Source organism: Kitasatospora sp. NPDC059408 (genome assembly GCF_042751525.1).
GTDB lineage: Bacteria > Actinomycetota > Actinomycetes > Streptomycetales > Streptomycetaceae > Kitasatospora.
The window spans coordinates 1-56,187 of sequence record NZ_JBHYWI010000043.1 but is presented as its reverse complement, the minus strand read 5'-3'; the positions used below and the strand labels follow the sequence as shown (position 1 = coordinate 56,187).

At 72.9% G+C, this 56,187-nt stretch carries 51 protein-coding genes, 1 tRNA gene and 1 pseudogene (1 of these 53 only partly in view); 24 read left to right on the top strand and 29 right to left on the bottom strand.

Annotated features, from left to right (window positions below; genetic code table 11):
- The 3 genes from ACFXDE_RS26460 to ACFXDE_RS26450 all read left to right on the top strand — a co-directional run.
- A protein-coding gene (locus ACFXDE_RS26460; protein ID WP_380497225.1) for a fumarate hydratase crosses the window boundary here: on the top strand, positions 1-1,361 show its 3' portion. The gene continues 307 nt to the left of window position 1, outside the view; 1,361 of the gene's 1,668 nt are visible here — the last part of the coding sequence; its start codon lies beyond the left edge, outside the window; the stop codon is at positions 1,359-1,361.
- 150 nt (positions 1,362-1,511) lie between these two features.
- The gene (locus ACFXDE_RS26455) at positions 1,512-1,784 is read left to right on the top strand and encodes a type II toxin-antitoxin system Phd/YefM family antitoxin (RefSeq protein WP_380497224.1); all 273 of its coding nucleotides are present in this window, start codon (positions 1,512-1,514) and stop codon (positions 1,782-1,784) included.
- Positions 1,781-2,041, top strand: a complete 261-nt coding sequence (locus ACFXDE_RS26450) for a Txe/YoeB family addiction module toxin (protein WP_380497223.1) — start codon at positions 1,781-1,783, stop codon at positions 2,039-2,041. Before ACFXDE_RS26455 ends, ACFXDE_RS26450 begins: the two co-directional genes overlap by 4 nt.
- 21 nt (positions 2,042-2,062) lie before the next feature.
- Here the strand turns inward: ACFXDE_RS26450 and ACFXDE_RS26445 are convergent, their stop codons facing one another.
- Complete coding sequence (locus ACFXDE_RS26445) at positions 2,063-2,821, bottom strand: GntR family transcriptional regulator (RefSeq protein WP_380441615.1); 759 nt, start codon at positions 2,819-2,821, stop codon at positions 2,063-2,065.
- Between the two features lie 166 nt (positions 2,822-2,987).
- Between ACFXDE_RS26445 and ACFXDE_RS26440 the strand changes: the two genes are divergently transcribed.
- Positions 2,988-3,278 (top strand): hypothetical protein, encoded by a 291-nt coding sequence (locus ACFXDE_RS26440; RefSeq protein ID WP_380497221.1) that lies wholly within the window; start codon positions 2,988-2,990, stop codon positions 3,276-3,278.
- Positions 3,279-3,810: 532 nt separating this feature from the next.
- Here the strand turns inward: ACFXDE_RS26440 and ACFXDE_RS26435 are convergent.
- A complete protein-coding gene (locus ACFXDE_RS26435; protein WP_380497220.1) occupies positions 3,811-4,098 on the bottom strand; it encodes a hypothetical protein in 288 nt (95 codons plus the stop codon).
- 214 nt (positions 4,099-4,312) lie between these two features.
- On the opposite strand from ACFXDE_RS26435, the gene ACFXDE_RS26430 reads away from it, so the two are divergent.
- The 3 genes from ACFXDE_RS26430 (at position 4,313) to ACFXDE_RS26420 (ending at position 10,474) form a co-directional block, all read left to right on the top strand.
- Positions 4,313-7,294 (top strand): BTAD domain-containing putative transcriptional regulator, encoded by a 2,982-nt coding sequence (locus tag ACFXDE_RS26430; protein WP_380497219.1) that lies wholly within the window; start codon positions 4,313-4,315, stop codon positions 7,292-7,294.
- Positions 7,295-7,801: 507 nt separating this feature from the next.
- A complete protein-coding gene (locus tag ACFXDE_RS26425) occupies positions 7,802-8,566 on the top strand; it encodes a class I SAM-dependent methyltransferase (protein ID WP_380497218.1) in 765 nt (254 codons plus the stop codon).
- Between the two features lie 102 nt (positions 8,567-8,668).
- Positions 8,669-10,474 (top strand): SpoIIE family protein phosphatase, encoded by a 1,806-nt coding sequence (locus ACFXDE_RS26420; protein ID WP_380441605.1) that lies wholly within the window; start codon positions 8,669-8,671, stop codon positions 10,472-10,474.
- A gap of 63 nt (positions 10,475-10,537) precedes the next feature.
- Here the strand turns inward: ACFXDE_RS26420 and ACFXDE_RS26415 are convergent, their stop codons facing one another.
- Positions 10,538-12,730 (bottom strand): MMPL family transporter, encoded by a 2,193-nt coding sequence (locus ACFXDE_RS26415; protein ID WP_380497217.1) that lies wholly within the window; start codon positions 12,728-12,730, stop codon positions 10,538-10,540.
- A gap of 156 nt (positions 12,731-12,886) precedes the next feature.
- Between ACFXDE_RS26415 and ACFXDE_RS26410 the strand changes: the two genes are divergently transcribed.
- Positions 12,887-13,516, top strand: coding sequence for a TetR/AcrR family transcriptional regulator (locus ACFXDE_RS26410; RefSeq protein ID WP_380441601.1), 630 nt, complete (start codon positions 12,887-12,889; stop codon positions 13,514-13,516).
- 7 nt (positions 13,517-13,523) lie between these two features.
- On the opposite strand, the gene ACFXDE_RS26405 is transcribed toward ACFXDE_RS26410, so the two are convergent.
- Positions 13,524-14,492 (bottom strand): LysR substrate-binding domain-containing protein, encoded by a 969-nt coding sequence (locus tag ACFXDE_RS26405; RefSeq protein ID WP_380497235.1) that lies wholly within the window; start codon positions 14,490-14,492, stop codon positions 13,524-13,526.
- Positions 14,493-14,614: 122 nt separating this feature from the next.
- On the opposite strand from ACFXDE_RS26405, the gene ACFXDE_RS26400 reads away from it, so the two are divergent.
- Both ACFXDE_RS26400 and ACFXDE_RS26395 read left to right on the top strand, forming a co-directional pair.
- Positions 14,615-15,166, top strand: a complete 552-nt coding sequence (locus tag ACFXDE_RS26400; protein WP_380441599.1) for a peroxiredoxin — start codon at positions 14,615-14,617, stop codon at positions 15,164-15,166.
- Positions 15,167-15,169: 3 nt separating this feature from the next.
- Positions 15,170-15,712 (top strand): alkyl hydroperoxide reductase, encoded by a 543-nt coding sequence (locus tag ACFXDE_RS26395; protein WP_380497216.1) that lies wholly within the window; start codon positions 15,170-15,172, stop codon positions 15,710-15,712.
- 125 nt (positions 15,713-15,837) lie between these two features.
- Here the strand turns inward: ACFXDE_RS26395 and ACFXDE_RS26390 are convergent, their stop codons facing one another.
- From ACFXDE_RS26390 to ACFXDE_RS26375, 4 genes are all read right to left on the bottom strand, one after another.
- A complete protein-coding gene (locus ACFXDE_RS26390) occupies positions 15,838-17,355 on the bottom strand; it encodes an AI-2E family transporter (protein ID WP_380497215.1) in 1,518 nt (505 codons plus the stop codon).
- Positions 17,356-17,840: 485 nt separating this feature from the next.
- Complete coding sequence (locus ACFXDE_RS26385; RefSeq protein ID WP_380441593.1) at positions 17,841-18,581, bottom strand: transglycosylase SLT domain-containing protein; 741 nt, start codon at positions 18,579-18,581, stop codon at positions 17,841-17,843.
- A 450-nt stretch (positions 18,582-19,031) separates the two neighbouring features.
- Positions 19,032-20,366: a PhoH family protein gene (locus tag ACFXDE_RS26380; RefSeq protein ID WP_380441591.1), complete on the bottom strand. Its 1,335-nt coding sequence runs from the start codon at positions 20,364-20,366 to the stop codon at positions 19,032-19,034.
- Between the two features lie 213 nt (positions 20,367-20,579).
- Entirely contained in the window at positions 20,580-21,374 is a 795-nt protein-coding gene (locus tag ACFXDE_RS26375) for an isoprenyl transferase (RefSeq protein ID WP_363656985.1), read from the bottom strand.
- Between the two features lie 390 nt (positions 21,375-21,764).
- Here ACFXDE_RS26375 and ACFXDE_RS26370 point away from each other — a divergent pair, with 390 nt between their 5' ends.
- Entirely contained in the window at positions 21,765-23,396 is a 1,632-nt protein-coding gene (locus ACFXDE_RS26370) for a chitinase (protein ID WP_380497213.1), read from the top strand.
- Between the two features lie 182 nt (positions 23,397-23,578).
- On the opposite strand, the gene ACFXDE_RS26365 is transcribed toward ACFXDE_RS26370, so the two are convergent.
- Positions 23,579-24,250: a prepilin peptidase gene (locus ACFXDE_RS26365; protein ID WP_380497212.1), complete on the bottom strand. Its 672-nt coding sequence runs from the start codon at positions 24,248-24,250 to the stop codon at positions 23,579-23,581.
- 136 nt (positions 24,251-24,386) lie between these two features.
- On the opposite strand from ACFXDE_RS26365, the gene ACFXDE_RS26360 reads away from it, so the two are divergent.
- Together ACFXDE_RS26360 and ACFXDE_RS26355 are read left to right on the top strand one after the other, a co-directional pair.
- The gene (locus ACFXDE_RS26360; protein WP_380497211.1) at positions 24,387-25,121 is read left to right on the top strand and encodes a hypothetical protein; all 735 of its coding nucleotides are present in this window, start codon (positions 24,387-24,389) and stop codon (positions 25,119-25,121) included.
- A gap of 101 nt (positions 25,122-25,222) precedes the next feature.
- Positions 25,223-26,437, top strand: coding sequence for a pyridoxal phosphate-dependent aminotransferase (locus ACFXDE_RS26355; protein ID WP_380441582.1), 1,215 nt, complete (start codon positions 25,223-25,225; stop codon positions 26,435-26,437).
- Positions 26,438-26,601: 164 nt separating this feature from the next.
- On the opposite strand, the gene ACFXDE_RS26350 is transcribed toward ACFXDE_RS26355, so the two are convergent.
- Entirely contained in the window at positions 26,602-28,428 is a 1,827-nt protein-coding gene (locus tag ACFXDE_RS26350; protein WP_380497210.1) for a phosphoenolpyruvate carboxykinase (GTP), read from the bottom strand.
- A 273-nt stretch (positions 28,429-28,701) separates the two neighbouring features.
- Here ACFXDE_RS26350 and ACFXDE_RS26345 point away from each other — a divergent pair, with 273 nt between their 5' ends.
- A complete protein-coding gene (locus tag ACFXDE_RS26345; RefSeq protein WP_380497208.1) occupies positions 28,702-29,388 on the top strand; it encodes a hemolysin III family protein in 687 nt (228 codons plus the stop codon).
- Here the strand turns inward: ACFXDE_RS26345 and ACFXDE_RS26340 are convergent.
- The 3 genes from ACFXDE_RS26340 to ACFXDE_RS26330 all read right to left on the bottom strand — a co-directional run bounded on the left by ACFXDE_RS26340 (position 29,359) and on the right by ACFXDE_RS26330 (position 31,719).
- Positions 29,359-29,823, bottom strand: a complete 465-nt coding sequence (locus tag ACFXDE_RS26340; protein WP_380441576.1) for a hypothetical protein — start codon at positions 29,821-29,823, stop codon at positions 29,359-29,361. The two genes, ACFXDE_RS26345 and ACFXDE_RS26340, sit on opposite strands and share 30 nt — an antisense overlap.
- Positions 29,824-30,174: 351 nt before the next feature.
- Positions 30,175-31,035, bottom strand: coding sequence for a hypothetical protein (locus ACFXDE_RS26335; protein WP_380497207.1), 861 nt, complete (start codon positions 31,033-31,035; stop codon positions 30,175-30,177).
- Positions 31,036-31,044: 9 nt separating this feature from the next.
- The gene (locus ACFXDE_RS26330) at positions 31,045-31,719 is read right to left on the bottom strand and encodes a papain-like cysteine protease family protein (RefSeq protein ID WP_380441572.1); all 675 of its coding nucleotides are present in this window, start codon (positions 31,717-31,719) and stop codon (positions 31,045-31,047) included.
- 265 nt (positions 31,720-31,984) lie between these two features.
- Between ACFXDE_RS26330 and ACFXDE_RS26325 the strand changes: the two genes are divergently transcribed.
- Complete coding sequence (locus tag ACFXDE_RS26325) at positions 31,985-32,917, top strand: hypothetical protein (protein ID WP_380497206.1); 933 nt, start codon at positions 31,985-31,987, stop codon at positions 32,915-32,917.
- 29 nt (positions 32,918-32,946) lie between these two features.
- On the opposite strand, the gene ACFXDE_RS26320 is transcribed toward ACFXDE_RS26325, so the two are convergent.
- The 4 genes from ACFXDE_RS26320 to mca form a co-directional block, all read right to left on the bottom strand.
- Positions 32,947-33,807, bottom strand: coding sequence for a GNAT family N-acetyltransferase (locus ACFXDE_RS26320; protein WP_380497205.1), 861 nt, complete (start codon positions 33,805-33,807; stop codon positions 32,947-32,949).
- A gap of 67 nt (positions 33,808-33,874) precedes the next feature.
- Positions 33,875-35,923 carry a thioredoxin domain-containing protein gene (locus ACFXDE_RS26315; protein WP_380497204.1) on the bottom strand — a complete coding sequence of 683 codons (2,049 nt, stop codon included), beginning with the start codon at positions 35,921-35,923 and terminating at the stop codon, positions 33,875-33,877.
- Between the two features lie 43 nt (positions 35,924-35,966).
- A complete protein-coding gene (locus ACFXDE_RS26310; RefSeq protein WP_380497203.1) occupies positions 35,967-36,158 on the bottom strand; it encodes a hypothetical protein in 192 nt (63 codons plus the stop codon).
- A gap of 49 nt (positions 36,159-36,207) precedes the next feature.
- On the bottom strand, positions 36,208-37,113 hold the full coding sequence (gene mca, locus ACFXDE_RS26305) for a mycothiol conjugate amidase Mca (protein ID WP_380441563.1): 906 nt from the start codon (positions 37,111-37,113) through the stop codon (positions 36,208-36,210).
- Between the two features lie 240 nt (positions 37,114-37,353).
- On the opposite strand from mca, the gene ACFXDE_RS26300 reads away from it, so the two are divergent.
- Positions 37,354-37,767, top strand: a complete 414-nt coding sequence (locus ACFXDE_RS26300; protein WP_380441561.1) for a DUF4307 domain-containing protein — start codon at positions 37,354-37,356, stop codon at positions 37,765-37,767.
- Between the two features lie 304 nt (positions 37,768-38,071).
- Positions 38,072-38,572 (top strand): transcription elongation factor GreA, encoded by a 501-nt coding sequence (gene greA, locus ACFXDE_RS26295; protein ID WP_380441559.1) that lies wholly within the window; start codon positions 38,072-38,074, stop codon positions 38,570-38,572.
- A gap of 88 nt (positions 38,573-38,660) precedes the next feature.
- On the opposite strand, the gene ACFXDE_RS26290 is transcribed toward greA, so the two are convergent.
- The 3 genes from ACFXDE_RS26290 to ilvA all read right to left on the bottom strand — a co-directional run bounded on the left by ACFXDE_RS26290 (position 38,661) and on the right by ilvA (position 41,989).
- Complete coding sequence (locus ACFXDE_RS26290) at positions 38,661-39,518, bottom strand: ABC transporter permease (RefSeq protein ID WP_380497202.1); 858 nt, start codon at positions 39,516-39,518, stop codon at positions 38,661-38,663.
- Position 39,519: 1 nt separating this feature from the next.
- Positions 39,520-40,596, bottom strand: coding sequence for an ATP-binding cassette domain-containing protein (locus ACFXDE_RS26285; RefSeq protein ID WP_380497201.1), 1,077 nt, complete (start codon positions 40,594-40,596; stop codon positions 39,520-39,522).
- 181 nt (positions 40,597-40,777) lie between these two features.
- Positions 40,778-41,989, bottom strand: coding sequence for a threonine ammonia-lyase (gene ilvA / locus ACFXDE_RS26280; protein WP_380497200.1), 1,212 nt, complete (start codon positions 41,987-41,989; stop codon positions 40,778-40,780).
- Between the two features lie 122 nt (positions 41,990-42,111).
- On the opposite strand from ilvA, the gene ACFXDE_RS26275 reads away from it, so the two are divergent.
- Positions 42,112-42,597 carry a MarR family winged helix-turn-helix transcriptional regulator gene (locus tag ACFXDE_RS26275; protein WP_380441551.1) on the top strand — a complete coding sequence of 162 codons (486 nt, stop codon included), beginning with the start codon at positions 42,112-42,114 and terminating at the stop codon, positions 42,595-42,597.
- Between the two features lie 41 nt (positions 42,598-42,638).
- Here ACFXDE_RS26275 and ACFXDE_RS26270 read toward each other — a convergent pair whose 3' ends face one another.
- Positions 42,639-43,793: a cystathionine gamma-synthase gene (locus tag ACFXDE_RS26270; protein WP_380497199.1), complete on the bottom strand. Its 1,155-nt coding sequence runs from the start codon at positions 43,791-43,793 to the stop codon at positions 42,639-42,641.
- A 103-nt stretch (positions 43,794-43,896) separates the two neighbouring features.
- Here ACFXDE_RS26270 and msrA point away from each other — a divergent pair, with 103 nt between their 5' ends.
- On the top strand, positions 43,897-44,574 hold the full coding sequence (msrA, locus tag ACFXDE_RS26265) for a peptide-methionine (S)-S-oxide reductase MsrA (protein WP_380497198.1): 678 nt from the start codon (positions 43,897-43,899) through the stop codon (positions 44,572-44,574).
- Between the two features lie 136 nt (positions 44,575-44,710).
- Positions 44,711-45,073 (top strand): cupin domain-containing protein, encoded by a 363-nt coding sequence (locus tag ACFXDE_RS26260; RefSeq protein WP_380441546.1) that lies wholly within the window; start codon positions 44,711-44,713, stop codon positions 45,071-45,073.
- A gap of 27 nt (positions 45,074-45,100) precedes the next feature.
- Here the strand turns inward: ACFXDE_RS26260 and ACFXDE_RS26255 are convergent, their stop codons facing one another.
- From ACFXDE_RS26255 to ACFXDE_RS26235, 5 genes are all read right to left on the bottom strand, one after another.
- Complete coding sequence (locus ACFXDE_RS26255) at positions 45,101-45,886, bottom strand: hypothetical protein (protein ID WP_380497196.1); 786 nt, start codon at positions 45,884-45,886, stop codon at positions 45,101-45,103.
- Positions 45,883-46,434, bottom strand: coding sequence for a SigE family RNA polymerase sigma factor (locus ACFXDE_RS26250; protein WP_380441542.1), 552 nt, complete (start codon positions 46,432-46,434; stop codon positions 45,883-45,885). Before ACFXDE_RS26250 ends, ACFXDE_RS26255 begins: the two co-directional genes overlap by 4 nt.
- 83 nt (positions 46,435-46,517) lie before the next feature.
- Positions 46,518-47,792 (bottom strand): Ig-like domain-containing protein, encoded by a 1,275-nt coding sequence (locus tag ACFXDE_RS26245; RefSeq protein WP_380441540.1) that lies wholly within the window; start codon positions 47,790-47,792, stop codon positions 46,518-46,520.
- Positions 47,793-47,977: 185 nt separating this feature from the next.
- Positions 47,978-48,316 (bottom strand): hypothetical protein, encoded by a 339-nt coding sequence (locus tag ACFXDE_RS26240; protein ID WP_380441538.1) that lies wholly within the window; start codon positions 48,314-48,316, stop codon positions 47,978-47,980.
- Between the two features lie 486 nt (positions 48,317-48,802).
- Positions 48,803-50,203: a cystathionine beta-synthase gene (locus ACFXDE_RS26235; protein ID WP_380497195.1), complete on the bottom strand. Its 1,401-nt coding sequence runs from the start codon at positions 50,201-50,203 to the stop codon at positions 48,803-48,805.
- A 253-nt stretch (positions 50,204-50,456) separates the two neighbouring features.
- Here ACFXDE_RS26235 and ACFXDE_RS26230 point away from each other — a divergent pair, with 253 nt between their 5' ends.
- From ACFXDE_RS26230 to ACFXDE_RS26220, 3 genes are all read left to right on the top strand, one after another.
- A complete protein-coding gene (locus ACFXDE_RS26230) occupies positions 50,457-51,551 on the top strand; it encodes an SGNH/GDSL hydrolase family protein (protein ID WP_380497194.1) in 1,095 nt (364 codons plus the stop codon).
- 63 nt (positions 51,552-51,614) lie between these two features.
- Positions 51,615-52,835 carry an acetyl-CoA C-acetyltransferase gene (locus ACFXDE_RS26225; RefSeq protein WP_380497192.1) on the top strand — a complete coding sequence of 407 codons (1,221 nt, stop codon included), beginning with the start codon at positions 51,615-51,617 and terminating at the stop codon, positions 52,833-52,835.
- A 311-nt stretch (positions 52,836-53,146) separates the two neighbouring features.
- Complete coding sequence (locus ACFXDE_RS26220) at positions 53,147-54,091, top strand: hypothetical protein (protein WP_380497191.1); 945 nt, start codon at positions 53,147-53,149, stop codon at positions 54,089-54,091.
- Between the two features lie 102 nt (positions 54,092-54,193).
- Here the strand turns inward: ACFXDE_RS26220 and ACFXDE_RS26215 are convergent, their stop codons facing one another.
- The 3 genes from ACFXDE_RS26215 to ACFXDE_RS26205 all read right to left on the bottom strand — a co-directional run bounded on the left by ACFXDE_RS26215 (position 54,194) and on the right by ACFXDE_RS26205 (position 55,786).
- Positions 54,194-54,571: a hypothetical protein gene (locus ACFXDE_RS26215; RefSeq protein WP_380497190.1), complete on the bottom strand. Its 378-nt coding sequence runs from the start codon at positions 54,569-54,571 to the stop codon at positions 54,194-54,196.
- Between the two features lie 119 nt (positions 54,572-54,690).
- Positions 54,691-55,563 (bottom strand): Bax inhibitor-1/YccA family protein, encoded by an 873-nt coding sequence (locus ACFXDE_RS26210; protein ID WP_380497188.1) that lies wholly within the window; start codon positions 55,561-55,563, stop codon positions 54,691-54,693.
- Between the two features lie 141 nt (positions 55,564-55,704).
- Positions 55,705-55,786 (bottom strand) — tRNA-Leu (locus ACFXDE_RS26205).
- Positions 55,787-56,079: 293 nt separating this feature from the next.
- Between ACFXDE_RS26205 and ACFXDE_RS26200 the strand changes: the two are divergent.
- Positions 56,080-56,187: pseudogene (locus tag ACFXDE_RS26200) on the top strand (ABC transporter ATP-binding protein); the annotation flags it as partial.

The following is a 56,187-nucleotide window of genomic DNA, read 5'->3' as shown; positions in this document are numbered from 1 at the left end:
TGCCGATGTGCCAGGACACCGGCACCGCGATCGTCATGGGCAAGCGCGGCCAGAACGTGCTCACCTCCGGCGCCGACGAGTCCGCCATCGCGCGCGGCGTGTACGACGCGTACACCAAGCTCAACCTGCGCTACTCCCAGATGGCCCCGGTGACCATGTGGGACGAGAAGAACACCGGCAACAACCTGCCGGCCCAGATCGAGCTGTACGCCACCGACGGCGACGCGTACAAGTTCCTGTTCATGGCCAAGGGCGGCGGCTCCGCCAACAAGTCGTACCTGTACCAGGAGACGAAGGCCATCCTGAACGAGGCGAGCATGCTCTCGTTCCTGGAGCAGAAGATCCGCTCGCTCGGCACCGCCGCGTGCCCGCCGTACCACCTGGCCATCGTGATCGGCGGCACCAGCGCCGAGTTCGCGCTCAAGACCGCCAAGTACGCCTCGGCGCACTACCTCGACCACCTGCCGACCTCCGGCGACGCGAAGACCGGGCACGGCTTCCGCGACCTGGACCTGGAGCAGAAGGTCACCGAGCTGACCCAGAAGATCGGCATCGGCGCGCAGTTCGGCGGCAAGTACTTCTGCCACGACGTGCGCGTCGTGCGCCTGCCGCGCCACGGCGCCTCGCTGCCGGTCGCCATGGCCGTCTCCTGCTCCGCCGACCGCCAGGCGCTCGGCAAGATCACCGCCGAGGGCGTGTTCCTGGAGCAGCTGGAGACGGACCCGGCCAAGTACCTGCCGGACACCACCGACGAGCACCTGGACGACGACGTGGTGCGCGTCGACCTCGACCAGCCGATGTCCGCGATCCGCAGCGAGCTGTCCAAGTACCCGGTGAAGACCCGGCTCTCGCTCACCGGCACGCTCGTCGTCGCCCGCGACATCGCGCACGCCAAGATCAAGGAGCGCCTGGACGCCGGCGAGGGCATGCCCAAGTACCTCCAGGACCACCCGGTCTACTACGCGGGCCCGGCCAAGACCCCCGAGGGCTACGCCTCCGGCTCCTTCGGCCCCACCACGGCGGGCCGGATGGACTCCTACGTCGACCAGTTCCAGGCGGCCGGCGGCTCGATGGTCATGCTCGCCAAGGGCAACCGCAGCAAGCAGGTCACCGACGCGTGCGCCGCGCACGGCGGCTTCTACCTCGGCTCGATCGGCGGCCCGGCGGCCCGGCTCGCCCAGGACTGCATCAAGAAGGTCGAGGTCCTGGAGTACGCCGAGCTCGGCATGGAGGCCGTCTGGCGCATCGAGGTCGAGGACTTCCCGGCCTTCATCGTCGTCGACGACAAGGGCAACGACTTCTTCCGCGAGACCACCGAGGGCCCGCTGATCACCAACCTCCGGGTGCGCTCGAAGGAGTAGCCCTCCCCCGGTCCCACCCCACCGCCCCGGCCGCCTCCGCGCGCCCGGGGCGGTGGCGTTCGATACGGCGTGGCAGTCGGTACCGGAAACTTGTACCATCTCGGTACGGAGATCCGGTGCGCATCCGGTGCGAATCCAGGAGGCATGTCGATGGCGATCAGCGCGAGCGAGGCCCGCACACAGCTCTTCCCGTTGATCAAGAAGGTCAACGACGACCACGCCCCGATAAGGATCACCTCCAAGAGCGGGGACGCGGTCCTCATGTCGGCCGAGGACTACGACTCCTGGCAGGAGACCATCTACCTGCTGCGCTCCCCCGCCAACGCCCAGCGGCTCATGGAGGCCGTCTCCCGCGACAAGGCCGGCCACTCCGGCGTCACGAGGACCATGGAGGAACTGGACGCCCTGGCGGGTGAGGTGTGAGGAGCGTCCATTTCGACCCGGACGCCTGGGAGGACTTCCTGTTCTGGCTCGGATCGAACCGCAGGATGGCTCAGCGCATCACCCGCCTGATCGGCGAGATCCAGCGCGACCCCTTCGAGGGGATCGGGAAGCCCGAGCCGCTGAAGGGCGACCTGGCCGGCTACTGGTCGCGCCGGATCGACGACGAGCACCGCCTGGTGTACCGCGCCGACGAGAAGGAAGTGAAGATCCTCAAGGCCCGCTACCACTATCGGTAGCCATGGCCGGCAGGGCCCTGCTCACGCGTCGAAGTCGTACTCCAGCACGTAGGACGCGGCGTCGAGGATCATCTCGTTCAGCTCGACGACCTGGCCCTCGTCGGCGAAGGCGGTGCGGCAGATCAGGATCACCGGGGTGCCGGCGGTCAGGTCCAGGCGCACGCCCTCCTCGGCGCTCGGCATGCGCGAGCGCACCTCCTCGCGGAAGTGGACGGGCTTAGCGCCGATCTCGGCCAGGCGGGCGTAGGTGCCGCCCGGGCCGGTGTCCTCGCGGGTGATCGCCGTGCCGGCGACCAGGACCGCCGGGAGGTAGGACGTGGACAGCAGCACCGGCTTGCCGTCCAGGACGAAGCGGCGGTGGCGCACGCACATCGGCTCGCCCGGGTCGACGCCGAGGACGCGGGCCACGTGCTCCGGCGCGCCGCGCTCGGTGACCGACACCTGGTCGACGACGAGGGTGCGCCGGTCGATGTCCGCGGACCATATCGACCGCCCGGAGCCCCACTGGCCCTGCGCGAGCCGCTGGATCCCGTGCCGGCGCAGCGGGCGGAAGTCCCGCACGAACACCCCGGCGCCCCGGCGGGCCTCGGCGATGCCCTCGCTCTGCAGCACCCCGAGGGCCTGGCGGGCGGTCATCCGGGCGACGCCGTACTCGTCCATGAGGTCGTTCTCTCCCGGCAGCCGGTCGCCCGCGCGGTACTCGCCGGCGTCGATGGCCGCCCTGAGCGTGTCGGCGATCCGCTGGTACTTGGGCTGCTTGTCGCCACTGCTGCCGGTCATCGCCGCTCCCTCTCCCTCTCGGAAATCGTAGGCGCGCCCGCGGTCGCAAGTAAGCGGATACGACCGTTGACATCTCTAGAGATATTAGCTTCTCTAGAGATGCTGGGTAGTCGCCGAGCGTCACCACGGACGCGCGGACGGCGACCGCAGAGCAAGGGAGGGTTCGGTGAATCCCCGTCAGCGCAACGCCGCCGCCTACCGGCCGCACGCGGGTGACCGCGTCCTCGACCGCAGGACCGGGCGCACCGGCATCTACATGGACACCATCGGCGGCGAGCACTACCTGCGCCCCGAGTCCGGCGGCCGCGAATGGACCGCCGACCCGACCCACGTCACCCCGGCCCCCGCCCCGACCCCCGCCCCGGCCGACGACGGCCCGGACTCCGATCCGACCGGAAGACCCCGCCGCCCCGCCCGCGGCCGCTGCCGCCACCTCGGCGGGGAGCGCGCCGGCTAGCGGCACGGAACGAGATCGTCATTCGTTAAAATGGCGACAACCGCCATTGCCCTGCAAAATCCAGCAAAACGGCCATTCAAGACATCGCGGCGATTTCCCCCGAATCCGGAATTCCGGAAAGGGTCCGGGCCGCCACGAAACTCCCGGGGGAGAATTCGGGGCCGGCACCGCGAAGGAGGCCGACGGGCGGGATCCGACCACCGCCGCTCCCCCGAAAACGACGAACGCCCCGCACTCGCCAGTTGCGAACGCAGGGCGCGACCTTGACGTCCAGTCAGGGACGGCTGAAGATGACCCCGGCGAAGGCGCCGGTGGCCGTCACCACGGAACCGGCGGCCAGAAGGGCCGTCGACACCGCTACCACCGCAATACGACGAAGCTTGCTCATGACAACCTCGCTATCGAACTGATCGGCTCTGCCTGGGGGCCGGCGACCGGAATCCGGATCGCCGGGCGGTGCGCGCGGGGCCGTCGACAGTGCATGCCCGGCGCCTCACCAGGGGTGCGGCACCGGGCGGACGGCCCGGATCACTTACGGCCGGCTGTTGATGACACCGAGCGGGACGGTCTCGCCGGGCTTGCCCTGAGGGTGCTGCGGCTCCTCCACCTCGCCGCCGCCCATGAGCTCCTGGGGGTCGACGTGCTGCTCGTCCGCGGGCACTATGTACCCGGCCACGTTCGACGCGGCGTCGGCCACCGCCGCGTCGGCGGCGGGAGTCGCGGTGGCCACGGCGCCGGCGGGCTGGCCCGCGGCGGCGGCCCCGTTGGCGTTCGGCGCGGCCTGCGGCGTCACAGTGCTGGTGGGGTCATTCTCGGCCATGGGTTGGCTGCCTTTCAGGTCATTGAGGTCTGCTCGCGCCCGACTGACTCGACCAAGGCGCCGGGACAGTATCGTAGGAGCCGTTAAATGTCCTATAAACATCGCGCCGCCGGAGCCGCTCTCCGGTGTTTACAGCCGCCCGCCTAAGCTGATGCGACCACAGCGGGACCACCCAAGCGCCCCGCGCACCCGCCACAGGTCAATCGGGGGATTCATGGAGCCTCAGGAAACGCCGCACAGCAAGGCGCTGCGCTTCCAGGTGCTCGGCCCCATGCAGGCGTGGCGCGGCGAGCAGCCCCTGTCGCTGGGATCCCCCCAGCAGCAGGCCGTCCTGACCTCGCTGTTGCTCCAGCAGGGCCGCCCGGTCACGACGCAGGACCTGGTGGACGGCATCTGGGGCGAACGGCCCCCGCCGCAGGCCATCGCCGCGCTGCGGACGTACGTCTCGCGGCTGCGCACGGTCATCGAGCCGCACCGAGAGGTGCGCGCGCCGGCCGAGATCCTCGTCTCGGTGAGCGACGGGTACGCGCTGCGGATCTCCTCCGGGACGCTGGACCTCTCGGTCTTCGAAACCACCGTCACCGAGGCCGCCACCGCCCGGACCAAGGGGGACCCGGCCGAAGCACACCGGCTGCTCGTCTCCGCCCTGGCGCTGTGGAGAGGTCGGGCCCTGGCCGGCGTGCCGGGACCGTACGCCGACTCCCAGCGGCTGCGGCTGGCCGAGCGACACGTGTCGGTCTGGGAAGAGTGCTGCGCGGTCGCGCTGGAGATCGGCCTGCACACCGAGGTCGTCGCCGAGCTGAGCTCGCTGACGTCGGAACACCCGCTGCGGGAACGCCTGCGGGAGCTGCTGATGCTCGCGCTGTACCGCTGCGGGCGGCAGGCCGAGGCGCTCGGCGTCTACACCGACACGCGCAAGTTGCTGATCGACGAGCTCGGCGTCGAACCGGGTGCGGGGCTCTCCGCGATGCACGCCCGCATCCTGGCCGGTGACCCCGCCCTGACCCCGCCCACCGGCACCGGCCCCGCCGCCGTCCGGCACGACGCCACGACCAGCGTGCCGGCGCCGGCACAACTGCCCGCCGACGTATCGGACTTCAGCGGACGCGAAGGGCTGGTCAACGAGCTCCGCGCGGTGCTCCAGAGCGCCACCGGCCAGGCCGTCGTGGTGACGTCGCTGGCCGGCATCGGAGGGGTCGGCAAGACGACGCTCGCGGTGCACGTCGCCCACAGCGTGCGGGCCGAGTTCCCCGACGGCCAGCTGTACGTCGACCTGCGCGGCGCGGGCGCCTCACCGGCCGAACCCGCCGTCGTCCTGGGCGACTTCCTGCACGCCCTCGGCGTCACCGAGATCCCGGACTCGGTGGAGCAGCGCTCCGCCCTGTACCGCTCGCTGCTGGCGAACCGGCGGATGCTCATCCTGCTCGACAACGCCCAGGACGCGGACCAGCTGCGGCCGCTGATCCCCGGGGTGTCGGGCTGTGCGGTGCTGGCCACCAGCCGGTCGCGGCTCGCCGGGATCCCGGGTGCTCATCTGGTGGACGTCGAGGAACTGACGCCCGCCGAGGCCCTGGCGCTGTTCTCCGCCATCGTCGGCGAGCAGCGCGTCTCCTCCGAGCCGGACGCGGCCCTGGCGGTGGTCACCGCCTGCGGCTTCCTGCCCCTGGCCGTCCGCATCGCCGCGGCCCGGCTCGCCAGCCGGCCGCGCTGGAGCATCTCGGACCTCGCCCGGCGCTTAGCGGACCAACGGCGGCGGCTCGACGAGCTGCAGCTGGGCAACCTCGCGGTGGAAACGACGATCGGGCTCGGGTACGGCCAACTGCGCGCCGACGAGGCCCGTGCCTTCCGCCTGCTCTCCCTCGTGGACTCCCCCGACCTGCCGCTGGACGCCGTGGCGGCGCTCCTCGGCGAGGCCGAGGAGCGTGCCGAGGACCTGGCCGAGGCACTGGTCGAGGCGAACATGCTGGAGTGCTTCACGCCCGGGCGCTACCGCTACCACGACCTCCTGCGGCTCTACGCCCAGCGGCAGAACGAGAAGTCCGCGGACACGCAGGAGCAGCAGCAGGCGGTGCTCCGGCTGCTGGAGCACCTGCTGCCGACGCTGCGCACCGCCGCGCAGGCCATCGAGCCCGACGATCTGCTCTTCGAGACGCTGGAGGAGCTGAAGGCGCCGGGGCTCGGCCTGGCGACCGCCGCCGACGCCCAGCAGTGGCTGCGCGCCGAGACCGGCATGCTGCTGAGCACGCTCGAGGCGGCGCTGGGAGGCCCGCCGAACCTGCTGCGGCCCGCTCTGGACCTGCTGATCACGCTCAACAGCATCGTCGAGGACCCGACTCACGCCCCCAGGACCCGGCGTCTGCTGGAGATCGCCGACTCCAACGCCCAGTCGCACGGGGACACCCGGGCGCTCGCCCGGGTCCACCTGGCCTGGGGCACGCTGGAGTACTTCGCGAACAACTTCCTGGGCGCCGAGAACTCCCTGCGCGAGAGCCTGTCGCTCCAGCACCCGGACGACGTCACGGTCGTGCGCTCGATGGTCACCAACACCCTCGGGATCATCCTGAGCATCGCCAACCGGAGCGCCGAAGCCCTGCCGTTCTTCGAGCAGGCGCTCTCGATCAGCCACGTCGTCGGCGCACCGATCAGCGAGGCGCGGCTGCTCGGGAACATCGCCCGGGCCCAGCTCGACGTCGGGCGGACCGCGGAGGCCGTCGAGTCCGTCCACGCGGCGGTGGCGAACGCGCGCAGGTCGGCGAACGGGGCCTGCCTCGCGGACACGGTCTACCAGCTCGGCGTCGTACTGTCGTCGACGGGTGCGCCGGTGGAGGCCGTCTCGCACCTCCGGGAGGCGCACAAGCTGTACCAGGAGCAGCAGAACCGGCTCCGCGAGGGGTACACGCTGGCCCGCCTCTCGGAGAGCCTGCTGGCGATCGGACAGGCCGGCGAGGCGGCCGAGGCGGCCGGCGAATCGCTGGCGATCGCCCAGGAGATCGACGGCGCCTACTGCCAGGGCCTCGCCAACGCGGCGCTCGGCGAGGCGCTGCTGGCGCTCGCGCAGCCGGCCCGCGGGCTGGCGTGTCTGCGGGAGGCGCACGCGATGTTCACGCGGCTCGGTGTGCCGGAGGCCTCCCCCGTGGCGGACCTCATCTCCCAGCAGCACACCGAGCCTGCCTCTTCCTCACCCCCGGCGCCGTGAGGCCTCCACCCCGCAGCGGAGATCCTCCCCCGATTCGCGTTGCGTCGGCGCCCCCGCAGCCCCCCGGCTGCGGGAGCGCCCTCAACGCTTCCCCGGCGCTGGTCCCTACTGTGCACCGCGCCGATTGACGTTCGATAAACGTCCGATTGTCAGCCTGCGGAGCGGTGAAAACCGCAGGTCAGCACCCACGCCCCCGGCGCGCTGTGCGGCGTGCGGGGCCGGCGCGCACCACCCCGGCCCGCACCGTCGTGCTTCCGCAACACCGTCCACAACGGCCCAAGAACGACGAGTTGGCCGGAAAGGGGCCCCACGGCGGTGTGATCACGCATATTCTCAGATGCCAGTGCACACACAAGTGCCGGCCGGCGACGTGCCAGAGTTTCGGAATGCCCAGTTCTCAGCGTGCGGAGTGCAGTCCGTCAGTGTGATGCGGGGAGCGTGACGCACCGCCACCGGCAGCGGCCGGCCAGGCTGGCGGAGGCCAGGGTGGAAGGGTGCCTCTCTATCGTGACGACCGGACAGATATCGGACCCGTTCCCCGTCGGCGAGGACGCGGGTGACGACGAGCCCGACACCCGGCGGCGCCGGGCCGTACGGGCCTTGCAGGCGGTCGCCTTCGACACGATCGGCGCCGGGTACGGCGAGGCGTTCCCGGCCAAGGACGGACAGCTCGCGTGCGGCCGGCGGCTGCTGGCGGAGCTGGAGCCGGGCGCCCGGGTCCTGGACGTCGGCTGCGGCACCGGGGAGCCGACGGTCCGCCAGCTGACCGCGGGCGGGCTGCGGGTCACCGCGACGGACCTCTCGGACGTGATGCTCACGCTGGCCGCGCAGGCCCACCACCCGGGGGAGCACCCGCCCGTCTTCCACCGGATCGACCTCTACGACCTGGGCACCGAGCGCGCCGGGCGGGTCTGGAACGTGCCCGGGCTCGGGCCGGACGGCGTGGGCGGGTTCGCCGCCGTCACCGCGTTCTTCTCGCTGATCCTGCTGCCGCAGGACGAGATCCCGACCGTCCTCGGCCGGCTGCACGCGCTGCTGCGGCCGGGCGGGCTGCTGGCCCTCGGGATGGTCGAGGCCGATCTGGATCACGTTCCGCTTCCGTTCCTTGGCAGAGAGCTGCGGATCAGCGGGTATCTGCGGGAGGATCTGGAACGGGTTCTGGTCGCGTCCGGGTTCGCCGTAGAGGAGTGTTCGGGGCACCCGTACGCGCCGGCCAGTACCTCGCTGCCGCCGGAGGAGCAACTGTTCCTCTGCTGCCGACGCGTCGGCTGACCGCCCGGCGGCGGCTCCCGAGCACGCCGACAGCCGCGACAGCGGAAGAGACCAGCAAGCAGCACACCCCCAGAGCCCACCCCGAGCCCAGGACAGGCAGCCGTGCGCGACCAGCTCAACACCGAGGCCGGACAGCCGCCTGCGCTCCCCCAGCCGCGCAGCGAACCCGCGGCGGCCGGGCGCGACGACGTCGCCGGGCGCCTCGGCTGGCTCGACTCGGCGACCCGGCGGATCAACAGCGCCCTCGACCTCGCCGCGACGCTGCGCAACGTCGGCCGGGTGCTGGTCCCGGCCCTCGCCGACGCCGCCGTCGTCCACCTGCGCGACCCGCTGCCCAACGTCGAGCGCGAACCCGGCTTCCCCGACGAACTGCGGATCCACTACAGCACCGGCACCCGGATCGGGCGCCGCGGCCGCCCCAGCGGCGCGGAGGACCGCCGGCGCACCCGCTGGGGCACCCGCTCGAACGCCGACGGCGGGCCCGCCACCCCGGTGACCCGCGGCGGCGCCCTCGCGCACGCCCTGCTCAGCCGCCGCCCCGCCGAGGCCGCCGTGATCGGCACGCCCGCCGCCGAGCGCACCGAGACGCTGCTGCGCGAGCTGTACGGCACCCGCGGGCTGGCCCGGCTCGGCGCGGGCACGTCCGTCCTCGCGCTGCCGCTGCGCGGGCGCAAGGCGGTGCTCGGTCTGCTCGTGCTGATCCGCCGGCCCCCCGAACGCACCGGCCGCCCGGCGTTCGACGCCGCCGACACCGCGACCGCCGCGCACCTCGCGACCCAGGCCGGGCTGGCCGTCGACACCGCCCTGCGGTACGCCCGCGAGTGGGAGATAGCCAACGAACTCCAGCGCAGCATGCTGCCGTTGCGCCTCCCGCAGCCGCACGGCGTGCGCCTCGCCCAGCGCTACCTGCCCGGCGAGCGCGGCGCCCAGGTCGGCGGCGACTGGTACGACGCGGTGCCGCTGCCCGGCAACCGGGTCGCCCTGATCGTCGGCGACGTGATGGGCCACTCGCTCACCTCGGCCGCCATCATGGGCCAGCTCCGCACCAGCGCGCAGACCCTGGCCGCGCTCGACCTGCCGCCCCACGAGGTGCTCTACCACCTGGACGAACAGGCCCAGCGGCTCGGCCGCGAACAGCACCTGGCCACCTGCGTCTACGCGGTGTACGACCCGATCGCCAACCGCGTGGTGATCGCCAACGCCGGGCACGTCCCGCCGGTGCTCGTACGGCCGGACGGAACGGCCGAACTGGTCGAGCTCGACTCCGGGGCGCCGATCGGCGTCGGTGGGGTCGACTTCAACTCCGTCGAACTGCCCGCCCCGCCCGGCTCGGCCCTGCTGCTGTTCACCGACGGCCTGGTCGAGACCCGCAGCCGCCCGCTCAGCGACGGCCTCGAACTGCTCCGCGCCAAGATCGCCGGCTCCACCTGGCACGCCCCCGAGCAGCTGTGCCAGGAGGCGCTGCGGATCCTGCCGCCGGGCGACCGCGGCGACGACATCGCCCTGCTCGGCGCCTGCTTCGACGGCATCCCGGCCGGGGACGTCGCGCACTGGTACCTCCAGCCGCGCAACGAGACGCCGGGCCGGGCCCGCCGGCTGGCCGCGCACACGCTGCGCCGCTGGGGCCTGGGCGAGCTCAGCGAGGCGACCGAACTGATGGTCAGCGAGCTCGTCACCAACGCCGTCCAGCACGCGACCCGTCCGGTCACCCTGAGCCTGGTGCGCACCACCCGGCTGCGCTGCGAGGTCGGCGACGACAGCCCGCTGCTGCCCCGCCCGCGCCGGACCGGCCCCGAGGACGAGCGGGGGCGCGGGCTGCAGATCGTGGCCCGCTGCGCCGACCGCTGGGGCGCGACCCGGCTGGGCACCGGCAAGGTGGTCTGGTTCGAGCAGCGGCTGCCGCAGTGACGACCGTGCCGACGGCCGGGCCCGGCGGGAAGTGATCCCGCCGGGCCCGGCTCGTGGGGCCGGTCAGACCCCGGCCGGTTCCTTCGCCGCCCCGGACACCCGCTCCCGGTCCAGACGGGCGATCAGCTGCTCGCCCTCCATGTCCACCCGCGGCACGACCTTCTCCAGCCGCTTCGGGAACCACCACGCGGCCTCGCCGAACAGCGCCATCGCGGCCGGCACCAGCGCCATCCGCACGACGAAGGCGTCCACCAGCACGCCCACCGCGAGGGCGAAGCCGATCGGCTGGACGATCGGGTCGTGGCCGAAGACGAACGAGCCGAACACCGCCACCATGATCAGCGCGGCTGCCGTCACCACCCGGGCGCCGCCCCGCACCCCGGCCACCACGGCCTCGCGCGGCGCCGCGCCGTGGACGTGCTGCTCCTTCATCCCGGAGACCAGGAACAGCTCGTAGTCCATCGCCAGCCCGAACAGCACCCCGATCAGCAGGATCGGCACGAAGCTCACCACCGGGCCGACCTTCGGCACGTCGATCAGGCCGTCCAGCCAGCCCCACTGGTAGACCGCGACCACCGCGCCGAGCGAGGCGGTGATGCTGAGCAGGAACCCGGCCACCGCCTTGAGCGGGACGAGCACCGAGCGGAACGCCAGCGCCAGCAGCACCATCGCGATGCCGACGATGACCGCGAGGAAGGGCGGCAGCGCCTGGCCGAGCTTGGTGGAGACGTCGATGTTGGCGGCCGTGGTGCCGGTGACGGCGATGCCGGCGCCGGTCGAGGCCTTCAACTCCGCGCGCTGGTCGCGGATCTCGTTGACGAGCGACTTGGTGGCCTCGTCGTCGGGCCCGGTCCGCGGGATGACGGTCAGCAGGGCCGTCCCACTGGCCGGGTCGACGGCCGGCGGCAGCAGCGTCTGCACGCCCTTCAGCGTCTGCAGCTGCGCCGCCACGCCCTGCACGGCCCGCTCGGGCTGCGGCGTGCCCTTCGCGTCCACCACGACGACGAGCGGCGCGTTGAACCCGGGCCCGAAGCCCTCGCTCACCAGGTCGTACGCCTTGCGCGCGTCCGTCCCCGCGGCCTGTGAACCGCCGCCCGGCAGGCCGAGGCCGAGGCTCGCGGCGGGCACCGCGAGGGCGCCGAGCCCGGCCAGGCCGACGAGCAGGACGGGCAGCGGGCGGCGCACGACGAAAGCGGCCCAGCGCTCGCCCATCGTGGTCGTGCCGCCGGTGCGCATGGCCCGCCGCCAGACCGGCAGCCGGTCGATCCGGCGGCCGACGAAGCCGAGCAGCGCGGGCAGCAGCGTGATCGCCACCAGGACGGCCACGACGACGGCGCCGGAGGCGGCGAGGCCCATCACGGTGAGGAACGGGACGCCCGCGACGGCGAGCCCGGCGAGCGCCACGACGACGGTCAGGCCCGCGAACACGACGGCGCTGCCCGCGGTCGCGGTGGCGCGGGCCGCGGCCTCCTCGGGCGTCAGGCCCTCGTCCAGGTGGCGGCGGTGGCGGGAGAGGATGAACAGCGCGTAGTCGATCCCGACCGCGAGCCCGACCATGAGCGCCAGCACCGGCGCGGTGGTGATGATCTCGAACGAGCCGGTGAGTGCGAGCAGTCCGGCCATCGCGGCACCGACGCCGACCAGCGCGGTGAGCAGCGGCAGTCCGGCGGCGACCAGCGAGCCGAGGGTGATCACCAGCACCACCCCGGCCACCGCGAGGCCGATCGCCTCGCCGCCGTCGACCTGGGCCATCCGGTTGTACGCGTCGCCGCCGAAGGCGACGTCCAGCCCGGCCGCGCGGGCCGGTTCGGCGGCCGCCCTGACCGCGTCGCGCTGCTGGTCGGTGATGTCGCCGAGCTTGCGGTCGAAGGAGACCAGCGCGATCGCGACCTTGCCGTCCGGCGAGACCGCGCCGGTGGCGTACGGGTCGGGCGCGGCGGCCACGCCCGGGACGGCGGCGATCCGGTGGACGGCCTCGCTCACCGCGCGGCCCGCGTCCGGCGCCTTGACGCCGTCGGCCGCCGGGGCGGCGAAGACGATCTGCGCGGAGCCGTGGCCCTGCTGCGGGAAGGCGTCCTTGATCCGGTCGAGGGTCGCCTGCGCCTCGGTGCCGGGGACCTTGAACTCGTTGCTCGTCTTGCCCGCGAACGCCCCGGCGGCCCCGCCGACGGCGATCAGCACGGCGATCCAGACGGCCAGGACGGCCCGCCTGCGCCGGAAGCAGGAGCGGCCCAATCGGTACAGGTACGTGGCCATGGCTGACCCTTCGGTCCGGTCGTCGGGCAGGCGGGTGCCTGACCAGGTCTCGGATCCACCGTACGCTCGACTTTGTCGGATGACAAAGTCGAGCGACACGAGCAATCAACGGAATCGTTCGACACAGTTGTCCGACCATGGCGATACCCTGGCTGGATGGCACACGTCCCCGCCGCAGAACGGCGGCCCCAGCTGGTGCAGGCCGCCCTCGACCTGATGAGCCGCGAGGGCATCGCGGCCGGCAGCACCCGGGCGATCGCGGCCGAGCTCGGCGTGGCCCAGGCGACGGTGCACTACACCTTCGGTACCAAGAAGGACCTCTACCGGGCCGTCGTCGAGCAGCTGACCGCCGACTTCATCGGCCAGGTCCGGGCGGCCTCCCCCGGCGACGGCCCGTTCGGCGAGCAGGTCCGCACGCTCGTGCACGCGCTCTGGGACGCCGCCACCGGCGAGGAGGGGCGCTGCGTGCTGCTCAGCGAGTTCGGCGCGCTGGCGATGCGCGACGCCGACCTGCAGGAGATCATGCTCGCGCTCCAGCGCGAGGTCGAGGGCACGGCGACCGAGATGCTCACCGCCCTCGCGGCGGCGCACGGGCTGACCCTGCCGATGCCGGCGCGCGAGATCGCCGTCCACTTCCTCAGCGGCTTCGACGGCCTGACGGCGCGCTACCTCGCGCTGGGCGCCGACCCCGCCGCCGGGCCGGACGCGGACACCGTGCGGGCGCTCGACCTGCTGGTGGCGACGACGGTCGGGCTGTGCCTGGCGGCGCCGGCGGAGGTCCCGTAGGCACGCCCTACTCGACGATCCGGACCGGGAGTTCGGCGAGGACCTCGCGCAGCGAGGCGGCGAAGCGGTCGTACTCGGCACTGCGGGCCGAGCCCGGGCGGGTGGCCAGGCCGATGCGCCGGCCGGGCGCGGGGGCGGCGAAGCGGACGGCGGCGAGCCGGTCGGCGCGGCCGGCCTCGACGTCCAGGGCGGTCGCGGGCAGCAGCGTCACCCCGAGGCCCCCGGCGACGAGTTGGACCAGGGTGGACAGGCCGGCCGCCCGGGTGGTCGACCCGGCCGGGTCGGCGCCGACCTCGCGGCAGATGTCGAGGGCCTGGTCGCGCAGGCAGTGGCCCTCCTCCAGCAGGAGCACGTCCAGGTCGAGCAGCACGTCGCGCGGGACGTCGATCCGCCCGGCGAGCGGGTGCCCGGGCGGGGTCAGCAGCACGAAGTCCTCGTCGAACAGCGGGATGTCCCGGGTCGGCGAGGCGCCGCCGGACGGGAGCGCGAGCAGCAGGACGTCCAGCCGCCCGGCGGCCAGCCCCTCCAGCAGCGAGGGCGTGCGCTCCTCGTGGACGTGCAGTTCCAGCTCCGGGTAGCGGACGCGGACCAGCCGTAGGACGGCGGGCAGCAGGTAGGGCGCGACGGTCGGGATGACGCCGAGGTGCAGCGGCCCGGTGAACGGGCGGCGCGCGGCCTCGACCTCCTCGGTGAGCGCCTGGAGCGACGCGAGCACCCGGCGGGCGTGCGCGTGCACCCGCTCCCCCAGTGGTGTCACGATCACCTTGCGCGTCGTACGCTCGACGAGCTGGGCACCCAGCGACTCCTCCAGTGCCGCGACCGCTCCGGAGAGCGCGGGCTGGCTGGTGCCGGTGGCGGCGGCCGCCTCACGGAAGTGCCGGTGCTCGGCGACCGCGACGAATGCCCTGAGCTGGGCGAGCGTGGGCGTGCGGGGGCTGCGGGCGGGGCCGGAGGCGCCGACGGACTGGGTATTGATAACTTTCTCCGATCAGACACATCGAGTATAGCTATTTCCCTGATCAGTCCACGATGTGGAATCGTGGAGGCCTGTCCGCAATCCGGACAACTCCCCGCAGTCTCACTTCAGGAGAAGCGAACGTGCTCACGATCGGTGACAAGTTCCCCGAGTTCGACCTCAAGGCCTGTGTCGACCTCGACGCCGCGAACGCCTTCGCCGACATCAACCACAAGTCCTACGAGGGCAAGTGGAAGATCGTCTTCTTCTGGCCGATGGACTTCACCTTCGTCTGCCCGACCGAGATCGCCGCGTTCGGCAAGCTGAACGACGAGTTCGCCGACCGCGACGCCCAGATCCTGGGTGTCTCGGGCGACTCCGAGTTCGTGCACCACGCCTGGCGCAAGGACCACAAGGACCTGCGCGACCTGCCCTTCCCGATGCTGGCCGACGTCAAGCACGAGCTGATGCAGGCCTGCGGCGTCGAGGCCGCCGACGGCACCGCCCAGCGCGCGGTGTTCATCGTCGACCCGAACAACGAGATCCAGTTCGTCATGGTGACCGCCGGCTCCGTCGGCCGTAACCCGAAGGAGGTCCTGCGCGTGCTGGACGCCCTGCAGACCGACGAGCTGTGCCCCTGCAACTGGACCAAGGGCGAGGACACCCTCGACGCCCAGGCCCTGCTGGCGGGCTGACCCGTGGCCCTCGACGACCTGAAGTCCGCCCTCCCGGAGTACGCCAAGGACCTCAAGCTCAACCTGGGCTCGGTCATCGGCAACTCCGACCTCCCCGCCCAGCAGCTGTGGGGCACCGTCCTCTCCTGCGCGATGGCCACCCGCAGCCCCGCCGTGCTGCGCGCGCTGGAGCCCGAGGCCAAGGCCAACCTCTCCCCGGAGGCGTACAACGCCGCCAAGGGCGCCGCGGCCGTCATGGGGATGAACAACGTCTACTACCGGACGCTGCACCTGCTCTCCGACAAGGAGTACAGCAGCATGCGGGCCGGTCTGCGGATGAACATCATCGGCACTCCGGGCGTCGAGAAGGTCGACTTCGAGCTCTGGTGCTTCGCCGTCTCGGCCATCAACGGCTGCGGCCAGTGCCTCGACTCGCACGAGGCCGTGCTGCGCAAGGCCGGCGTCGAGCGCGAGGTCGTCCAGGCCTCGATGAAGATCGCCGCCGTGCTCCAGGCCGTGGCCGGCGTCCTCGACTCCGAGGCCGCCCTCGCCGCCGTCGACGCCTGACGGACACGCGCGTACCCGAAGGGCCCCGCCGGACAGCCGTCCGGCGGGGCCCTTCCGTCGTCCCGGTCGACGCGTTCGCCTCGGTCGACTCGTTCGCCTCGGTCGACTCAGTCGACTCAGTCGACTCAGTCGGCGACCGGCGCCGGGGCGGGAGCGGGAGCGGGAGCGGGAGCGGGAGCGGCGGCCGGGGTCGCGGCGGTGCGCCCGGCGGCCTCGCGGGCGTTCTCCAGCGCGGTGAACACGGCCTGCCCGGCCTCGTTGCGCTTGCGCAGGTGGGTCACGACGGTGTTGGTGACGGCGATCAGCGGGACGGCCACGACCGCACCGCCGATGCCGCCGATGATGCCGCCCGCCGCGACGCCGAGCACGACGCCCAGCGGGTGGACCCGCACCGCGCGCCCGAGGATGAGCGGCTGGAGCACGTGGCTCTCGATCTGCATCACCGCGACGAGCACGACCAGCACCATCAGCGCCGTCCACGGGCCCTGCGTGACCAGCGCGATCAGGACCGCGGCGGTGCCGGTGACGAGCGCGCCGACCAGCGGCACGAAGGCGCCCAGGAAGATGATCACGGCCAGCGGCATCGCCATCGGCACGCCCAGCAGGTCGATCCCGATGCCGATGCAGACCGCGTCGATGAACGCCACGCACACGGTGCCGCGCACGTACGCGGTCAGCGTCGTCCACGCCTTCGGCCCGGCCCCGGCCATCGCGAAGCGGGAGTGCCGGGGCAGCCCGCGCAGCGCCCAGTTCCAGATCTTCTGGCCGTCGTAGATGAAGAAGAACGTGGTGAAGAAGGTCATCAGCACCGCGGTCAGCACCTCGACGGCGATCTGCGCGGTGGTGAGCGAGGCCGAGGTGATCTGGTCCGTGTTGGTGGTGATCGCCTTGGTGATCTGGTTGGCGAAGTCGGTGATCTGCTGCTGGGTCAGGTGCAGCGGGCCGTCGATCAGCCAGTCCCGCAGCTGGATGACGCCCTTCTGGACCTGGCTGGTGACGTCCGACAGGTTCGTGCTGACCTGCCAGACCACGAACCAGCCGACCAGCCCTATCCCGGCCAGGCCGCTCAGGAACACCCCGACGGCGGCGAGCGAGCGCGGCACGCCGTGACGGCGCAGCCAGGAGACCGAGGGCTCCAGCAGCGCCGAGATCAGCAGCGAGGCCAGCACCGAGAAGGCGACCAGCCGCAGCATGTCGACGACGTAGAAGACGACGTAGAGCGCGGCGCCGAGGAGCAGCAGCCGCCAGGTGGACTCGGCGGCGACCCGCAGGCCCCACGGCACGGCCTCGACGGGCGTCGCGGGCCGGCCCGGGTGGTACTCCCGGGGGTGCGCGCCCTGGGCGCCCGGCGCGACCGGCGCGGGCGCGGCCGGTTCCACCGGAGCGGGCGGCGCCTCCACGACGGGGGCGGAGTCGGTGCGCGGGACGGGCAGCGACCCGGCCGTGTCGACCGGGGTCGGTGCGGTCACGGCGGCGGGCGGGTCGGTCCGCTCGGCGTCCGGGAGGGCGCCCGGCAGCGCGACGGCGTCGTGCGGATCGGCCGTCATCGCGGCACGCCGGCGCCGTTCGATCACAGCGGCCGCGCTCGCCACCACGGCCATGCCCTTGGCCACGGCCTTGAAGGCCTTCCCGCCCCGCGCCATCCTCGCTACCACCGCTCCCGTGCCGGTCCGCCGTCACCCGGCGGTACGCCGTGCGTCGCGCCACGGCCGTCAGGGATGACGCTACCCGCCCGGGGCGGAACGAGTCCGGCCGCCCGGCGGGTTCGGCCCGGCCGACCCCGGTTCGAACGCACCGGCCCGGCGCGCGAACGCCCGCAAAAGGGGACGGAACGTGAGGTTTCGGATGCACGACGCTGGGGAGGAGTGGGAGCGAGACCCCGAAGCCGGAGCGGCCCCCAGCCATCCGCCGGCGGACCGGCCGGTGCGGGAAGCAAAACCAGGACCCCTTCCCGCGCCCCGCGTCCGCACCCAGGACCGCACCGCCCGTGAGCGCGTTGGTCAGCGCGGCCGGGCGGCGCGGCCCGCCCGCCCCGGCGGGGTCGCCGACGACACGGCCCCCGGGCGCTCAGCGGGTGAGCGGCCGGGGGCCGTGGCCTTGCGTGGAGTCCGCCGGGGCGGGGTGGCTCCTAGTACCAGCTGTGGGCCTGCCAGAACGACCAGGCGCCACAGGGGCTGCCGTAGCGGCTGTTCATGTAGCTGAGGCCCCACTGGATCTGGGTCGCCGGGTTGGTGCGCCAGTCGGCACCGGCCGAGGCCATCTTGGAGCCGGGCAGCGCCTGGACCAGGCCGTAGGCGCCGGAGCTCTTGTTGGTCGCGGTGTAGTCCCAGCCGCTCTCGCGCTTCACGATCTGGCTGAAGCACTGGAACTGGGTGTCGTTGCCGACGATCTGCCGCGCGGTGTCCTGCACCGAGCCCGGGCTGACCGAGACCGGCGGGGCGCTGTTGTCCGTGGCGGCCAGGGCCGAGCGGGCCTTGGAGCGGTTGGCGGCCTCGTCGGCCTGGCGCTTCGCCTGGGCGTCCGCGGCCGCCTTGGCGGCGGCGTCGGCCTTGGCCTGCGCGTCGGCCTTCGCCTGGGCGTCGGCGGCGGCCTTCTGGCGCGCGGCCTCCTCGGCGGCCTTCTGCTCCGCGGCGGCCTTGGCGGCAGCCTCGGCAGAGGCCTGCTGAGAGGACGCCTGCTGGCCGATGTTGTCACTGATGATCTGCGCCTGGGCGCCAGAGGGGACTTCGGCAAGCAAGGTCGCGCCGGCGACGTCGACCGTCTGCGTGGTCTTGCCCTCGCTGCCCGAGGCCACACCCACGACGGCACCGACGGCGGTGACGGCGGTGGCGGAGGCCACAGCAACTCCCCGGACCGAGATCCGAGTCACATGGTTTCCTTCCAGCATCGCCCACGCGTGACCGTGCGGACGCAACATGCCCCTTGGCACGGACCTCCGCAGGTGCTCTGGTCACGGGAGGTGCTGGCCCGGCGTCCGGCCGAGGTGAGGCGACCGGGCGTTGAGATCGGGCGGCGTACGGCTCGTCGGTTTTCAATTGTGCGTCCACCGAACGGAGTTGGCGGACCTTCCGGGCCGGACTCCGGTTGCCCGGAAGCCCTGCCGCGCCGTACGCGGGGCCTGACAGAACCCTCACCATGCCGCACCGGGCACGTTCGACGCAATTCCCGCCCGCGTGGCGCATGTCACATTCACCGCACGGGAGTTCTCCGGACAGACAGGTACTCGACGTGATGAAACGGACGGGGCCCGCTCCATCAGGAGCGGGCCCCACGTGCGAAGTTGACCGAATTGTCCGACTATGTCCCGGTCAGTCGTGGATCACGGGTGGATGTCCTCCAGCATTTCCGTGACCAGAGCCGCGATCGGCGAACGCTCCGAGCGGGTGAGGGTGATGTGCGCGAACAGCGGATGCCCCTTCAGCTTCTCCACCACCGCCACCACGCCGTCGTACCGGCCCACCCGGAGGTTGTCCCGCTGGGCCACGTCGTGGGTGAGCACCACCCGCGAGCCCTGGCCGATCCGGGACAGCACCGTCAGCAGCACGTTCCGCTCCAGCGACTGCGCCTCGTCCACGATCACGAAGGCGTCGTGCAGCGAGCGCCCGCGGATGTGGGTGAGCGGCAGGACCTCCAGCATCCCCCGTGCGATGACCTCCTCGATCACGTCCGGAGTGGTGACGGCGGAGAGGGTGTCGAAGACCGCCTGCGCCCAGGGGCTCATCTTCTCCGTCTCGGACCCCGGCAGGTAGCCGAGTTCCTGCCCGCCGACCGCGTACAGCGGCCGGAAGACCATCACCTTGCGATGCTGCCTCCGCTCCAGCACCGCCTCCAGCCCCGCGCACAGCGCCAGCGCGGACTTGCCCGTACCGGCCCGGCCGCCCATCGAGACGATGCCGACGTCCGGGTCGAGCAGCAGGTCCAGCGCGACCCGCTGTTCGGCGCTGCGCCCGCGCAGGCCGAACGCCTCCCGCTCGCCGCGCACCAGCCGGACCCGGCCGTCGCCGGTCACCCGGCCGAGCGCGCGGCCGCGCTCCGAGGTGAGCACCAGTCCGGTGTGGACGGGCAGCTCGGCGGCCCCCTCGATGTCCACCGAGACGTCGTGGCCGGCCGCGAACAGCGCGTCCACGTCGTCGGCCGCGACGTGCAGCTCGGACATGCCCGTCCAGCCGGAGGTGATCGCGAGCTCGGCCCGGTACTCCTCGGCGAGCAGGCCCACCGAGCTGGCCTTGATCCGCAGCGGCAGGTCCTTGGACACGACGGTGACGTCGTAGCCCTCGGCCTGCAGGTTGCGGGCGACCGCGAGGATCCGGGTGTCCGCCTCGCCGCCCCCGGAGCGGTAGCCGGCCGGCAGTATCGACAGGTCGGAGTGGTTGAGCTCGACCCGGATCGTCCCGCCGAGCTCGCCGACCGGGATCGGCTCGTCGAGCCGGCCGTGGCGGATGCGGTAGTCGTCGAGAAGCCGCAGCGCCTGGCGGGCGAAGTAGCCCAGCTCGGGGTGGTGCCGCTTGGCTTCCAGCTCGGTGACGACGACCACCGGGAGGACGACCTCGTGCTCCTCGAAGCGGGTCATGGCGAGAGGGTCCGCCAGGAGCACGCTGGTGTCGAGAACGTACGTGCGCCGGTCTGGTGTCCGGCGGCTCTTGGAACTGACCACTAGGCCTCCAGAGCGGATGACCCTGCGTCATCCGCGGCAAGCCGGCCCCGCTGCCCCGGTGGCCCCGGGACCGGACTGATTGGAGTATTCCCAGGCGAGGGGCGGTGCATTCGCGTCCCCGGCGAACTGACGGATCATTGCCGGTGAACGTTTGGCCTCGCGCGGCGGCCGGGTAGGCCACCCCTACGGGGGGTCAGTCGGGAGCGGCGGGCGCTACAGGCCCAGGCGCCGGTTGCGCTGCTCGAACGCGCGCAGCGCCCGCAGGAAGTCGACCTTGCGGAAGGCCGGCCAGTACGCCTCGCAGAAGTAGAACTCGCTGTGCGCGCTCTGCCAGAGCAGGAATCCGGACAGCCGCTGCTCGCCCGAGGTGCGGATGATCAGGTCCGGGTCGGGCTGGTTGCGGGTGTAGAGGTGCTCGGCGATGTGCTCCGGGTCCAGGATCCCGGCCAGTTCCTCGATCGACGTGCCGCGCTCGGCGTGCTCCTGGAGCAGCGAGCGGACGGCGTCGGCGATCTCGTGCCGGCCGCCGTAGCCGACGGCGACGTTGACGGTGATGCCCTCGATCCCGGCGGTCTCCTCGGCGGCGCGCTTGAGCACGTCGGCGGTGTGCTGCGGGAGCAGGTCCAGCGCGCCGACCGGGTGCACCTTCCACCGGCGGGCGGCGGCGAGGCCCGTGACGGCGTCCTCGATGATCCCGAGCAGCGGGACGAGTTCGTCGGCGGGCCGGTCGAGGTTGTCGGTGGAGAGCATCCACAGGGTGACGACCTTGACGTGGGTCTCGTCGCACCAGCCGAGGAACTCGCTGATCTTGTCGGCGCCGCGCTGGTGGCCGTACGCGGTGGAGCCGCCGGCGGCCTTGGCCCAGCGGCGGTTGCCGTCGAGGATCACGCCGATGTGGTTGGGAGTGCGGGCGAGGTGGACCTCGACCCGGCGGCCGTAGAGCCCGTACGCACCGTGCAGCAGCGTGCGCAGCCCCGGCGTGCGTTCCACGACATCGCGCAGACCCATGTTTTCGGCCCCTCCGTACTCATTTCGGCGGGTGCGTCACCACCCCGGCGCAGCCTACTCCGGCGCGCAGGCGACCGGGAAAGCCGCAGGTAGCGGTCTGGTCACGGTCCTGTACGAAGTCTGTCGCGACGTGCATGTCGCGGGCCGCGGGCGGGGCCGGCGGCGACGGCTACGGAACGGTCTCCGGTTCCTTAAGGAATCCGTAAGCCGACGTTCCGGTGCTTGACGCCCGGCAATGGTCTAGTCCAGCTTTTGATCCGGGACGGAACGAGATCGACGCGACGGTCCCGGCCCCTCCCCCACCAGCATGACCGCGGACCTCCCCTCCCCCACACGCGGCCGCCGCGACCCCCACCGCGGCGGCCGCTCCTCCCCCAGGAGCGTCACCCCATGGCCCGTACGTCGAACCAGCCCGCGCACAAGCGCCGGCGCAGCCCCCTCCCGGCCGTCGCCGCCGGTGCGACCGCCCTCGCGCTGGCCGGCACCGGCCTCGCGCTCTTCGCCGGCGGCGCGAGCGCGGCCGTCGGAGAGCTCGTCACCAACGGCGGCTTCGAGAACGGGCTCGCCGGCTGGACCTGCACCGGCACCGCCGCCGCGGTCTCCGCCCCGGTCCACTCCGGCAGCGGCGCGCTCCAGGCCACCCCGGGACCGGCGGACACCGCCGAGTGCACCCAGACCGTCAGCGTGCTGCCCAACTCCAGCTACTCGCTGAGCGCGTGGGTCCAGGGCCCGTACGTCTACCTCGGCGCGCGCGGCACCGGCGCCACCGACCCGAGCGTGTGGTCGAACCAGACCGGCTGGAACCAGCTGGCCACCACCTTCACCACCGGCCCGAACGCCACCAGCATCACGCTGTACCTGCACGGCTGGTACGGCCAGGCCGCCTACCTCGCGGACGACGTGAGCCTGGCCGGCCCGGGCGGCACCCCGGCGCCGAGCCCGACCGCGACGGCCACCGCCACCCCGACCGCGACCCCGACCGCGACCCCGACGGCCACCGCGACCCCCACCGCGACGCCGACGCCGACCCGGACCCCCACCCCGACGGCCACGCCGACCCCCACGGCCACGCCGACCGCCACCGCGACCCCGACCGCCCCGCCGACCACGCCGCCGGCCACCGGGCTGCCCGCGCACGCCGTCACCGGCTACTGGCAGAACTTCGACAACGGCTCGACCCCGCAGCGCCTGGCCGACGTCCAGAGCGCCTACGACATCATCGCGGTCTCCTTCGCCGACGCCGTGCCCACCCGGACCGGCGCGATCAGCTTCACCCTCGACCCGGGCCTGTCCAAGGCCCTGGGCGGCTACACCGACGCGCAGTTCCGGGCCGACATCAAGGCCAAGCAGGCGGCCGGCAAGAAGGTCGTGCTGTCCATCGGCGGCCAGAACGGCGCGATCAGCGTCGGCGACGCGACGGCCGGCGCCGCCTTCGCCGACAGCGCCGCCGCGATCCTCAAGGACTACGGCTTCGACGGCGTCGACGTCGACCTGGAGAACGGCGTCCAGCCCGGCCCGCTCGGCGACGCGCTGCACGCCCTGCAGGCCAAGGCCGGCCCGGGCTTCGTCCTGACGATGGCGCCCGAGACGATCGGGATGTACAGCACCGCCGGTGCCTACTTCCAGCTGGCGCTCAACACGAAGGACATCCTGACCGTCGTCAACACCCAGTTCTACAACTCGGGCGGCATGAACGGCTGCGACGGCAAGGTCTACAACCAGGGCACGGTCGACTTCATCACCTCGCAGGTCTGCACCCACATCCAGGGCGGCCTGCGGCCCGACCAGGTCGGCATCGGCGTCCCCGCCTCCTCCAAGGCGGCCGGCGGCGGCTACGTCGACCCGTCGGTGGTGAACAACGCGCTCAACTGCCTGGCCACCGGCACCAACTGCGGCAGCTTCGTCCCGCCGGCCAAGTGGCCGACCATCCGCGGCGCGATGACCTGGTCCACCAACTGGGACGCCAACAACGGCAACGCGTTCTCCAACGCCGTCGGCCCGTTCGTCCACAAGATGCAGTGAGCACCGCCAGGACCTGATTCCCGCGACGCGCCGCTCCTTGAGGGTGGGGTGGGCGCGTCCGCGGCGGGGCCCGCAGTACCGCGACCGGTGCTGCGGGCCCCGTCCGTGCGTGCCGCGGCCGTGGGGGCTCCAGCCGTGCGGGCTCCGGCCGTGCGGGCTCCGGCCGTGCGTGCCGCGGCCGCTCAGCGCACCAGTACCGCGGACAACGTGCCGAGCAGCAGGAACGGGCCCACCGGGACCTCGAGTCCGCGCACCGGACGGCGGCGCGCCAGCGCGGCGACGGCCCTCAGCACCGCCCACAGGCCGGCCAGCAGGACGGTGAAGAACAGCCCGCTGAACGCCACGCCCCACCCGTACCAACCGAGCAGACCGCCCAGCGCGAACGCCAGCGGGGAGTCCCCCGGGCCCATCAGGCCCAGCCAGACCGGCAGTTCGAACAGGGCCCCGGCCGCGAGCGCCACCAGCAGGCAGCGCACCAGCACCCCCGGCCGGCCCTCGGCCACGGCGGACGCGACCAGCAGCACGGCCAGCCCGGCGGCCAGCGGGAGCGTCAGCCGGTACGGCAGCCGGCGCACCCGGCCGTCGACGAAGGCGAGCACCACGCCGAGCCCGGCCGCCCAGGCCAGCGCCGCGGCCGACGACCCGTCCGCCGCGAGCACCACCGCGACCGCGACGGCCGCGGCGGTGGCCTCGACCGTCCACGCGCCGGCGCCCAGCCGCTCCCGGCAGCGCGGGCAGCGCCCGGTCGGCGGCAGCAGCCGCGTCGGAGCCGCGCACGACGGGCAGGCCCGGCACCACGCCTCGCCCTCGGGCACGGCGAACCTGGCCACCAGGCCCCGCAGCAACGGAGCCACCAGAAAACCGGTCGGTACCGCCCCGGCGGCCGCTAGCATCACCGGCGCAACCCCCTCTCGCTCAGCGCCCACATGACAAGCGGGACGCCCGGCGGGCGGGGCCCACCGACCCACATCATCCAACGGGGGAACGACCATGACGAAGACCCGGTTCACAACCCGGGCCGCCCGCGCCGCGGTTCCGGCAGCGGCGCTTGCGCTGCTGCTGACCGCCTGCGGCCCGGACAACGCCGACCCGGCCGCGAGCACCGGCGACCCGGCCGCGCCGCCCGCCACCGCCACCGCCACCGCCACCCCGCCGGCCACGCCGGGCGCCGTCCCCTCCGCGGCCACCGGCGCCCCCGCGCCCGCCGGATCCGGCGCCCCGGCCGCACCCGGGGACGGCCCGCAGCCGTCGGTCACCGCGGGCGGCAACAACGTCACGCAGGTCAGCTACGACCACCCGCTCGCGCTCGGCGGCACCGGCCGCTACCTCGGCAAGAGCTCGACCGTGGACGCCACGGCCGTCTCGATCACCAAGGGCACCGCGAACGAGATCGCCCCGTTCGGCTTCCTGCCGGACCTCGCCACCGGCAAGACCCCTTACTACGTCAGCATGACGTTCACCAACCGCACCGGGACCGCGCTCGCCCAGGACGCCTACATGATGCGGGTGTGGGTGAAGCCGAAGGACCACTCGGCGGGCACGCTGCCGGCGCCGACCCTGGAGAAGGCGATCCCGCAGTGCGACACCAAGTCGCTCGTGACGCTCGCGCCCGGGCAGTCGGTGAAGCTGTGTGCCGTCTATCTCGTTCCGAACGAGAACCCGCCGGCGTTCCTCACGTACGGCAACATCCTGGACACCGCACCCCTGGTTTGGAAGGTCGGCTGACGGCACCCGCCTGCCGATCGAAGGAGCCCTCGCGGGGCCCCGCCGCACGTGTTGCAGGACACGCGCCGCGGGGCCCGGTCGTGGCCCTAAAGTAGGCAGGCATGCAGGTCATCCAGTCCAGCAAGCTCGCCAACGTCTGCTACGACATCCGCGGACCGGTGCTCGACGAGGCGATGCGGTTGGAGGAACAGGGCCACCGCATCCTCAAGCTCAACACCGGGAACCCCGCCGTGTTCGGGTTCGAGGCGCCCCCGGAGATCCTCCAGGACATCCTGCGCAACCTCGCGACCGCGCACGGCTACGGCGACTCCAAGGGCCTCCTGTCCGCCCGCCGCGCCGTCGTCATGCACTACGAGGACCGCGGCCTGCACGGCCTCTCCGTCGACGACGTCTTCCTCGGCAACGGCGTCTCCGAGCTGATCCAGCTCGCCATGACGGCGCTGCTCGACGACGGCGACGAGGTGCTCGTCCCGGCGCCCGACTACCCGCTGTGGACCGCCTCGGTCTCCCTGGCCGGCGGCACCGCCGTGCACTACCGCTGCGACGAGCAGTCCGAGTGGTACCCGGACCTCGCCGACATCGAGGCCAAGGTCACCGACCGGACCCGGGCCATCGTCGTGATCAACCCCAACAACCCGACCGGCGCGGTCTACCCGCGCGAGGTGCTGGAGGGGATCGTCGAGATCGCCCGCCGGCACAAGCTGGTCGTCTACGCGGACGAGATCTACGACAAGATCCTCTACGACGACGCCGAGCACGTCCCGCTGGCCACGCTCGCGCCCGACCTCTTCTGCGTCACCTTCAACGGGCTGTCCAAGTCCTACCGGGTGGCCGGCTTCCGCTCCGGCTGGATGGTCCTGTCCGGCGACCGCACCCGCGCCCGCAGCTACATCGAGGGCCTCACCGTGCTCGCCTCGATGCGCCTGTGCGCCAACATGCCGGCCCAGCACGCGGTGGCCGCGGCGCTCGGCGGGCGGCAGTCCATCCGCGACCTCGTCCTGCCCGGCGGCCGGCTGCTCGCCTCGCGCGACGCCGCGTACGAGCTGCTCAACGACATCCCGGGCGTCAGCTGCGTCAAGCCCAAGGGCGCGCTGTACGCCTTCCCCCGGCTGGACCCGAAGGTCTACAAGATCAAGGACGACGCCCAGATGGTGCTCGACCTGCTGCGCTCCGAGCGCATCCTGCTGGTCCAGGGCACCGGCTTCAACTGGCCCGAGCCGGACCACTTCCGCCTCGTCACCCTGCCCCGCGCCGAGGAGATCACCGACGCCGTCACCAGGATCGGGGACTTCCTGAGCGGCTACGCCCAGCCGTAGGCGCCGGAAGAACGCGCGGGAAGAACACTACGGCCGGAGCCTCGGCCCGGACGGTCTCCTTGGTCGGGGAAAGACCGTCCGGCGGGGGGCTCCGGCCGTCCTGCCGCTCGGCCGGTGCGAAGTTCGTGCAGCGCACCGGCCGTTGTCACGGCTGAGGCTCAGGCTCAGCCGAGACGCGCGACGAGGCTCTTGTACTCGTCCCACAGCTCCTTCGGGGTGTGGTCCCCGAACATCTCCAGGTGGGCCGGCACGAGCGCGGCCTCCTGGCGCCAGATGTCGGCGTCCACGGTGAAGAGCAGCTCGACGTCCTCCTTGGCCAGCTCCAGGCCGTCCAGGTCGAAGCCCTCGGTGGTGGGCAGCACGCCGATCGGGGTCTCGACGCCCTCGCCGGTGCCCTCCAGGCGCTCGACGATCCACTTGAGCACGCGGCTGTTCTCGCCGTAGCCGGGCCAGACGAAGCTGCCCTCGGCGTTCTTGCGGAACCAGTTCACGTAGTAGATCTTCGGCAGCTTGGCCGCGTCCGCCTGGGCGCCGACCTTCAGCCAGTGGGCGAAGTAGTCGCCCATGTTGTAGCCGCAGAACGGCAGCATCGCGAACGGGTCGCGGCGCAGCTCGCCCACGGTGCCCTCGGCGGCGGCGGTCTTCTCGGAGGCGATGTTGGCGCCGAGGAAGACGCCGTGCTGCCAGTCGAAGGACTCCGTCACCAGCGGGACGGCGGTGGCGCGGCGGCCGCCGAACAGGATCGCCGAGATCGGCACGCCCGCCTGGTCCTCCCACTCGGGGGCGATGGTCGGGCACTGCGCGGCCGGGACGGCGAAGCGGGCGTTCGGGTGGGCGGCCGGGGTGCCGGACTCGGGGGTCCAGTCGTTGCCGCGCCAGTCGGTGAGGTGCGCCGGGGGCTCGTCGGTGAGGCCCTCCCACCACACGTCGCCGTCGTCGGTGAGGGCGACGTTGGTGAAGACCGTGTTGCCCCAGAGGGTGTCGATGGCGTTGGCGTTGGTGTCCACGCCGGTGCCGGGGGCGACGCCGAAGAAGCCGGCCTCCGGGTTGATGGCGTAGAGGCGGCCGTCGGCGCCGAAGCGCATCCAGGCGATGTCGTCGCCGATCGTCTCGACCTTCCAGCCCGGGATGGTGGGCTGGAGCATCGCGAGGTTGGTCTTGCCGCAGGCCGACGGGAAGGCCGCGGCCACGTACTTGACCTCGCCGGACGGCGGGGTGAGCTTCAGGATGAGCATGTGCTCGGCAAGCCAGCCCTCGTCGCGGGCCATCGTCGAGGCGATGCGCAGCGCGTAGCACTTCTTGCCGAGCAGGGCGTTGCCGCCGTAGCCCGAGCCGAAGGACCAGATCTCCTTGGTCTCCGGGAAGTGCGAGATGTACTTGGTGCTGTTGCACGGCCACGGGACGTCCGCCTCGCCCTCGGCGAGCGGGGCGCCGACGGTGTGGACGGCCTTGACGAAGTCGCCGTCCTCGCCGAGCTGGTCGAGCACGGCCTTGCCCATGCGGGTCATGACGCGCATCGACACGGCGACGTAGGCGGAGTCGGTGATCTCGACGCCGTAGGCGGCCAGCGGGGAGCCGACCGGGCCCATCGAGAACGGCACGACGTACATCGTGCGGCCCTTCATGGCGCCGCGGAACAGGCCCTGCTCGCCCTGGAAGACCTCGCGCATCTCGGCGGGGGCCTTCCAGTGGTTGGTCGGCCCGGCGTCCTTCTCCTGCTCGGAGCAGATGAAGGTGCGGTCCTCCACGCGCGCCACGTCGGACGGGTCCGAGGCGGCGTAGTAGGAGTTCGGGCGCTTCTCCTCGTTCAGCTTCTTGAAGGTGCCCTGAGCCACCAGCAGGTCCGCGAGGCGCTGGTACTCCTCGTCGGAACCGTCGCACCACTCGATGCGGGCCGGCTGGGTGAGCTCAGCGATCTCGCTCACCCACGCCACCAGGCGCTGGTGACGGGTGGGCGCGGATGCGCTGACAGCAGAGATCTCGTACGACACGATCGCTCCTTCACGCCATCCCGGCGGGGAGACGGCGTAGCGGGGGTCTGAGGGTGCTTGCAGCGTAGCTCCGGGTTCAAGGCCGGATTGCGGCACACCGGTGAAATTGACGCATCTTTTACTACAGTCAGTATGATTACTGGCGAGTAACACGTCGCTCACGTCCGGGACGGAGTGCGCTGCGCCACACTTCAATTGCTCCAAAATGTCTAAGTGTGGCGATCGCCACTTCCTACCTGCCAGTAACCTACGGACCCGTAAGTAGCGGGTAGCATGCTGCGCATGACTGCAGAGCTCGTGCGGGGCGCCGCGAACGCGACGGAGAGCAAGCCGAAGTGGCGCGGCTGGCTGCACGCCGGGATGTTCCCCGCCACCGTCGCGGCCGGGATCGTCCTGATCTGCCTGGCCGACTCCACGCCCGCCAAGATCGCGTGCGCGGTCTACTCGGCGAGCGCGTGGCTGCTGTTCGGGGTCAGTGCGGTCTACCACCGCTTCGACTGGGGGCCGCGCGGGGACGCCGTCCTGCGCCGGCTGGACCACGCGAACATCTTCCTGATCATCGCGGGGACCTACACGCCGTTCACGATCCTGCTGCTCAAGGGCGCCGCCCAGCAGGTGCTGCTCTGGGCGGTCTGGGGCGGCGCGCTGGCCGGGATCGCGTTCCGGGTGTTCTGGGTCGGCGCGCCGCGCTGGCTGTACACGCCGGTGTACATCGCGCTGGGCTGGGCCGCGGCGTTCTTCCTGCCGGACTTCCTGCGCACCGGCGGCGTGGCCGTCCTGGTGCTGATGATCGTCGGCGGGGTGCTCTACAGCGTCGGCGGGGTGGTGTACGGCCTCAAGCGGCCCGACCCGTCACCGCGCTGGTTCGGGTTCCACGAGGTGTTCCACGCCTTCACGCTCGGCGCGTTCATCGTGCAGTACGTCGGGGTCTCACTGGTGGCCTACAGCGCGGCCGGCTGAGTCCGGCGCTCCACGGCGGGCGGTCGTCCGGTCCACGTCCACGGACCGGGTGACCGCCCGTTCCGCCGTCCAGGGGTGCTCGTGCGGCGCCCGGCCCTGCGGGTGGCGCCGGTGCGACGCACGGCCCGCGGCGCCCGCGCCACCGCGCGACTGGCGCGCGTCCAGCGCCTCGCGGGCCCGGCGGCAGCGCTCGCAGTGCGCGGCGTTCGGGGTCCCGGCGGACGGGCGGTGGCCGCCGGGCGCGTCCGCCCGGTGCAGCGCCCGCCAGCGCCGGGCGACGTACACCATGAGCAGCAGCACCTCGACCCCGGCGACCGCCAGGACCAGCGCGGCACCGTTGATCAGATAGGCCGCGACCACGGCCAGCGCGGACCCCACCACCACGGCCGCGCCCCACACCTGGGCACCGGCCCGCCTGTCGTCACTGTCAGCCACTACGGCTCCCCTTTCCCGGCGCCGGGCTCGTGGTCGGCTCCTGCCGCCCCACCCCTTCTCCGCTCTCGGCACGCGTCGGCCAGCACTGACCGATTGCCACATGGTATCTACCGTCAGTCACTCCGAGCTGCCTCCGGACGGCGAACGACAGATCAACGTTGCGTCAATTCCATGTGCGGGAGCCGCACTTAAAGCACCCCGGACGAACCCCACGGCCCCCGGGATCACCCTCCCGGGTCGACGACCGCCGTACCGTCCCCTCTTTACGCGTCCGAAAGCGCCCGACCCCGAACGCACGACGGCGGGGCCCGGCCGTGTCGGCCGGGCCCCGCCTCCCCGTGCGGTGACGCCCTACCCTCGTCGGGCGCCGGTCCTCCGCCGCAGGACCGCGGCCGCGCCGACCAACGCGGTGGCGCCCAGCGCCGCGCCCGCCGTCGCGGCGGGGAGCAGCGCACCGTGGCCGGCCGGTTCCGGTGCGGCGGCGGCCACCTGGTAGCCGCCGCCCTCGCCCGCCCGGTCGTACGCCGAGCCGGGCAGCTTGTCGCCGTACCGCTGGTGGACCAGCTGCTGGTACGCGGCCAGCGCCACCCCGTCCGCGCCCACCGAGCGGCGGGCCTCGTCGTCGAGCGGCAGCACCCGGCCGTCGCGCAGCGCGTACCACGCGTTGATCTGCGGTTCGCGGAACGCGGTGCCGCCGTCCGCCGCCGCCTTCGCCGCGTAGTCGCCCTCGTCGCCGCCCGAGGCGATGTTGACGACCCGCCAGTCGTCGCCCTGGCGGACCGTCCACACCGAAGCGGTCTGCCCGTCCGCCGCGACCACCTTGCTCGCGGTGAACTCCGCCTTCGCGACGGCCGCGCCCGGGGTGCCGGCCACGAAGGCGGCGTCCAGGGTGTACACCGGCACGGTGTCGCCGGCGAGCCGGGGTGTCTCGGCGGTCGCCGCCCGCGCCTCGTCGGCCGCGCCGATGGTCAGCTGCTGCGTCGGCGGGACGCCCTTGCGGGCGAAGAAGTGGCCGAGCCGGTCCAGCACGGCCGGGCTCCGCACGGCGTCGCGGGCCTTCGCCAGGTCGGCGGCGGCCACCGGCGCGGGCGCGCCGGCCGGTGCGTCGGCGTGCGCGGCCGGCGCGAGGGCCAGCACGACGCCGGCCGCCAGCAGGACGGTGGCCGGCAGGGCGGTGGTGGCGGCCCGGCGGGTCTTCCCGAGGTCAGTCATGGTCGCCCCTCACGCGCCGATCCGGTACAGGGAGTGGGTCCACGAGAACGTGTCGTTGTTCACGTAGTACCAGTAGTCCGCCCAGTTGTAGCGGTAGTTGGAGGGCCACGGGTCGCCCCAGTAGACCCAGTTGTTGCCGGTGTCGTACCCGTAGAGGACGTGCATGTGCCCGCCGCCCGAGCTCCACTGGATGCGCGCCTCGATCGGCCGGTTCGCGTCCACCTCGGCCTGCACCGTGCTGTAGCGCAGGTAGCCGGTGACGTACGAACCGGGGTTGATGCCGATCCAGCCGAGCGCGTTCTGGACGTCGCCCAGCGTGGCCTGGCTGTTGGGGCAGCCGGAGTCGACCGAGCGGCCGAACGCCGCGTTGCAGAACTGGTTCTGGCTGTAGGTGTAGCCGAACCAGGTGGCGATGGTGTTCCCGCTCGCCGCCCAGCACCAGTTGGTCTGCTGTTGCTGCTGCATGGTGATGTTGAGCTTCTTGTACGTGCCGGCCAGGTCGGCCGTGCTGCCGGGCGCGGCGGCCTGGCGGACCTGGGCGTGCGGCCGGACCGGGGTGGGGACCCGGTCCTGGCCGGGAGCGGCGGCGGCCGGCGTGGCCGCGGCCGCGGTGAGCGCCGGGCCGAGCACGCCCAGCGCGAGCACCGAGACCGCGCGGCGCAGCCGTATCCGTGGAACTGGCATGGGGGAATGCCTCCTTGCACGAGCAGAGGGAAGTGCTGTGTGGGGGCGCGGTCCGGATCGCGCCATGAGCATCGCGTCGTTGACGAAGGCCGGTCAACGGTCGCCGCGGGCGCCGCGGATCAGGTGTGAACGGACGTGACCCGATGTGAACACCGCCCGTGGAACGCCCGCGCGACACGCCCGGACGGGTGACAAACAGCCGGGCTGATGTGAATATTCACGGTCAAATCCTGGGCTCCCCACGCCCGTTCCCCAGGAGGAAGACATGCACCGCAGCGAGCACCCCGATCTCGCCGCCGCGCTGCGCACCGGCCCGTTCCACCTGGCCCTGCGCACCGCCATCACCGCCCGCGGCCTCGCCCTGCACCGCGTCCGGCGCCACCTCGCGCTGCGCGGCGTCCACGTGGGCCTCACCAGCCTCAGCTACTGGCAGCAGGGCCGGCGGCGCCCCGAACGGCCGGAATCGCTCCGTGCCGTCGCCGCCCTGGAGGCGGTGCTGGACCTGCCCGAGCACTCCCTCACCCGGCTGCTCGGCCCGCGCCGCGCCGCCGACACCGCCCCCACCGGCCCGCCCGTGCGCCCCTACCGCGACCTCATCACCCCGGCCACGGCGGTCGACGACCTGCTCGCCACCATCGCCGGCCCCCGCGACACCGGGCTGCACACCATCACCCACATCGAGCGGATCCGCATCGGCCCCGACCGCCGGCTCGTCCGCCGCGACTCCCAGCACGCGCTGCGCGCCCACCGCGACGGCATCGACCGCTACCTGGCCATCTACCAGGGCGACCCGGGCTGCGACATCACCCGGGTCGGCGTCCGCGCCGAGGAGAACTGCCGCCCGGGCCGCGTCCGCCGCGACCAGGCCCACCACCTGCTCGTCGCCGAGCTCCTCCTCGACCGCCGGCTGCGGGCGGGCGACACCCACCTGCTCGGCTACGGCTTCGACGACGCGCCTTCGCCCGGGCCCAGCTGCGAGTACGTCCGCGGCTTCAACTCGGGCGCGGGCCAGTACGTCCTCCAGGTCACCTTCGACCCGGCCGCCCTGCCGGTCCGCTGCCACCGCTTCGCGCTCCACTCGCCGGGCGAAGCACCGTACGAGAGCGAGGAGCTGACGCTCGACGGGCACCACTGCGTGCACCTCGTCGCGACGGCGCTGACCCCGTGCCTGCTCGGGGTCCGGTGGGACTGGGAGTGATCCGCCGCGACGCGACGGGGCCGCGGCCGCTACCGCGTGAAGGCCACCCCCAGGCAGTCCTCCACCGGCCGGTACCCGATCCGCCGGTAGATCGAGTTGCTGACCGGGTTGGCCAGGTCGGTGTAGAGCAGCACCTGCGCGGCGCCCTCGGCGAGGGCGTGCGCCGTGGCGGCGGCCGTGACGGCGCTCGCGTAGCCGCGGCCGCGCCGGTCGGCGGGGGTGTAGACGGGGCCGATGCGGGACATCCCGGCGATCACCGGGCTGTTGCCGGCCAGCGCGACCGGCTCGCCGCCGTCCTCCCAGAGGTGCAGGCCCCCGGCGGCGGTGCGGTCGTCGACGGACCGCGGGATGTCGGGCGCCAGGACACCGGCCTCGGCCGCGAACTCCTCGTACCAGCGGATCACGAGCTCCCGGTCGGCCGCCGAGGCCTGCCGGTGGCGGCCGGCCGGCGGGCGCGGCGGGCCGGTCAGCCGGCCGAGCCGGTACAGCCGCTGGTTCTCCTTGACGGACTGCCGGCACCCGCTGGTCGCCGTCCACGCGGCGGCGAAGGCGCGGACCGCGCCCACCCCGCCGGACACGCCGTCGACCTCCGCGAACTCCGGGCCGGCGGAGGCGAGTTCGGCGGCGAGCTCGGCCGCCGCGTCGGCCGGCATGCGGCCGAGCCGGGGCTCGTACGGCGGCGTCTGCAGGAAGGCGCCCAGGACCGGGCCGCCCGGGGCCGCGGTCCACCACCCGAAGGCCGGCGGCCGCTGCCCGAAGACCTGCGGCCCCGACTCGGCGAGCCGGTGTACGACCGTGAGCAGGACGGTGTTCTCGGCCGGGTGCGCGGCGAGGAAGCCGCCCGCCCGCTCGCGGAAGTCGTCGAGGGAACTGCTCAGGGTCCAGGCCATGCGCCATTCTCGCGCCGCCCCGGACACCGCCACCACCGATTAACCGGCCGCCGCGCGCCGCCCGCGGCTACTCGACGGCCACGCCCAGCCGCTCGCCCAGCACCGCCGCGTCCGTGGTCGGCGCGTCGCACGCGAAGTGCCGGCAGACGTACGCGGCGGGCGCCCCGCCCACCAGCGGGCGGTCGGCCAGCAGCGGCACCTCGGTGTCGCCGGTCGCCGGCGCCCCGACCGCCACGACCGCCCCCGGCGCGGTGGCCAGCAGCGCCGCCCGCCGCAGCGCGGCCGTCGCCGGGTCGTCCGCGGGGCCGACGACGGCGACCTCGCGCGGCCCGTCGAGCAGCGCCTCCGCGACGGCGAGGCCCCAGCCGATGAAGCGCGGCGCCCGGGCGGCGAGCGCGCCGACGATGCCGAGCGCCCGTTCGGCGGCGGTGCGGTGGCGGGCCGAGCCGGTGTAGGCGGCGTACGTGAGCAGGGCGCCGGCGGCGGCCGTCCAGCCGGACGGGGTCGCGTTGTCGGTCGGGTCCTGCGGGCGGCGGATCAGCTCCTCGGCGTCGTCGGCGGTGTCGTAGAGCGCGCCGGACGCCTCGTCGGTGAAGTGCTTGAGCACGGTGTCGAGGAGCCCGCCCGCCAGCTGGAGCCACTCCGCCCCGCCGGTGACGGCGTACAGCGCGAGGAAGCCCTCGGCGGTGTCCGCGTAGTCCTCCAGCACGCCCGCGTTGGCGCCGGCCCGGCCGTCCCTGGAGGTGCGCAGCAGCCGCCCGTCGGGGGTGAGGTGGACGGCGAGCAGCAGGTCGGCGGCGCGCTCGGCGGCCTCGACGAGGTCGGGCCGGTCGAGGAGGGCGCCGGTCTCGGCGAGCGCGGCGATCGCGAGGCCGTTCCACGCGGCGACGACCTTGTCGTCGCGGGCGGGGGCCGGCCGCTCGGCACGGGCCGCGAGCAGCCGCTCCCTGATGGTCTCGAACTCGTCGAAGTCCTCGGGGTCGGCGAGGAGCTGGAGGACGGAGGTGCCGTGCTCGAACGTGCCGTCCGCGGTCACCGAGAACAGCCGGGCGGCGGTGGCGGCGTCGGCCGGGCCGAGGAGGTCCACCAGCTGGCCCGGCTCCCACACGTAGTACGCGCCCTCGGCGGAGGCGCCGGTCTCCCCGTCGAGGCTGTCGGCGTCCAGCGCGGAGGCGAACGCGCCCTCGGGCGTGCGCAGTTCGCGCAGCAGGAAGTCCGCCGTCGACAGCGCCACCCGGCGCGCCAGCGGGGACCCGGTGGCGCGCCACAGGTGCAGGTAGGCGCGCAGCAGGAGCGCGTTGTCGTACAGCATCTTCTCGAAGTGCGGCACGACCCACCCGGCGTCCACCGCGTACCGGGCGAAGCCGCCGCCGAGCTGGTCGTGGATGCCGCCGCGGGCCATCGCCTCGCCGGTGCGCACGGCCATCTCCAGCGCCGCCTGCGAGCCGGTGCGGGCGTGGTGGCGCAGCAGGTACTCGATCACCATGGCCGGCGGGAACTTGGGCGCGCCGCCGAAGCCGCCCCGCCGCTCGTCGAAGTCGCGGCCGAGGGTGACCAGCGCCTGGTGCAGGTCGGCCGCCGCGGGCGGGTGGTGCGCACCGGCCGAGTACACCGAGGCCCGCTCGGCGAGGTCGGCCCGGATCCGCCCGGCCACCTCGCCGACCTCCTCGCGCCGGTCCCGCCAGGCGGCCTCGACGCCCGCCAGCACCTGCCGGAAGGACGGCATGCCGTGCCGGGGCTGCGGCGGGAAGTACGTACCGAAGTAGAACGGCTCCTTGTCCGGCGTCAGGAACACCGTCATCGGCCAGCCGCCCTGCCCGGTGGCCGCCTGGACGGCCTCCATGTAGACGGCGTCGACGTCCGGCCGCTCCTCGCGGTCGACCTTGACGGCGACGAACCGCTCGTTGAGGTACCCGGCGACGTCCTCGTCCTCGAACGACTCGTGCGCCATGACGTGGCACCAGTGACACGCTGCATACCCGACGGACAGCAGCACGGGCACGCCGCGCCGGCGCGCCTCCTCGAAGGCCTCCGGGCTCCACGGCCACCAGTCCACCGGGTTGTCGGCGTGCTGCAGGAGGTAGGGCGAGGTCGCGTCCGCGAGACGGTTCGGCATGGCCCCATCCTCGCGCATCGGCGCCCGGACGGGGGCCCGGGGCTCACTCCTTCGGGGACTCCGGGTCCTCGGCGAAGTCGACCTTCTTGAACTGCCGGTTCATCGACTTGGCCAGGAACCAGGTGGCCACGCCGAGGGCGGCGAAGACGACGAAGCCGAGGAGACCGGGGGTGACCTTGGCGTCGTCGACGGCGAGGTCGGCGGCGAGGTGGACGAGGTTCACGGGGGCGCTCATATCTCTATGGTGGCCCGGCTCACGGCGAGCCGGGCCATCGGGGGGTGGTTCAGTCGCGCGTGTCGGCGGCCTCGGCCGCCAGGGTGGGGGTGCGCAGGCCGGCGAACAGGTCGTCCTCCGGCAGGTCCACGTCGATCAGGGTACGGGCGAGCTCGTAGTCCTCGGTGGGCCACACCTCGCGCTGGACCTCCAGCGGGACGCGGAACCACGGGCCGTCCGGGTCGATCTGGGTGGCGTGGGCGATCAGCGCGCGGTCGCGGGTCTCGAACCAGTCGTCGCAGCGCACCCGGGTGGTGATCTCGCGCTCCTTGCGGCCGCTCTTCTCCCAGTTCGCGATCCACTCGCCGTAGGGCGACTCGCGGCCCTGCTCGGTGAGGTGGGCGTGCAGCGCGCGGATGCGGTCCATCGGGAAGCCGTGGTTGTAGTACAGCTTCAGCGGCTGCCAGGGCTCGCCGGCCTCCGGGTAGGCGTCCGGGTCCCCGGCGGCGTCGAAGGCCGCCATCGTGATCTTGTGGGTCATGATGTGGTCGGGGTGCGGGTAGCCGCCGTTCTCGTCGTAGGTCGTGATGACCTGCGGGCGGAACTCGCGGATGAGCCGGACCAGCGGCTCGGCCGCTTCCTCCACGTCCTGCAGGGCGAAGCAGCCCTCGGGCAGCGGGGGCAGCGGGTCCCCCTCGGGCAGGCCGGAGTCGACGAAGCCCAGCCAGGCCTGCCGCACGCCGAGGATCGCCCGCGCGGCGTCCATCTCCTTGCGCCGGACCTCGTGGATGTTCTCCTCGACGTACGGGTCCCCCTGGAGCTTGGGGTTGAGGACCGACCCGCGCTCTCCCCCGGTGCAGGTGGCCACGAGCACGTCCACCCCCTGGTCGACGTACATGGCCATGGTGGCCGCGCCCTTGCTGGACTCGTCGTCCGGGTGGGCGTGCACCGCCATCAGTCGCAACTGCTCAGTCAACGCCTTGCGTTCCTTCCATATGGTCCGGGCGCCGGCGCGAAGCCGGCCCGCCCGTCGTCCGAGCCGCACACTCAGGGACCGTGTCACCGCGGGACCGGGCGGCCGGACGTCCGCCGGCACGGCCGGGCCCCGCCCCGCCGCATCGGCCGCGGGCGTGCCCCTCCTATAGTGACGGACTGGAGGAGCGTCGCATTCCCCCGCACCACCCGCGCGGCCCTTCCCCGGAGAGGACTCGTCCCGATGACCGCAGACACCACCACCGCCAAGCTGCCCGAGGGGCGCTACGGCAAGAGCGCCGACCGCGAGGCGGACCGCCGCCTGAAGGTCGTCGGCGCGGTCTGCGGCGTGCTGGGCCTCGGCGTGATCGCCTGGCTGGGCGGCTCGTACCTGCTCCGCGAGACGGCGATCAACGGTTCGGTGCCGACCTTCCAGGTGGTGTCGGACTCCGAGGTGCAGCTGCACCTCTCGGTGAGCAAGGGCGACGGGACGGCCGGCAGCTGCACCGTCCGCTCGCAGGGCTCCGACGGCTCCGTGGTCGGCCTGGCCGACTTCCCCGTCCCCGCCGCGGGCTCCGGCTACGACGCCGTGGTCAGCCTGCGCACCACCGCCCGGGGCACCACCGCCGAGCTCCTGGGCTGCACGCCCGCCAAGTGACCCGCGAACCGCCGGGTATCCGGTGGCGCCGCGCCCGGCAACCCGCGCATATTCGATCTCGCGAACGGGCATCCAGACAGGGGCCCGCACCGCTCGCTGTACACCTTGGCGCAACGCCGCCGTCAATGGCGCGCAAACGACTATCCCGCTTGTCGGCAGGACTTGTTAGGCTCGTGGTTTCGCCCCTTCCGCACCGGATGGTACGGGAGCGGGCGTTGCTTTGTAGTTGAGACCGATATCACCACCAACCCCCTGCTGACGACTCACACCCTCAGCACAGCCCCAGCACCTACGAGGAGCACCTGTGACCCAGACCAGTGAGAACGTGACCTGGCTCACTCAGGCCGGCTACGACCAGCTCAAGGCCGAGCTGGATCACCTGACCGGACCCTGGCGCATCGAGATCGCCCAGAAGATCGAGGCGGCGCGCGAGGAGGGCGACCTCAAGGAGAACGCCGGTTACCACGCCGCCAAGGAGGAGCAGGGCAAGTACGAGCTGCGCATCCGCCAGCTCACCCAGCTCCTGGAGCGCGCCAAGGTCGGCGAGGCCCCCGCGGACTCGGGCGTGGTGGCCCCGGGCATGATCGTCACGATCGCCTTCGACGGCGACGAGGACGACACCATGGAGTTCCTGCTCGCCTCGCGCGAGGTGGCCAGCTCCGGCGACCTGGACGTGTACTCGCCGCAGTCCCCGCTGGGCCGCGCGATCGACGGCAAGCAGATCGGCGACGAGGCCACCTACGAACTGCCCAACGGCCGGCCCGCCATGGTGAAGATCCTCAAGGTCACGCCGCACGCCGGCTGATCCACCCCGGTTCACACCCCCGGAACACAGCACGGCGAAGGGCGGCCGCGGAGCTCCGCGGCCGCCCTTCGGCACGTCCGGACGGCGATCAGCCCGCGGCCGAGCGGTACTTGCGCACCGACAGCCACGAGAACACCGCCGTGATCAGCACCGACCAGGCCAGCGACACCAGCGCCGCGTGCTGCATCGGCCAGGCGCTGTCCACCGGCCCGACCTGGTTGCCGAAGAGGTCCCGGCAGGCCTGCACGGTGGCGCTGAACGGGTTCCAGTACGCGACGCCCTGCAGCCAGCCCGGCATCGAGCTGACCGGCACGAACGCGTTGGACACGAAGGTCAGCGGGAACAGCCAGATCAGACCGGCCGAGGTGGCCGCCTCCGGGCTGCGCACCGACAGGCCGATCAGCGCGCCGATCCACGAGAAGGCGTAGCCGAGCAGGAGCAGCAGCACGAACGCGCCGAGCGCCTTCGGGATCCCGTCGTGGATCCGCCAGCCGACCGCCAGCGCGACCAGGGCCAGCACGATCACGGTGAACGCCGTCTGGACCAGGTCGGCCAGGGTGCGCCCGACCAGCACCGCCGAGCGGGCCATCGGCAGCGAGCGGAACCGGTCCACCAGGCCCTTGGTCATGTCCTCCGCGATGCCGGCCGAGGCCCCGGCGGTCGCGAACGTGACGGTCTGGGCGAAGATGCCGGCCATCAGGAACTGGATGTAGGAGTTGGAGCTGGCCTGCGTCCCGGGGATCTGGATCGCGCCGCCCATGACGTAGGAGAACAGCAGCACGAACATGACGGGCTGCATGAGCCCGAAGACCACGATCTCCGGGATCCGTGACATCCGGCGCAGGTTGCGCTTGGCGACGACCCAGGAGTCGTGCAGGGTCGCGGAGAGCCCCCGGCGCTGGCGGGGCACCGCCCCGCCGATCGCGTGCTCGGTGGCGGTCGTCATCTCAGCGCTCCGTTCCGGCCGCGACGGCCTGCTCGTCCCGGCCCTCGCCGCCGTCCCCGCCGGCCCCGTCGGCCCCGCCCTTGCCGCGCCCGCCCTTGCCGCGGCCCTTGGCGCCCGCGCCGTTCTCGTCGTCCGCGGACTCGGCGACGTGCCCGGTGAGCGTCAGGAAGACGTCGTCCAGGGTCGGGCGGCGCAGGCCGATGTCGTCGATCTCGATCGAGCGGGCGTCGAGCTCGCGGATCGCGTCCGCGAGGACCCGGGCGCCGCCGCTGACCGGGACGGTGACCCTCCGGGTGTTGCGCTCGACCGCGGGCTCGCCGAGCGCGTAGCCGGACAGCGCCGCGACCGCCGCGGGGACGTCGTCGGCGCGGTGCACGACGACCTCGATGCGCTCGCCGCCGATCTGCGCCTTGAGCTGGTCGGCGGTGCCGCGGGCGATCACCCGGCCGTGGTCGACCACGGCGATGTCGTGGGCGAGGCGGTCGGCCTCCTCCAGGTACTGGGTGGTGAGCAGCAGCGTGGTGCCCTGCTCGACCAGGGTCTCGATGACCTCCCAGAGCGCGAGCCGGTTGCGCGGGTCGAGGCCGGTGGTCGGCTCGTCGAGGAACATCACCGGCGGCCGGACGACCAGCGCGGCGGCGAGGTCGAGGCGCCGGCGCATGCCGCCCGAGTACGTCTTGGCGGTGCGGTCCTTGGCCTCGGTGAGGTTGAACCACTCCAGGAGCTCCAGCGCGCGGGCCTTCGCGTCACGCGCCGTCATCTGGTAGAGCTCGCCGACCATCTGGAGGTTCTCGAAGCCGGTCAGGTACTCGTCGACGGCGGCGTACTGACCGGAGAGGCCGATCAGGCTGCGGACCCGGTTGGGGTGCTTGAGCACGTCGACCCCGGCGACCACGGCCCGCCCGGAATCCGGTTGCAGCAGGGTGGTGAGGACGCGCACGGTGGTCGTCTTGCCGGCGCCGTTGGGGCCGAGCAGCCCGAGCACCGTGCCCTCGGGGACGTCCAGACTGACGCCGTCGAGGGCTCGTACGTCGCCGAAGGTCTTCACCAGGTTCTCGGCTTGGATGGCTGGCGCCATGGCCTGCCTCATCTCCTCGGACGAAATGGGCGATCTGTCCCACTGTGCCCCGAGTGCGGCAACGCGGGCGACTCGGTTTTCGCCCATGGACAGGGAACGCGATGTATCGCGAGTCTGGCAGCTCACGATATATCGCGTCAAGGGATTTCAAAGACCCGCCCCCGCGGCCGCCGGAGCACCCTCAGGCGCCGACGACGTACCCCGCGTCCCGCAGCTCGCCGACCACCACCGCGCAGTGCTCCGGCCCCTTGGTCTCCAGGTGCAGGTCGACCTCGACCTCCGTCAGCCCGAGCCGCGGGTCGGTCCGCACGTGCGCGACGTCCAGCACGTTCGCGTCCACCCTGGTCAGGACGCCCAGCAGGTCCGCCAGCGCGCCCGGCTTGTCGGCGAGGCGCACCCGCAGCGACAGGTAGCGCCCGGCCGCCGCCAGCCCGTGCCGCAGCACCCGCTGCATCAGCTGCGGGTCGATGTTGCCGCCCGACAGGACGGCCACCACCGGGCCGTCGAAGGTGCCCGGCTGCTCCAGCAGCGCCGCGATCGGGGCCGCCCCGGCCGGTTCGACGACGAGCTTCAGCCGCTCCAGGCCGAGCAGCAGCGCCCGCGACAGCGCGTCCTCGGAGACCGTCCGGATCCCGTCCGCCAGCGTGTTGACCACCTCGAACGGGATGTCCCCCGGGCGGCCGACCATGATCCCGTCCGCCATCGTGGCGAAGCGCTCCAGCGACACCGGCCGCCCGGCGGCCAGCGAGGGCGGGTACGCGGCGGCGCCCGCCGCCTGCACGCCGACCACCCGCACGTCCGGCCGCAGCGGCTTGACCGCCGCCGCGATCCCGGCCAGCAGCCCGCCGCCGCCCACGCCGACCAGGATGGTCCGCACCTCGGGGCACTGCTCCAGGATCTCCAGGCCCACGGTGGCCTGGCCGGTGACCACGTCCCAGTGGTCGAAGGGGTGGATGAAGACCGCTCCGGTCGTCTCCGAGTAGTGCTGCGCGGCCTGCAGCGCCTCGTCCACCGTGCTGCCGTGCAGCCGGACCTCGGCGCCGTAGTCGCGGGTCGCCGCCACCTTCGGCAGCGGCGCGGCCACCGGCATGAAGACGGTCGAGCGGACGCCCAGGAGCGAGGCCGCCAGCGCCACCCCCTGGGCGTGGTTCCCGGCGCTCGCCGCGACCACTCCGCCGGCCCGCTGCACCGGCGTGAGTCCCGCGATCCGCACGTACGCCCCGCGCAGCTTGAACGAGCCGGTGCGCTGGAGGTTCTCGCACTTCAGGTGGACCGGCGCGCCGATCAGCGACGACAGGTGGCGGCTGCCCTCCATCGGGGTCACCCGGGCGACCCCGGCCAGCATCTTCTGGGCCCCGCGGACGTCGTCGAGGGTGATCGGCAGGTTGCGCATAACGCCAGCCTACGGCGGCGGCGGCCGGCAATCCGGCATGCCGGGACTGTTCCCGGGCCAGCCCCGCCCGCGTAATCTGCTGCTTCTGAGCCTCCCTCACCGCACGACGATCGTGAGCCGCGATGACGACGACCTCGCCCCAGGCCACCGACCGCACCGACCCCGTGCACAGTCAACTCCAGTACCAGCTGGCGGTGTTCGCCCGCCGGATGGAACAGGTCCGGACCTCCGACGGCCTCGGCGCGCTGGACCGGGCCGCCTACCTGCTGCTCGACCGCCTGGAGCGGCACGGGCCGGCCAACGTCAAGGCGCTGGCCGACGCGCTCGGCGTGGACTCCTCCACGGTGACCCGCCAGGTCGCCCCGCTGGTGGCGGCCGGGCTGGTCGGCCGGGTCCAGGACCCGGCCGACCGTCGCGCCGTGCGCCTCGCGCTGACCCCGCTCGGCGCCCACCGGCTGTGCGAAGTCCGCGACGGCAGAGCCGAGTTGACCCGCCGCCTGGTGGCCGGCTGGCACCCGGAGGAACAGCACGCGTTCTGCGCGCTGCTGGCCCGCTTCAACCTCGCGATGGAGTCCTACACGGCGGACCGGCACGGCCACCAGCCGTAGCGGCCACGCCCTCGGGCGCCTTGGCCGGCGAGTGAGCGCCCTTAGCCGAGCGCCTGCTTGAGGTCGGCCAGCAGGTCGTCGATCGACTCGATGCCGACGGACACCCGGACCAGGTCGGCCGGGACCTCCAGCGGCGAGCCGGCCGCGGAGGCGTGGGTCATCCGGCCCGGGTGCTCGATCAGCGACTCCACGCCGCCGAGCGACTCGCCGAGGGTGAACAGCCGCGCCCGGTTGCAGACCTCGACCGCCGCCTCCTCGCCGCCCGCGACCCGGAACGACACCATGCCGCCGAAGGCCTTCATCTGCTTGGCCGCGATGTCGTGACCGGGGTGCTCGGGCAGGCCCGGGTACAGCACCTCGCTGACCTTGGGGTGGCTCGCCAGCAGCTCGGCGACCCGCTCGGCGTTGGCGCTGTGGCGGTCCATCCGGACGCCCAGCGTCTTGATGCCGCGCAGCACCAGCCAGGCGTCGAACGGCCCGGAGACGGCGCCCATCGCGTTCTGGTGGTAGGCCACCTCCTCGCCGAGGGCCGCGTCGGCCAGCACCAGCGCACCGCCGACGACGTCCGAGTGGCCGCCCATGTACTTGGTGGTGGAGTGCACGACCGCGTCCGCGCCGAGCGAGATCGGCTGCTGCAGGTACGGGCTGGCGAAGGTGTTGTCGACCACCAGCAGCGCGCCGTGGCCGTGCGCGATCTCGGCGAGCGCGGCCAGGTCGGTGATGCCCAGCAGCGGGTTGGACGGGGTCTCCACCCAGACCGCGCGGGTGTTGGGCCGCAGCGCGGCGCGGACGGTGGCCAGGTCCTGGGTGTTGGCGACGGAGAACTCGACGCCCCAGCGGGTCAGCACCTTGGCGAACAGCCGGAAGGTGCCGCCGTAGGCGTCGTTGGGGATCACGATGTGGTCGCCCGGCTTGAGGATGGTGCGCAGGAGGGTGTCCTCGGCGGCGAGGCCGGAGGCGAAGGCGAGGCCGCGGGCGCCGCCCTCCAGCGCCGCGAGGCACTCCTCCAGCGCCGTGCGGGTCGGGTTGGCGCTGCGGCTGTACTCGTAACCGCCCCGCAGGCCGCCCACCCCGTCCTGCTTGTAGGTGGACACCTGGTAGATCGGCGTGACGACGGCCCCGGTCTGGGGGTCTGCCTCCTGACCCGCGTGGATGGCGAGGGTCTCGAAGCCCTGGGGAAGCTGGTGCTCGGTCATAGGTCGAGCGTAGTGGCCGTTCGCCCGGGCGCCCGCCGGAATGGCGGGACGGAATGGGGCGGCGCCTCCCCGCGTTGAACCCTGCGCAACCCTCCCTACCCCGATGGAGCAGGCCGTGCTGTTCAACCGCCACAAGACCTCGCTCGTCCCGGCCGCCCAGGCCCTGCCCGGCCGGGAGTCGCCGGCCTTCGCCCTGCGCGAGCCGCACACCGTCCTCGGGAACCCGCTGGCCGGCCCGTACCCGGAGGGCCTGGAGGTCGCCGACTTCGGGCTGGGCTGCTTCTGGGGCGCCGAGCGCACGTTCTGGCGGGTGCCCGGCGTCTGGACGACGCTGGTCGGCTACCAGGGCGGCCACACGCCGAACCCGACGTACGACGAGGTGTGCAGCGGGCTGACCGGGCACACCGAGGCGGTCCGGGTGGTGTTCGACCCGGCGGTGGTCTCCTACGAGCGGCTGCTGAAGACCTTCTGGGAGGCGCACGACCCGACCCAGGGCAACCGCCAGGGCAACGACGTCGGCACCCAGTACCGCTCCGCCGTCTACACCCACTCCCCCGCCCAGGCCGCCGCCGCGACGGCCACCAGGGACGCCTTCCAGCCGGCCCTGACGGCGCTCGGCCTCGGCCCGGTCACCACCGAGATCGCCCCGGCCGGCCCGTTCTACCCGGCCGAGCCGTACCACCAGCAGTACCTCTCCGACGCCAAGAACCCCAACGGCTACTGCGGCCTCGGCGGCACCGGCGCCTCCTGCCCGATCGGTGTGGCCCGCACCGAGGGCTGACGGCCCGGCGACGGCCCCGGGGCCCGGCCACCCGAGGTGACCGGGCCCCGGTCCGGGCGCAGACTGGAATGGCCAGCAGGGACGGCCCGGCCACCTGTCCGGTGGCCGGGCCCTCCCGTGGGGAGAGGAGCCTGCCATGTCCGGTCTGGTCAGGAAGAACTTCGACGATCCCGAGGAGATCCGCCCCTTCGAGGAGGGCTCGGGCGAGCTGCGGCTGGTCAACCTGGACGCCGGCCCGGTGGGCCGGGCCGTGTTCCAGCCCGGCTGGCAGTGGTCCAAGCACGTGAAGCCGATCGCCAAGACCGACAGCTGCCAGGCCGCCCACCTCGGCTACGTGGTGTCCGGCCGCATGCGGATCGTCATGGACGACGGCGAACAGGCCGACTTCGGCCCCGGCGACTTCATGATCTGCCCGCCCGGCCACGACGCCTGGATCCTGGGCGAGGACCCCTGCGTGATCGTCGACTGGCAGGGCTTCGCCGACTACGCCAAGCGCTGACCCGCCCGGGCTCGCTCGGCGGACGCCTCAGCGCACGGCCGGTACGTGCAGCGGGGACCCGTCCGGCGCCGTGCCGTCGGACGAGGCCAGCAGCCGGCCCTGGGCGTCGTAGACCCCGATCGGGTCGGTCGGCACCCGCGGCGCCCCCGGCAGCTTCCGCGGGATCGAGCTGGGACCGGTGAAGTAGAAGGCCGTCCAGCCCTCCATGCCCGGAGTGACGACCAGGGTCGCGGGGACGGGCACGCCTGCCACGAACTTGACGATCTTCGCCGGAGCCGGCCCCAGGTACATACAGGGCTCGACGTCGCGCTGGAGCGTGGAGCTCATCTGGCAGTAGACGACCGGTCCGTCGTGCGAGAGGTTGTCGCCCGTGGCGTCCCGACACACCGGCGCGGCGACGAACATCCCGTCCGCGTCGGCCAGTTCGTCACAGCGCTCGGTCCTGGTCACCGAGATCCGGAAGTCGGCGGCGACCTGCACCGGCTCCCCCGGGGCGACCTGCTTCACCACCGGGGACGGCAGCTCCACCGGGCCCGCCGCGGCCGTCGGGCCCGGGGTGGCCGGTGCGAGCGTCGGCCCGCCGGCCGACGGGGTCGCCCCCGCCGCGCTCGCGGGGCCGGCCGGCCCGGTGTTCCCCGCCGTGACCGCCGCCGTCCCGCAGACGAGGGCCACCGCCAGGACGGCCGCCCCGGTCCCCGCCCTGCGCCTGGCGCGGCGGCGGAGCGCGGCGGCGATGACCGGTGCCGGGTCCGGCCCGGCCGCGTCCGGGTCCTCGTTCCTGAGCAGCTCTCCGAGTCTGTCCTCGAAGCTCATACCGTCACCTCGATGTGCGTCGGGAGGCCCGCCGGTCCGCCGGAGCGGTCGGCGAGTTCGGGCAGTGCGCGCAGCTTCGACAGCGCCCGGTGCAGCGTGCTCTTCACCGTGCCCCGGGCGATGCCCAGTTCGGCCGCGATCGCGCCCTCGGTGAGGTCCCCGTAGTACCGGAGCACGACGACCGCCCGCTCCCTGCGGGTGAGCGTGCCCAGGGCCCGGTTCAGCAGCTCCCGCTGGGCCTGCCGTTCGGCGAGGTCCTCGGCCAGCGGCCGGTCCGGGGTGCGGTCGGTGGGCAGCTCGCGGTTGCGCAGCCGGCGCCACCAGTCGCGGTGCTGGTTGACGACGATCCGGCGGACGTACGCGGTGGGGTCGTCGCCGGTGATCCGGTGCCAGTGCAGGTAGGCGCGTTCCAGCGCCGACTGCACGATGTCGTGGGCCCGGTGGGGGTCGCCGGTCAGCAGCTCGGCCAGCCTCAGCAGCTGGCGGCCGTTGCCGGCGACGAACGCGCTGAACTCGGCGTCCTGTCGCTGTCTCTGCTCGCGTTTCACACCCGTCTGACTCCTCGGGCGGACCGCGAGGTTCGGTCCGCCCGAGGAGGAATTCCGGGACGGGTGTGCCCGGGTGGCGCGGATCAGACCGCGCTGCCGGCCTTCCAGTCGGCCCAGGCCATGTTCCAGCCGTTGAGGCCGTTGTCCGGGGCAACCGTCTTGTCGCCGGAGTTCACGACCTCGACGACGTCGCCGATCATCGAGGACTTGTAGAACTTGTAGCCGTCCGTGCCGCCGTCGGCCGCGCCCTTGGCGTCCTGGAGGCCGACGCAGCCGTGGCTGGTGTTCTGGCCGCCGAAGATCGACGACGGGGACCAGTAGTTGCCGTGGATGAAGGTGCCGGAGGTGGTGAGGCGCTGGGCGTGCGGCACGTCGGCGATGTCGTACTCGCTGCCGAGGTTGACGGTCTGCGAGTTCATCCGGGTCTGCGTGTACTGCTCCGAGATGACCATCTTGCCGCCCCACGTCGTGTGGTCGGGCGCACCGCCGGAGATCTTGTAGACGGCGCTGACCTGGCCGTCCGTGGTGACGGTGAGCTTCTTGGTGGAGAGGTCGGCGACGCTCGTCTGCGCGCGGCCGATGGTGAAGCTCACGTCCTTGGACTGGGTGCCGTAGACGCCCTTGGCGCCCTGGACGTCCTTGAGCCGCAGCTGGACGGTCACCTTGGTGCCCTTGGCCCAGTACTCCTGCGGACGGAAGTCGAGGCGGGTGCTGGAGAACCAGTGGCCGACGATCTCGACGCCGGGCGCGGCGACCACGGTGATCGCCTGCTGGACGGCCTTCTTGTCGGTGACCGGCTTGCTGAAGTTGATCGAGACGGGCATGCCGACGCCGACGACCGAGCCGTCCTCGGGGGTGAAGTACCCCACGAAGGTGTTCGCCGGGGTGGCGGTGGTGAAGACGGCGTTGGCGTCCGCCTCCAGCTTGTCCTTGTCGGTGGCGGTGGCGGCGACGGTGTACTTGGTCCCGCTGACCGGCGCGGTGGCGGAGGTCCAGCCGGTGCCGTCGGAGGCGAGCTGGCCGGCCAGCTCCTTGCCGGTGGAGTCGGTGACCTTGACGGTGCCGAGGGTGCCGTTGGCGACGGTGACCTTGACCGGGTCGCTGAAGCTGGCGGCGGTGGTGCCGTCGGCCGGGCTGACGGTGATCACGGCGGTCGAGGTCTTCGGCGCGCCGCTCCCGCCGGAACCCGGGGTGCCGCCCCCGGAGCCGCCGGCGCCGCCGGAACCGCCCGCGTCGGCGCTCTTGGTGTCGTTGCAGGCCGCGAGCAGGAGGACGGGCGCCCCGATGAGGCCCGCGAGTACACCGCGCCGGCTCCAGTTGCCCCCGGCCGACCGGCCCTGACCGTCGCGTGCCGTCACGTCGCGTTCTCCCTGCTGATCATCCCGGGCATTACGGATACAGAAACGCAATATGCCCGTTCACGGTTCCACCACCGAAGGGTAAGCGATCCTATGAGATGACCCAGCCGGCCTCCGTGCGGAGCCAAAACGCCCGGCCCCCGCGTGCGCGGGCCGGGCGTTTCCGCAGCCGTGGTCCTCGACGACTACTCGGCGGACTCCTCCACCGCGTACTCGTCCCACTCCTCGTTGTCCGGGTCGAACTCGGTCTGGGCCGACTCCCAGGTCGCCGAGGCGAGCTCGACGCCCGGCACGTCGCCGAGCAGCGCCACCGGGTCGATGAAGTGGGCGAGCGAGCCCGACGGGTCCACCTCGATGGCCTCGACGGACTGCGCGCGCTCCTCGTCGTCGAGGTAGTCGTCGCCGGCCACCTGCTCCAGGGCCGCCGCCTTGAGGGCGCCCTCGTCGGTGATCTCCGCGATCAGTTCGATCTTGAGCCGGACGTAGCGCGGTGCGTCCTGGCCGGTCGTTTCAGTGCTGGTCATGCGTGCGAGCGTACGGGAAGGGCCGGTCCCTCGGAGAAGGACCGGCCCCGACCGCACTCCGCCTGGGCTCCCCCACCCGGGAGCCACGGAGTCGCGCCGACCGGCGCGGTGGCGGCTGCGGGAGCCGCCGCTCACCCTGTCGACCGGCCGGAGCCGGACAGGGGCGGGACGACGGCGCCTCCCGCAGCGGTGCCCCTCCCTCCGCGAAGCGGTCGGGGAGAGCGGACACGGCCGGCCGAGTCAGGGCCGCCCGACGTGTCCGGAGCCGACCGCGACCACCGGGGAGCCGCTCCCGGACGGTCACTGTCGCCTCGCTCGGCTTGTTGCCGTTGACACAACCATGCCGGAGCGTTGTTAACCGCGTGATGCGGGGAGGTGACGCCGGTGTACCACTTCGCCCGTGGACGAATCCTGCACATCCGTCCGGCGGGCGCGGCCCGGTGACCGCGCGTCAGCGCGCCACCGGTGCCCGGGCGCGCCGGAGCGTCAGTGCGCGGCGCGACCGGTCAGGAAGCCGAGCAGGTCCTGCCGGGTGACGATGCCCTGCGGCTTGCCCTCGACCAGCACCACCGCGGCGTCGGCCTTCTCCAGGACGGTCATCAGGTTGGTGACCGTCTCGCCCGAGCCGACCACCGGCAGCGGCTTGGACATCACCTTGTCCAGCGCGTCGGTGAGCTCGATCTCCTTCGCGAAGATGCCCTCCAGCAGCAGCTTCTCCACGACCGAGCCGATCACCTCGCCGGCCATGATGTCCGGGTGGCCGGCGCCCGGGGAGACCACCGGCATCTGCGAGACGCCGTACTCGCGCAGCACCCGGACCGCCTCGGCGACCGTCTCGTTCGGGTGCATGTGGACGAACTGCGGGACGCCGCCCTGCTCGATGCTCTCCTTGCGGGCCAGCACCTCGCCGATGTGGGCCTCGTCGGTGGCCGAGGGCAGGAAGCCGTAGTCGGCCATCCAGTCGTCGTTGAAGATCTTCGACAGGTAGCCGCGGCCGCCGTCCGGCAGCAGCACCACGACGACGTCGTCCGGCCCGAGCTTCTTGGCGACCTCCAGCGCGGCGACCACGGCCATGCCGCAGGAGCCGCCGACCAGCAGGCCCTCCTCCTTGGCGAGGCGGCGGGTCATCTGGAAGGAGTCCTTGTCGGACACGGCGACGATCTCGTCCGCGACGCTGCGGTCGTAGGCGGTGGGCCAGAAGTCCTCACCGACGCCCTCGACCAGGTACGGCCGGCCGGTGCCGCCCGAGTAGACCGAGCCCTCCGGGTCGGCGCCGACCACCTTGACCTTGCCGCCGGACACCTCCTTCAGGTAGTTGCCGGTGCCGGAGATGGTGCCGCCGGTGCCGACGCCCGCGACGAAGTGGGTGATCTTCCCGTCGGTCTGCTCCCACAGCTCCGGGCCGGTGGAGTGGTAGTGCGAGGCCGGGTTGTCCGGATTGGAGTACTGGTCCGGCTTCCAGGCGTTCGGGGTCTCGCGGACCAGGCGGTCGGAGACGTTGTAGTAGGAGTCCGGGTGCTCCGGGGCGACGGCGGTCGGACAGACGACCACCTCGGCGCCGTAGGCGCGCAGGGTGTTGATCTTGTCCGTGGACACCTTGTCGGGGCAGACGAAGATGCACTTGTAGCCCTTCTGCTGGGCCACGATCGCCAGACCGACACCGGTGTTGCCGGAGGTCGGCTCGACGATCGTGCCGCCCGGCTTGAGGGCGCCCGAGGCCTCGGCGGCCTCGATCATGCGCATCGCGATGCGGTCCTTGACCGAGCCGCCGGGGTTGAAGTACTCGACCTTCGCCAGCACCGTCGCGCTGATGCCCTCGGTGACCTTGTTCAGCTTGACCAGTGGCGTGTTGCCGACCAGGTCGATGATCGAGTTGTGGTACCGCACGGGGGTCCTCCCGGTCTATGGGCATGCGAGTGCTTTCGGTAGGGCAAAGCCTAGGCCGTGCCAGGCGCACCGGCCCTCCCCTCGTAAACACCACCCCCAATGGCCCACCTCCCCTCCCGCCGCCGGCGGCCGCCGCGCCCCCACCGATCGGCCCACGCCGCCGGTAGCCGCACCCCCCAACCGGGTAAGAACGCCGTGCAGACATTTCGTGGCCCCTGGAGGGGGCGGCACGAGGACGCGAAGGGGGCACCGGATGCCAGGGGCACAGGTTTCTCGGGCCCGGGTGGCCCGTCGGATCGCCACCGCCGCGGCGTACGGCGGCGGCGGTCTCGGTCTGCTCGGGGTCGGCCTGGTGGGGCTGCTGCTGACCGAGGGCAGACTCGCCATCCAGGCCATCGGCATCCTCGAAGGCGACCCGCCGAAGGCCGACGGCGTCTACGGCGAGGCCTTCGCGGACGCCGCCACCGGACCGCAGCCGCCGCTCGTGCTCGCCGTCTTCGGCGACTCCACCGGCGCCGGCCTCGGCGTGCTGCGCTCCCGCGACACCCCGGGGGCGCTGCTCGCGGCCGGTCTCGCCTCGGTCGCCGAGCGCCCGGTCCGACTGGTGAACGCGGCCCGCTCCGGCGGCCGGTCCGCCGATCTCTCGGGCCAGCTGGAGCAGGCGCTGCCGCACCGCCCCGACGTCGCCGTGATCATGGTCGGCGCGAACGACGTGACCCGCCACAGCCCGGCCCAGCTCGCCGTCCGCCAGCTCGGCGAGGCCGTCGCGGCGCTGCGGGCGAACGGCTGCGAGGTGGTGGTCGGCACCTGCCCCGACCTCGGGACGATCAAGCCGGTGCGCCCGCCGCTGCGCTGGGTGGCCCGCCGGCTGAGCCGGCAGCTGGCCGCGGCCCAGACCATCGCCGTGGTGGAGGCCGGCGGCCGGACGGTGTCACTGGGCTCGCTGCTGGGGCCGGAGTTCGCCGCGCGGCCCGAGATGTTCGCGGCCGACCGCTACCACCCGTCCGCCCAGGGCTACGCGACGGCCGCGATGGCCGTCCTGCCGTCGGTCTGCGCCACGCTGGGCCTGTGGCCGGACGAGGAGCACCCGGCCGGTCCGGGGCGGGCCGAGACGGTGCTGCCGGTGGCGATGGCGGCGGCGGCCGCGGCGGGCCGGGCGGGCACCGAGGTGGCGGCGGTGGAGGCCGAGGGCGCGACCCGCCGCTGGGCGCTGCTGCGCAACCGCCTGCGGGGCGGCCTGCCGGGCGCGTGGGCGGTCGGCGCACCGGGCGCCGGGCTGCCCGGGGAGCCTCCCGCCACCCCCGGGGACACGTCGGCCAGCTCACACGCCGGTGCTGGTGACGCCTGACCTACCAGGCGGTAACTTTCCTCCCGGACGCCAGTCCGCCGTCAAGCCAGCGAGGAGCCCGTCATGCCCGAAGCCGTCATCGTCAGCGCCACCCGTTCGCCGATCGGCCGGGCGTTCAAGGGCTCGCTCAAGGACGTCCGCCCGGACGACCTGACCGCCCACGTCATCCAGGCCGCGCTGGCCAAGGTGCCGCAGCTGGACCCGCGCGACATCGACGACCTGATGCTCGGCTGCGGCCTGCCCGGCGGCGAGCAGGGCCACAACCTGGCCCGCATCGTGGCCGTCCAGATGGGCATGGACTACCTGCCCGGCGCGACGATCACCCGCTACTGCTCGTCCTCGCTGCAGACCACCCGCATGGCGCTGCACGCGATCAAGGCCGGCGAGGGCGACGTCTTCATCTCGGCGGGCGTCGAGACCGTCTCGCGCAGCGTCAAGGGCACCTCGGACGGCATGCCCGGCACCATGAACCCGCTCTTCGACGAGGCCCAGGCCCGCACCGCCAAGCGCGCCGAGGAAGGTGGCGGCGAGTGGCACGACCCGCGCGAGGACGGCCTGCTGCCGGACGCCTACATCGCGATGGGCCAGACCGCCGAGAACCTGGCCGCGCTCAAGGGCATCACCCGCGCCGAGCAGGACGAGTTCGGCGTGCGCTCGCAGAACCTCGCCGAGGCCGCGATCAAGGCGGGCTTCTGGGAGCGCGAGATCACCCCGGTGACGCTCCCGGACGGCACCGTGGTCAGCACGGACGACGGCCCGCGCGCCGGCGTCACGCTGGAGGGCGTGTCCGGCCTGAAGCCGGTGTTCCGCCCCGACGGCACGGTGACCGCCGGTAACTGCTGCCCGCTGAACGACGGCGCCGCCGCGCTGGTGATCATGTCCGACACCAAGGCCCGCGAACTCGGCATCACCCCGCTCGCCCGCGTCGTCTCCACCGGCGTCAGCGCCCTCTCCCCCGAGATCATGGGCTACGGCCCGGTCGAGGCCTCCAAGCAGGCGCTGCAGCGGGCCGGCCTGAGCATCGGCGACATCGACCTGGTCGAGATCAACGAGGCCTTCGCCGCCCAGGTCATCCCGTCCTACCGGGACCTCGGCATCGACCTGGACCGCCTGAACGTCAACGGCGGCGGGATCGCCGTCGGCCACCCCTTCGGCATGACCGGCGCCCGGATCGCCACCACGCTGATCAACTCCCTGCAGTGGCACGACAAGCAGTTCGGCCTGGAGACCATGTGCGTCGGCGGCGGCCAGGGCATGGCGATGGTCATCGAGCGCCTCAGCTGACCCCGGCCGACCTCCAACTGCCGTCCGCCGCACCCCCGGAAGGGTCTGGACCACCCATTTGGAGTGACGCACAGTAATTGAGGGCCGGATCACACCGCGAGGTCGATCCGGCCCTCTTCCGGTTCGTTTCCGACCCGGAAATCGACACTGCGGAGCGGATCAACTCCGCAGCGTAGAACGGTACTACTTAACAATTTGGGGACAAGGGCGAAAGTCCGGGACGAATTAGACATTCGCCACTGCGGTCACACCCCCACATGCGGCAGTGTGGAGAGGTAACCCCGTTCCGCTCCTCGCTAGGAGTACGTTCCGTGAGCGCCGTCTACACCATCCTGCTGCTGATCCTGATCACCGTGTCGGCCGCCGTGCTGATCCACCTGCGCGGGCTCTCCCGCCGGCTGGACGCACAGGCCGCGGCCCAGGCCGCGCCGGCCGCGGTCGACGAGGCCGCGATACGCCGGGCCGTGACCGAGGCGCTCGCCGCCGACCGCGAGCGGGAGATCACCGAGGCCCGGGCGTTCTGGGCCGAGCAGGAGGCCCGCGCGGCCGAGGACGCGCCACTGTTCGACTCGCCCTTCACCGGCGCCTTCTCCGGCACCGACGAGTGGCCGCTCTTCTTCCCCCGCCCCACCGGCCCGCAGGACGCCGCCGACAACGCCGGGACGATGGACCCGGAGTTCGGCGAGGCGCTGCGCTCCGCGCTGGAGGACCTGATCACCGAGGGGGGCACCGCCCCGGCCGAGCCCGGCACCGACGGCGGCGCGCCGCTGCGCCCCGGGCACCCGGCCGGCGCCGAGGCCTCCGGTGACGCCCGCGCCCGCCGCGAGGCCGACCTGATCGCCACCGGCCTGGAGGCCGGACTGCTGGACGCCGAACCGGCCGTCGAGGAGGCCCCGGTCGCCGCGCCGGACCCCCGCCGCCACCCCTCGCACCCCGACTTCGTGCCCAGCCAGGCGCCGTCCCGCGAGTGGACCGACACCCGGCTGGCCACCCTCGCCGACGAGGGCGTCGCCCTGATCGACGTACGCCCGGGCCCGCTGGGCACGCTGGACGTGTACGCCTTCGCCGACGGCACCACGCTGTGCGTGGCCCCGGGCGACCGGGAGGCCGCCTACCGGCTGATCGACGCGGTCCGGGCCGGCGAGCACGTCCGGCTGCTGGGGGGCTCGCGCTTCTCCGGCTCGTACTCGCTGACGTTCTCCACCGACGAGGAGGCCGTCTACGTCCTCGCCGACCGGGTGGTCGCCAGCATCTGACACCCGCTCGCCGCACGTCGAAGCACGTCGCCGAAGGCCGCCCGGGTCAGCGGGGTTACCGACCCGGGCGGCCTTCGGCGTTCGCGCGCGCCCGGGAGGCGCCTACGCGCAGAGCGCCGCCGTCTCGCCGACCGCCTCGACCGCCCCGGCCAGCACCTCGGACACCCGCGCGGGGCCGCCGAGTTGCCGCGGCAGCGCCACCTCGGCGCCCTCCGGCAGGGCCGCGAGCGCGAGCGCCAGGTCGTGCCCGGCGACGGCCAGCTGGTCCCCCACCGCGAACGGGCCCGCGTCCGGGAAGTCCCGCTCCGGCCCGCCCTCCGCGGCGCCGCCCAGCGCCGCCAGCCGGCGCGCCAGCGCCAGCACGGCCGCCGCCCGCGACGCGTGTCCGGGCACGGCGCCCAGCAGCTTGCTCTGCGGCAGCGAGCGGAAACGATCCGCCAGGGAGTCGACGGCTTCGACCAGGGGCTGTACGTCATGCATACCGAGAAGCCTAGGGCGAAAGACACGCCCTACGGGCCCCGAACGCCGCCGGGCCCCGGAGCGGTGTGCTCCGGGGCCCGGCGGCAGTGTGTGGCGGGATCCCCCGCCGGGGTCGTCGATCAGTCGTCGCCGCGCAGGATGGCGATCAGGCGCAGCATCTCGACGTAGATCCAGACCAGCGAGAGGGTGAGCCCGAAGGCGGCCCGCCAGGCCTCCTTCTGCGGAGCGCCCTGCGCGATGGCCTCCTCGATGGCCGCGAAGTCCAGCGAGAGGAAGAAGGCGCCGAGGCCGATGCCGATCAGGCCGACCACGATGCCCAGCGGGCCGGAGCGCAGGCCGAGGTCGGCGCCGAAGGCCAGCGCGATCACGTTGACCAGCATGAGCAGCACGAAGCCCATGGCGATCGCGATGCCGATCCGGGTGTACTTCGGGGTGACCCGGATCCTCCCGCTCTTGTAGGCGAACAGCATCGCCGCGAAGACCGCCGCCGTGCCCAGCACCGCCTGGATCGCGATGCCCGGCAACTTGACGTCGAGGGCGTGCGTGACGGCGCCGAGCGCGAAGCCCTCCAGGGCCGCGTACAGCAGGATCAGCGGCGGGCTGACGCTCCGCTTGAAGGAGACGACCAGGCCGACGACCATGGCCACCAGGCTGGCGCCGATCGCGACGCCGAAGTTCTCGAACGGCAGCGCGAACCAGGCCACCGCACCGGCGGCGACCAGGGTCAGCAGCGTCATGGCGGTGCGCGCGACCACGTCGTCGAGCGTCATCCGCCCGGTGGCCAGCGGGCCGGCGGACGGGCCGTTGTACATCTCGTACAGCTGCTCGTCGCTCAGCGGGGCCTGGCCCGGCTGCTGCTGGGCGTAGGGGCCGCTCGCGTAGGGGTTGTTGCCGTACGGACCCCCGGCCTGCGCGGTGGGCCCGAACCCCGCGTAGCCGGACTCGCGGGTGAAGGAACCCTCCCGCGAGAAGACCGGGTTGCTGCTTCTCATTGCTCATTCCCTCCGTGGCGGCACTGCACCGCCCCGGACCCAGGGTAATGGCTTGGCAAAAATATCGGGATACGCCGCGAGGATGATCCATCGGGAGGACGCTCGGCGGGGACGCCGGCGGCGCCCCCGCGCGTCGAGCGGTGCCCGGAGCCGGACTCGAACCGGCACGGCCTCGCGGCCAAGCAGTTTTAAGCTGCCCGTGTCTGCGTTCCACCATCCGGGCGTCCTGCGAACCACCCCTGAGCCTAGTCGCCCGGCTCACCCTTTCGCATGTTCCCAGCCCGGGAAGTTGTCATGTTTCCTTGCCATCTGACGAACAGTTCGAGATCCGGCCACGGAGCACACCGGTTCAGGCCACCACCCCGCCCTCAGGGTCGGTGTCATACCGCAGGAGGAGGGCGCCGGACACCCGTACGCCCAGGGGCGGTCGGGCCAACCGTCCGGCGGAGCGACGATAGACCATGATCACGCGGCGGAGCATGGAGGTACGAATCCGCGACCCGCAAGGAGCACCCCGTGACCTCGTCGACCGCAACCGCCGTCCGCACCGGCCGGGCGGCCGCCCGCGCCACCGGCCTGTACAAGGTCTACGGGGAGGGCGAGACCCGCGTCGTCGCCCTGGAC

Excerpts from the sequence above, each read along its gene's own strand:
- ACFXDE_RS26455 (WP_380497224.1), top strand. The coding sequence starts at position 1,512 with ATGGCGATCAGCGCGAGCGAGGCCCGCACACAGCTCTTCCCGTTGATC.
- ACFXDE_RS26445 (WP_380441615.1), bottom strand. The coding sequence starts at position 2,821 with ATGACCGGCAGCAGTGGCGACAAGCAGCCCAAGTACCAGCGGATCGCC.
- ACFXDE_RS26435 (WP_380497220.1), bottom strand. The coding sequence starts at position 4,098 with ATGGCCGAGAATGACCCCACCAGCACTGTGACGCCGCAGGCCGCGCCG.
- ACFXDE_RS26430 (WP_380497219.1), top strand. The coding sequence starts at position 4,313 with ATGGAGCCTCAGGAAACGCCGCACAGCAAGGCGCTGCGCTTCCAGGTG.
- ACFXDE_RS26415 (WP_380497217.1), bottom strand. The coding sequence starts at position 12,730 with ATGGCCACGTACCTGTACCGATTGGGCCGCTCCTGCTTCCGGCGCAGG.
- ACFXDE_RS26410 (WP_380441601.1), top strand. The coding sequence starts at position 12,887 with ATGGCACACGTCCCCGCCGCAGAACGGCGGCCCCAGCTGGTGCAGGCC.
- ACFXDE_RS26390 (WP_380497215.1), bottom strand. The coding sequence starts at position 17,355 with ATGGCGCGGGGCGGGAAGGCCTTCAAGGCCGTGGCCAAGGGCATGGCC.
- ACFXDE_RS26375 (WP_363656985.1), bottom strand. The coding sequence starts at position 21,374 with ATGGGTCTGCGCGATGTCGTGGAACGCACGCCGGGGCTGCGCACGCTG.
- ACFXDE_RS26370 (WP_380497213.1), top strand. The coding sequence starts at position 21,765 with ATGGCCCGTACGTCGAACCAGCCCGCGCACAAGCGCCGGCGCAGCCCC.
- ACFXDE_RS26360 (WP_380497211.1), top strand. The coding sequence starts at position 24,387 with ATGACGAAGACCCGGTTCACAACCCGGGCCGCCCGCGCCGCGGTTCCG.
- ACFXDE_RS26355 (WP_380441582.1), top strand. The coding sequence starts at position 25,223 with ATGCAGGTCATCCAGTCCAGCAAGCTCGCCAACGTCTGCTACGACATC.
- ACFXDE_RS26345 (WP_380497208.1), top strand. The coding sequence starts at position 28,702 with ATGCTGCGCATGACTGCAGAGCTCGTGCGGGGCGCCGCGAACGCGACG.
- ACFXDE_RS26335 (WP_380497207.1), bottom strand. The coding sequence starts at position 31,035 with ATGACTGACCTCGGGAAGACCCGCCGGGCCGCCACCACCGCCCTGCCG.
- ACFXDE_RS26330 (WP_380441572.1), bottom strand. The coding sequence starts at position 31,719 with ATGCCAGTTCCACGGATACGGCTGCGCCGCGCGGTCTCGGTGCTCGCG.
- ACFXDE_RS26325 (WP_380497206.1), top strand. The coding sequence starts at position 31,985 with ATGCACCGCAGCGAGCACCCCGATCTCGCCGCCGCGCTGCGCACCGGC.
- ACFXDE_RS26320 (WP_380497205.1), bottom strand. The coding sequence starts at position 33,807 with ATGGCCTGGACCCTGAGCAGTTCCCTCGACGACTTCCGCGAGCGGGCG.
- ACFXDE_RS26315 (WP_380497204.1), bottom strand. The coding sequence starts at position 35,923 with ATGCCGAACCGTCTCGCGGACGCGACCTCGCCCTACCTCCTGCAGCAC.
- ACFXDE_RS26310 (WP_380497203.1), bottom strand. The coding sequence starts at position 36,158 with ATGAGCGCCCCCGTGAACCTCGTCCACCTCGCCGCCGACCTCGCCGTC.
- ACFXDE_RS26300 (WP_380441561.1), top strand. The coding sequence starts at position 37,354 with ATGACCGCAGACACCACCACCGCCAAGCTGCCCGAGGGGCGCTACGGC.
- ACFXDE_RS26290 (WP_380497202.1), bottom strand. The coding sequence starts at position 39,518 with ATGACGACCGCCACCGAGCACGCGATCGGCGGGGCGGTGCCCCGCCAG.
- ACFXDE_RS26285 (WP_380497201.1), bottom strand. The coding sequence starts at position 40,596 with ATGGCGCCAGCCATCCAAGCCGAGAACCTGGTGAAGACCTTCGGCGAC.
- ilvA (WP_380497200.1), bottom strand. The coding sequence starts at position 41,989 with ATGCGCAACCTGCCGATCACCCTCGACGACGTCCGCGGGGCCCAGAAG.
- ACFXDE_RS26275 (WP_380441551.1), top strand. The coding sequence starts at position 42,112 with ATGACGACGACCTCGCCCCAGGCCACCGACCGCACCGACCCCGTGCAC.
- ACFXDE_RS26270 (WP_380497199.1), bottom strand. The coding sequence starts at position 43,793 with ATGACCGAGCACCAGCTTCCCCAGGGCTTCGAGACCCTCGCCATCCAC.
- msrA (WP_380497198.1), top strand. The coding sequence starts at position 43,897 with ATGGAGCAGGCCGTGCTGTTCAACCGCCACAAGACCTCGCTCGTCCCG.
- ACFXDE_RS26260 (WP_380441546.1), top strand. The coding sequence starts at position 44,711 with ATGTCCGGTCTGGTCAGGAAGAACTTCGACGATCCCGAGGAGATCCGC.
- ACFXDE_RS26255 (WP_380497196.1), bottom strand. The coding sequence starts at position 45,886 with ATGAGCTTCGAGGACAGACTCGGAGAGCTGCTCAGGAACGAGGACCCG.
- ACFXDE_RS26240 (WP_380441538.1), bottom strand. The coding sequence starts at position 48,316 with ATGACCAGCACTGAAACGACCGGCCAGGACGCACCGCGCTACGTCCGG.
- ACFXDE_RS26230 (WP_380497194.1), top strand. The coding sequence starts at position 50,457 with ATGCCAGGGGCACAGGTTTCTCGGGCCCGGGTGGCCCGTCGGATCGCC.
- ACFXDE_RS26225 (WP_380497192.1), top strand. The coding sequence starts at position 51,615 with ATGCCCGAAGCCGTCATCGTCAGCGCCACCCGTTCGCCGATCGGCCGG.
- ACFXDE_RS26215 (WP_380497190.1), bottom strand. The coding sequence starts at position 54,571 with ATGCATGACGTACAGCCCCTGGTCGAAGCCGTCGACTCCCTGGCGGAT.
- ACFXDE_RS26210 (WP_380497188.1), bottom strand. The coding sequence starts at position 55,563 with ATGAGAAGCAGCAACCCGGTCTTCTCGCGGGAGGGTTCCTTCACCCGC.